Annotated in this window: 47 protein-coding genes (2 of these 47 running past the window's edge); 26 read left to right on the forward strand and 21 right to left on the reverse strand. The window is 68.2% G+C overall.

Going from position 1 to position 56923, the window contains the following annotated elements; all coding sequences use genetic code 11:
• The 6 genes in view from AB4Z00_RS06655 to AB4Z00_RS06680 are tightly spaced (at most 25 nt apart) and all read right to left on the reverse strand, a layout consistent with a single transcriptional unit that may run on beyond the window.
• Positions 1-938: the 5' portion of a fumarylacetoacetate hydrolase family protein gene (locus tag AB4Z00_RS06655; protein ID WP_442045395.1), read on the reverse strand. It extends 37 nt beyond the left edge of the window; only the first 938 of its 975 coding nucleotides appear in the window; it begins with the start codon at positions 936-938; the stop codon falls past the left edge of the window.
• A 2-nt stretch (positions 939-940) separates the two neighbouring features.
• Positions 941-1747, reverse strand: coding sequence for a cyclase family protein (locus tag AB4Z00_RS06660; protein ID WP_442045396.1), 807 nt, complete (start codon positions 1745-1747; stop codon positions 941-943).
• Complete coding sequence (locus tag AB4Z00_RS06665; protein WP_442045397.1) at positions 1744-2901, reverse strand: alpha/beta hydrolase family protein; 1158 nt, start codon at positions 2899-2901, stop codon at positions 1744-1746. Before AB4Z00_RS06665 ends, AB4Z00_RS06660 begins: the two co-directional genes overlap by 4 nt.
• Positions 2902-2916: 15 nt before the next feature.
• Positions 2917-3366, reverse strand: coding sequence for a nuclear transport factor 2 family protein (locus tag AB4Z00_RS06670; RefSeq protein WP_132267691.1), 450 nt, complete (start codon positions 3364-3366; stop codon positions 2917-2919).
• Positions 3366-4268, reverse strand: a complete 903-nt coding sequence (locus AB4Z00_RS06675) for a VOC family protein (RefSeq protein WP_442045398.1) — start codon at positions 4266-4268, stop codon at positions 3366-3368. The genes AB4Z00_RS06670 and AB4Z00_RS06675 overlap by 1 nt, the downstream gene beginning before the upstream one ends.
• A 25-nt stretch (positions 4269-4293) precedes the next feature.
• Positions 4294-5454 carry an FAD-dependent oxidoreductase gene (locus AB4Z00_RS06680; protein ID WP_442045399.1) on the reverse strand — a complete coding sequence of 387 codons (1161 nt, stop codon included), beginning with the start codon at positions 5452-5454 and terminating at the stop codon, positions 4294-4296.
• Between the two features lie 337 nt (positions 5455-5791).
• Between AB4Z00_RS06680 and AB4Z00_RS06685 the strand changes: the two genes are divergently transcribed.
• The 4 genes from AB4Z00_RS06685 to AB4Z00_RS06700 all read left to right on the forward strand — a co-directional run bounded on the left by AB4Z00_RS06685 (position 5792) and on the right by AB4Z00_RS06700 (position 10662).
• Entirely contained in the window at positions 5792-7147 is a 1356-nt protein-coding gene (locus AB4Z00_RS06685; protein WP_442045400.1) for an amino acid permease, read from the forward strand.
• 74 nt (positions 7148-7221) lie between these two features.
• Positions 7222-8139, forward strand: coding sequence for a LysR family transcriptional regulator (locus AB4Z00_RS06690; protein ID WP_132267699.1), 918 nt, complete (start codon positions 7222-7224; stop codon positions 8137-8139).
• A 174-nt stretch (positions 8140-8313) separates the two neighbouring features.
• Positions 8314-9663, forward strand: a complete 1350-nt coding sequence (locus tag AB4Z00_RS06695; RefSeq protein WP_132267701.1) for an MFS transporter — start codon at positions 8314-8316, stop codon at positions 9661-9663.
• Positions 9664-9750: 87 nt separating this feature from the next.
• Complete coding sequence (locus AB4Z00_RS06700) at positions 9751-10662, forward strand: shikimate dehydrogenase (RefSeq protein ID WP_442045401.1); 912 nt, start codon at positions 9751-9753, stop codon at positions 10660-10662.
• A 111-nt stretch (positions 10663-10773) separates the two neighbouring features.
• Here AB4Z00_RS06700 and AB4Z00_RS06705 read toward each other — a convergent pair whose 3' ends face one another.
• Positions 10774-12717, reverse strand: a complete 1944-nt coding sequence (locus AB4Z00_RS06705) for a bifunctional sugar phosphate isomerase/epimerase/4-hydroxyphenylpyruvate dioxygenase family protein (protein ID WP_442045402.1) — start codon at positions 12715-12717, stop codon at positions 10774-10776.
• A gap of 118 nt (positions 12718-12835) precedes the next feature.
• Positions 12836-13243, reverse strand: coding sequence for a low affinity iron permease family protein (locus AB4Z00_RS06710; RefSeq protein ID WP_132267706.1), 408 nt, complete (start codon positions 13241-13243; stop codon positions 12836-12838).
• 185 nt (positions 13244-13428) lie between these two features.
• On the opposite strand from AB4Z00_RS06710, the gene AB4Z00_RS06715 reads away from it, so the two are divergent.
• The gene (locus AB4Z00_RS06715; protein ID WP_442045403.1) at positions 13429-15246 is read left to right on the forward strand and encodes a diguanylate cyclase; all 1818 of its coding nucleotides are present in this window, start codon (positions 13429-13431) and stop codon (positions 15244-15246) included.
• A gap of 115 nt (positions 15247-15361) precedes the next feature.
• Positions 15362-16633 (forward strand): NAD(P)/FAD-dependent oxidoreductase, encoded by a 1272-nt coding sequence (locus AB4Z00_RS06720; RefSeq protein WP_442045404.1) that lies wholly within the window; start codon positions 15362-15364, stop codon positions 16631-16633.
• A 14-nt stretch (positions 16634-16647) separates the two neighbouring features.
• Here the strand turns inward: AB4Z00_RS06720 and AB4Z00_RS06725 are convergent, their stop codons facing one another.
• Positions 16648-17667, reverse strand: coding sequence for a pyridoxamine 5'-phosphate oxidase family protein (locus tag AB4Z00_RS06725; RefSeq protein ID WP_442045405.1), 1020 nt, complete (start codon positions 17665-17667; stop codon positions 16648-16650).
• 114 nt (positions 17668-17781) lie between these two features.
• Here AB4Z00_RS06725 and AB4Z00_RS06730 point away from each other — a divergent pair, with 114 nt between their 5' ends.
• Entirely contained in the window at positions 17782-18675 is an 894-nt protein-coding gene (locus AB4Z00_RS06730) for a class I SAM-dependent methyltransferase (protein ID WP_442045406.1), read from the forward strand.
• A 23-nt stretch (positions 18676-18698) separates the two neighbouring features.
• On the opposite strand, the gene pncB is transcribed toward AB4Z00_RS06730, so the two are convergent.
• Positions 18699-20003 carry a nicotinate phosphoribosyltransferase gene (gene pncB / locus AB4Z00_RS06735; protein WP_132267715.1) on the reverse strand — a complete coding sequence of 435 codons (1305 nt, stop codon included), beginning with the start codon at positions 20001-20003 and terminating at the stop codon, positions 18699-18701.
• Positions 20004-20030: 27 nt separating this feature from the next.
• On the opposite strand from pncB, the gene AB4Z00_RS06740 reads away from it, so the two are divergent.
• Positions 20031-20699, forward strand: a complete 669-nt coding sequence (locus AB4Z00_RS06740; protein WP_442045407.1) for a cysteine hydrolase family protein — start codon at positions 20031-20033, stop codon at positions 20697-20699.
• Positions 20700-20738: 39 nt separating this feature from the next.
• On the opposite strand, the gene AB4Z00_RS06745 is transcribed toward AB4Z00_RS06740, so the two are convergent.
• Positions 20739-21560 (reverse strand): energy transducer TonB, encoded by an 822-nt coding sequence (locus tag AB4Z00_RS06745; RefSeq protein WP_442045408.1) that lies wholly within the window; start codon positions 21558-21560, stop codon positions 20739-20741.
• A gap of 197 nt (positions 21561-21757) precedes the next feature.
• Complete coding sequence (locus AB4Z00_RS06750; protein WP_442045409.1) at positions 21758-23641, reverse strand: potassium transporter Kup; 1884 nt, start codon at positions 23639-23641, stop codon at positions 21758-21760.
• Between the two features lie 138 nt (positions 23642-23779).
• Between AB4Z00_RS06750 and AB4Z00_RS06755 the strand changes: the two genes are divergently transcribed.
• From AB4Z00_RS06755 to AB4Z00_RS06765, 3 genes are read left to right on the forward strand one after another with little or no spacing between them, the layout of a single operon-like run.
• The gene (locus AB4Z00_RS06755) at positions 23780-24106 is read left to right on the forward strand and encodes a hypothetical protein (protein ID WP_442045410.1); all 327 of its coding nucleotides are present in this window, start codon (positions 23780-23782) and stop codon (positions 24104-24106) included.
• 46 nt (positions 24107-24152) lie between these two features.
• Entirely contained in the window at positions 24153-26153 is a 2001-nt protein-coding gene (locus AB4Z00_RS06760; RefSeq protein WP_442045411.1) for a DUF4118 domain-containing protein, read from the forward strand.
• Between the two features lie 10 nt (positions 26154-26163).
• Positions 26164-26850, forward strand: a complete 687-nt coding sequence (locus AB4Z00_RS06765) for a response regulator (RefSeq protein WP_134093332.1) — start codon at positions 26164-26166, stop codon at positions 26848-26850.
• 25 nt (positions 26851-26875) lie between these two features.
• Here the strand turns inward: AB4Z00_RS06765 and AB4Z00_RS06770 are convergent, their stop codons facing one another.
• On the reverse strand, positions 26876-27535 hold the full coding sequence (locus AB4Z00_RS06770) for a YitT family protein (protein ID WP_314467437.1): 660 nt from the start codon (positions 27533-27535) through the stop codon (positions 26876-26878).
• A gap of 247 nt (positions 27536-27782) precedes the next feature.
• Here AB4Z00_RS06770 and AB4Z00_RS06775 point away from each other — a divergent pair, with 247 nt between their 5' ends.
• Positions 27783-28172, forward strand: coding sequence for a winged helix-turn-helix domain-containing protein (locus AB4Z00_RS06775; RefSeq protein ID WP_442045412.1), 390 nt, complete (start codon positions 27783-27785; stop codon positions 28170-28172).
• Here the strand turns inward: AB4Z00_RS06775 and AB4Z00_RS06780 are convergent.
• The 3 genes from AB4Z00_RS06780 to AB4Z00_RS06790 form a co-directional block, all read right to left on the reverse strand.
• Positions 28169-28828 carry a homogentisate 1,2-dioxygenase gene (locus AB4Z00_RS06780; RefSeq protein ID WP_243840885.1) on the reverse strand — a complete coding sequence of 220 codons (660 nt, stop codon included), beginning with the start codon at positions 28826-28828 and terminating at the stop codon, positions 28169-28171. The genes AB4Z00_RS06775 and AB4Z00_RS06780 overlap by 4 nt on opposite strands.
• Positions 28829-28869: 41 nt before the next feature.
• Positions 28870-29223: a hypothetical protein gene (locus AB4Z00_RS06785; protein WP_442045413.1), complete on the reverse strand. Its 354-nt coding sequence runs from the start codon at positions 29221-29223 to the stop codon at positions 28870-28872.
• A 175-nt stretch (positions 29224-29398) separates the two neighbouring features.
• On the reverse strand, positions 29399-30193 hold the full coding sequence (locus AB4Z00_RS06790) for an SDR family oxidoreductase (RefSeq protein WP_442045414.1): 795 nt from the start codon (positions 30191-30193) through the stop codon (positions 29399-29401).
• Between the two features lie 743 nt (positions 30194-30936).
• Between AB4Z00_RS06790 and AB4Z00_RS06795 the strand changes: the two genes are divergently transcribed.
• The 9 genes from AB4Z00_RS06795 to AB4Z00_RS06835 all read left to right on the forward strand — a co-directional run bounded on the left by AB4Z00_RS06795 (position 30937) and on the right by AB4Z00_RS06835 (position 45374).
• Positions 30937-33354 (forward strand): TonB-dependent receptor, encoded by a 2418-nt coding sequence (locus tag AB4Z00_RS06795; protein ID WP_442045415.1) that lies wholly within the window; start codon positions 30937-30939, stop codon positions 33352-33354.
• 28 nt (positions 33355-33382) lie between these two features.
• Positions 33383-34774: an MFS transporter gene (locus AB4Z00_RS06800; protein ID WP_134093328.1), complete on the forward strand. Its 1392-nt coding sequence runs from the start codon at positions 33383-33385 to the stop codon at positions 34772-34774.
• Between the two features lie 62 nt (positions 34775-34836).
• A complete protein-coding gene (locus tag AB4Z00_RS06805; protein ID WP_132267732.1) occupies positions 34837-35790 on the forward strand; it encodes a TauD/TfdA dioxygenase family protein in 954 nt (317 codons plus the stop codon).
• An 81-nt stretch (positions 35791-35871) separates the two neighbouring features.
• On the forward strand, positions 35872-37569 hold the full coding sequence (locus AB4Z00_RS06810; RefSeq protein WP_442045416.1) for an arylsulfatase: 1698 nt from the start codon (positions 35872-35874) through the stop codon (positions 37567-37569).
• Between the two features lie 294 nt (positions 37570-37863).
• The gene (locus tag AB4Z00_RS06815; RefSeq protein ID WP_442045417.1) at positions 37864-39051 is read left to right on the forward strand and encodes a glycosyltransferase; all 1188 of its coding nucleotides are present in this window, start codon (positions 37864-37866) and stop codon (positions 39049-39051) included.
• Positions 39048-40256, forward strand: coding sequence for a glycosyltransferase family 4 protein (locus tag AB4Z00_RS06820; protein WP_442045418.1), 1209 nt, complete (start codon positions 39048-39050; stop codon positions 40254-40256). Before AB4Z00_RS06815 ends, AB4Z00_RS06820 begins: the two co-directional genes overlap by 4 nt.
• 72 nt (positions 40257-40328) lie before the next feature.
• Positions 40329-41672, forward strand: a complete 1344-nt coding sequence (locus tag AB4Z00_RS06825; protein ID WP_132267738.1) for an O-antigen ligase family protein — start codon at positions 40329-40331, stop codon at positions 41670-41672.
• Between the two features lie 141 nt (positions 41673-41813).
• Positions 41814-42848 (forward strand): hypothetical protein, encoded by a 1035-nt coding sequence (locus AB4Z00_RS06830; protein ID WP_132267739.1) that lies wholly within the window; start codon positions 41814-41816, stop codon positions 42846-42848.
• 342 nt (positions 42849-43190) lie between these two features.
• Positions 43191-45374 (forward strand): GumC family protein, encoded by a 2184-nt coding sequence (locus AB4Z00_RS06835; RefSeq protein WP_132267741.1) that lies wholly within the window; start codon positions 43191-43193, stop codon positions 45372-45374.
• A 106-nt stretch (positions 45375-45480) separates the two neighbouring features.
• Here the strand turns inward: AB4Z00_RS06835 and AB4Z00_RS06840 are convergent, their stop codons facing one another.
• The 5 genes from AB4Z00_RS06840 to AB4Z00_RS06860 form a co-directional block, all read right to left on the reverse strand.
• Positions 45481-46284 carry a hypothetical protein gene (locus tag AB4Z00_RS06840; protein WP_442045419.1) on the reverse strand — a complete coding sequence of 268 codons (804 nt, stop codon included), beginning with the start codon at positions 46282-46284 and terminating at the stop codon, positions 45481-45483.
• A 127-nt stretch (positions 46285-46411) separates the two neighbouring features.
• Entirely contained in the window at positions 46412-46867 is a 456-nt protein-coding gene (locus tag AB4Z00_RS06845; protein WP_442045420.1) for a hypothetical protein, read from the reverse strand.
• A gap of 145 nt (positions 46868-47012) precedes the next feature.
• The gene (locus AB4Z00_RS06850; protein ID WP_442045421.1) at positions 47013-49574 is read right to left on the reverse strand and encodes a hypothetical protein; all 2562 of its coding nucleotides are present in this window, start codon (positions 49572-49574) and stop codon (positions 47013-47015) included.
• Between the two features lie 185 nt (positions 49575-49759).
• A complete protein-coding gene (locus AB4Z00_RS06855; RefSeq protein ID WP_132267748.1) occupies positions 49760-50533 on the reverse strand; it encodes a TSUP family transporter in 774 nt (257 codons plus the stop codon).
• Between the two features lie 120 nt (positions 50534-50653).
• Complete coding sequence (locus AB4Z00_RS06860) at positions 50654-50989, reverse strand: hypothetical protein (protein WP_132267749.1); 336 nt, start codon at positions 50987-50989, stop codon at positions 50654-50656.
• Between the two features lie 97 nt (positions 50990-51086).
• On the opposite strand from AB4Z00_RS06860, the gene AB4Z00_RS06865 reads away from it, so the two are divergent.
• The 5 genes from AB4Z00_RS06865 to egtD form a co-directional block, all read left to right on the forward strand.
• On the forward strand, positions 51087-51359 hold the full coding sequence (locus AB4Z00_RS06865; RefSeq protein ID WP_431567921.1) for a hypothetical protein: 273 nt from the start codon (positions 51087-51089) through the stop codon (positions 51357-51359).
• 196 nt (positions 51360-51555) lie between these two features.
• Positions 51556-53856, forward strand: a complete 2301-nt coding sequence (locus AB4Z00_RS06870; protein WP_442045422.1) for a DPP IV N-terminal domain-containing protein — start codon at positions 51556-51558, stop codon at positions 53854-53856.
• 208 nt (positions 53857-54064) lie between these two features.
• Positions 54065-54775: a YoaK family protein gene (locus tag AB4Z00_RS06875; protein ID WP_134093318.1), complete on the forward strand. Its 711-nt coding sequence runs from the start codon at positions 54065-54067 to the stop codon at positions 54773-54775.
• A gap of 163 nt (positions 54776-54938) precedes the next feature.
• Entirely contained in the window at positions 54939-56255 is a 1317-nt protein-coding gene (gene egtB, locus AB4Z00_RS06880; RefSeq protein ID WP_442045423.1) for an ergothioneine biosynthesis protein EgtB, read from the forward strand.
• A gap of 1 nt (position 56256) precedes the next feature.
• On the forward strand, positions 56257-56923 hold the 5' portion of the coding sequence (egtD, locus tag AB4Z00_RS06885; RefSeq protein WP_431567917.1) for an L-histidine N(alpha)-methyltransferase. It continues 344 nt past the right edge of the window; 667 of the gene's 1011 nt are visible here — the first part of the coding sequence; it begins with the start codon at positions 56257-56259; its stop codon lies off the right edge, out of view.

The following is a 56923-nucleotide window of genomic DNA, read 5'->3' on the forward strand; positions in this document are numbered from 1 at the left end:
TCGATGACGCCGAAGGGCATCCAGCCGGTGCTGTCGCAGGCTGCCATGCGGACCCGGTCGCCGTGGACCATGAACGGGGTGGCGGGCTTGCCGTCGCGAATGATCTCGATGGCGCGGACTTCGGAGATGCAGCTCGATCCCACTCGCGCATAATCGGCGTTGGACACGGTGCCCGACCCGATCACCGTGCCTGCGACCAGATCGCGGGTCAGGGCGGCATGGGCAATGAGGTCGTGGAAACCGAAGTCCATCGCGGCGCCGCTTGCCGCGCCGAAGCGCCGGCCGTTGAGGTCGACCAGCAGGTCCATGCAGACCCGGCCGTCCCGCCAAGCCGCGCCCAGTGCCCCGGGCGTCACCGCGAAAGGCGCCATGGCGCAAGCGGGCTTGGCCTGGACCCAGCCGAAGCCGGTCTTCATCTCGACCGGCGCGATCGTGCGCAGTGACCAGTCGTTGATCTGGACGACAAGCCGGACGTGCTTCAGCGCGTCGGCGGCGGGCGTCCCCATCGGCACGTGATCGACGATCACGCCGAATTCGCCCTCGAAATCGATGCCGTGGGCGGGGTCTGCGAAAGGTACCGGGTCGTGGGGGCCGTGGAAGCGGTCCGACATCCCCTGGTACATCAGCGGCCGGTCGCTATCGACGGGAGGCAGCCCGAAGGCGATCTGCATGAGTTCGCCGTGCGTGCCGAAGGCCGATCCGTCCAGCCATTGCCAGGACCGCGGCAAGGGCGCGCGAAGGCGGGCGGGGTCGAGCGTCCCGCCGCCGCCTGCCTCCAGCATGTCCGCAAGCTTGCGCAAGGCAGGCTCGGCGGCGGCCCAGTCCTCCATCGCGGAGAGCAGGGTCAGGCCCGGCGTCGCCAGCCAGCGCGCGCCGTCGCGCGACACGACGATCAGCGCACCATCGGGGCGCCCGTTTTCCACCGTGGCAAGACGCATGGTCAGTCCTCGAAGATCGCGACGGCGCGCGTCCAGCCAGCCGAAGCACCCTTGATCTTGTGCGGGAAGCAAGAGACGGTGAAGCCGTGGCCCGGCAGCACTTCCAGGTTGTGCAGCTTTTCGAGGTGGCAGTAGCCGATGTCGCGGCCCGCCTTGTGGYCTTCCCAGATCAGCGAGGTATCGCCGGTTTCCTTCACCTTTTCGGCCGTATAGCTGAACGGCGCATCCCACGACCAGGCATCGGTGCCGGTCACGCGCACGCCGCGTTCGGTTAGGTACATCGTAGCCTCGTAACCCATGCCGCAGCCGCGGTTGACGTAGTTCGGCTCGCCCAGCGCCTTGCCGGCAGCGGTGTTGACCAGCACGATGTCAAGCGGCTGCAACGCGTGCCCGATGCGCGCGAGTTCGTCCTCGACGTCCTTGGCGGTGACCACATAGCCATCGGAGAAGTGGCGGAAGTCCAGCTTCACGCCGGACTGGAAACACCATTCCAGCGGCACTTCGTCGATGGTGATCGAACGCTCTGGCTCTCCATCCTTGCCGTTCATGGTCGGGTGGAAGTGATAGGGCGCATCGAGGTGCGTGCCGCTGTGGGTGGTCAGCTTCACCCATTCGGACGCGGCAAAACCGGCGCCGTCGGGCGTGTCCTCGGCGGTGACGCCGGGGAAGAACATGTCCAGCTCCGGCGCGGTGTCCATGTGGGTCTGGTACGTGATCTCCGGCTTCAGGAACGGCGGATCGCTGACCACGTCGTTGCAGAGCGAGATCGAGAGGTCGACAAAGCGGCGTCTGGAAGAATTGGGGGTCATGCGGTTTCTCCTCCGAGCGTCTCGGCGAACCAGTCCGAAATCAGGTCGCGGCCATAAGCCATGTTGTCTGCACCGACGTGTTCGACGCCGCCTTCGCGGGGCGTGAAAATCACCTTCTCTCGGCGCGGCGAGTTCACCAGCTGGTCGTAGAGGTCGTCGGCGTAATCCACGCTGATCTGGCGGTCCTTGGCGCCATGGGTGACGAGGAACGGCACCTTGATGCGGTCCATATGGCCATTGAGGTTCATCGCTTCGGACTTCGCCAGGAAATCGTCCTGATCCTCGGCTCCAAAGGCCCAGTGGACGTGCGCCCAGTAATGCGGCACCGGATTCTCGCCCTCGCGCGCCATGCGCTTGTCCTGCACTTCGCGCCAGTTGTGGTTGGCACCCCAGACCGCGCCTGAGGCGAAGCGCGGCTCATACGCCACCGCGCGCGGCGCGAAATGGCCGCCAAGAGAGATGCCGGTCATGCCGATGCGCGCCGGGTCGACGTCCGCCTGCTGCTCCAGCCAGTCCACCGCCTTGCTCGCCCAGCTTTCCGAGTGCGGATCGACGGGCAGGTCCTGCAGGCGCAGCGCCTCGCCCGATCCGGGCTGGTCGACGCAGAGGGTGGAGATGCCACGCCGGGCGAGTTCCTGCGGCAGGCGGGTCCAGTAGAGCAGTTCCTTGCAGCTATCGAGGCCGTTGCAGAACACCACCACCGGCTTGCGGCCTGCTCCCGGCGCGCGGGTGAATAGCGCCGGCATCGTGCCTGCCTCCAGCGGGATCTCCACGCGTTCGCGGTTGATCTTGCCGAGCGCGGTCGAGCGGTCGAAAGCCGCGCGCGCCCGGGCATAGGTTTCCTTGCGTCCGGGATGGCCGTGGCCCTGCATGCGCTCTGCGGTGATCAGATAGAGCGAGGCGCGCTCCAGCTTGTTCGAGGCCGAGAACTGGCGGCCCTTCGCCTCGTCCTCGGCGGCGAGTTCCAGCAGCTTGTCGCCCATCGCCGCCCAGGCCTTCATGAACTGCGGCGTGCCGGCATCGGCGCCGCTCGCTGCCGCGTCGCGGATCGGCTGGCACATGTCGATGATCTCACCGAGCTGCGCGCCCGATTCCATCGCGATCGAGACCGAGAGATTCCAGATGTAGTTCGGGAAGTATTCGAAGAGGGCCAAAGGGGGCTCCTGTAATCAGAAATAGGGGTGCGGATTGACGGTCTGCGTCTGGATCGGCTGGAGCACGTCCCAGTGCTCGACGATCCTGCCGTCCTTCAGGCGGTAGATGTCGGCCACCGCCCCGCCGGGATTGTCCGGCGAAGGGCGGCCGCGAAGGTGGATCATCGCCATGTCGCCATCGACGAGGATGCGCTTCACGTCGAACGAGGCGCCGGGCGCGGAGAACTTCGGCTCCAGCATGGCGATCGCCGCCTCCCGCCCGTCAAGAATGCCGGGGTTGTGCTGGATATAGTCCGCCGCGACATAGCGCTCGAAGGCCGCGCGTACCTTGCGCTCGGTGTAGAAGAGGCGGGCGAAGTCGGTCACCACCGCGCGGTTGCGCGTCGTCAGCGTCTCCGGCGCGCGGGCCGAGACCAGAGCGAGAGCGCAAGCGGCAAGGGCCGCGACCGACAGGCCCCGCTTCATCAGGCGTCCGCCGCCTGGAACAGGCGCGCGTCGGGCGCGGGATGCGGCATCGTCTGCGGGCCGCCGACGCCGATGCCCCACTGGTCCATGACCTGCGGGCCGGGGATATGCACCTTGTGCTGGTGGGTCTCGAAATCGACCTCTTCCAGTTCGGACGTATATTCGACCGCGAAGCCGGCGGGCGTCGTGAAGTAGCTGAAGGTATTGTTGCCCGCCGTGTGGCGACCCGGGCCCCAGCGCAAGTCCGTGCCCCGCTGCTTCAGGCGATGCACGCCCCGCATCATGTCGTCGACCGAGAGCATGTCATAGGCGACGTGGTTCAGGCACGGCGGCCCGGGCAGGATGGCGACGCGGTGATGGGCTTCGTTGCAGCGCAGGAAGCACATGAAATCACCCAGCCAGTCGCTCACCTTGAAGCCCAGCACGTCGGTGAAAAAGCCCACCAGCGCCTGATGATCGGGCGAGTGCATGACGATGTGGCTGATCTTCACCGGCATGCCTTCCCAGCGCTCCATCGCCCGCTTGCCCAGCGTTTCGACATCGGCCGAAATCTCGAAAGGCAGGCCGTCAGGGCTGAAGAAGCGGAAGGCATAGCCGCCGCCCGGCGCATCGAGCTCGCGCGGCGCGAAGATCACCTTGCAGCCGGCCGCCACGACCTTGTCGTGCAGGGCATTCACGTCTTCGCGCGTGTCGGCGGCGAAAGCGATCACTTCCACATGGTTGGCATCCGACTTGTGGAGGCGCACGACGTGATGCTCGTCATGCCCGTGCGTCTTGAACCACGCGAAGTCCTCGTTCGCGCCGACTTCCACCAGGCCCCAGTCCTCGGTGTAGAATGTGCGTTCGGCGTCGAAGTCCTCGACGCCATATCCGACGTAGCGGATTTCGGTCACTCGGCTCATGGCTGCAATTCCCTGCATGAAATGGTCAAATGGGCTGGCTGACCACCGCGAACATCTCCGCGGTGGCCTTGTGATTGTCGACGGGCGGCCCCTTGCCGATCTGGCCGTGGCAGATCGCCAGCGAGGCCTCGACGATGTAGCGGCAGCGGTCGTAGCGGCGGGCGCGATAGGCCTCGAAGGCCTTTTCGGGCCTGTCTCCTGCATCATGGGCAGCGGAGAGTTCCTCGGCCAGCACGATCGCATCCTCGATCGCCATGCCCGCGCCTTGCCCCAGGTGCGGCGTGGTGGCGTGGACGGCATCGCCCAGCAGGACGACGCGTCCGGCGTGCCAGGGCCCATGGACCATCATGCCTTCCAGCGGGCGATAGACGACCTCGGCATCCTCGGTGATCGCCTCGGCCAGCGCGCGGATCGCCGGTGCGGTCTGCCCCAGCTTCGCGCGCATCGTCGCGGCCAGACCCTCGACCGGATAGCGCGGATTGTCCGGCTCCGGCGTCGTCGCGTACATGTACATGGTCTCGGCCGACATCGGCACCAGCCCCACCCCGGTCGGGCCGTTGTAAACGTGGAGGGCGTCGAGCCCCTCGGGCCGCGGGAAGTTGTAGCGCCAGACCGACTGCCCGGTGAATTCAGGGCTTTCCGCCTCGGGCAGGACCATGCGGCGGGTCTGCGAATAGACGCCGTCCGCGCCGATCACGACATCGTAGCGCGCCTCTCCGCCGTCGGAAAAGCGCACCGATACGCCGGTCTCGTCCTGATCGAGCGTCTCGGCCGTTACGCCAGGACGGATTTCGGCGCCCAGCGCCCTCACGCTGTCTCCCAGCACTTTCTGCAAGGCGCGGCGGCCGATGCCGACGTTGGCCGGCTTGCCCTCGACCAGGGTGGGCGTGGGAATGCGGGCGACGCGGCTGCCGTCCGGAATGTAGATCTCCACCGCGTCGAAGCCGCAGGCGGCGTCCAGGAAGGCATCGAGCACGCCGAGCTGGTCCATGGCGCGCACCACGTTGGACTGCTGGATGATGCCCACCCCGTAGACCGACCAGGTGGGATCGCGCTCGATCACGGTGACGCGGTGTCCCTTGCGGCGCAGCGCGATGGCCGCGGAAAGGCCGCCAATGCCGCCGCCGATCACCAGGACGTTCAGGTCCGGAATGAGCGGGGCTGCGGGTGTCGTCCTGCCGGACATGCTCAGAAACTCCTCGGTCAAGGCCGGAGAGGATYGGGTGGCGGCAGGAGCGTCGATGCCACGGGGCAAGTCCGCGGGATCGCCCCGCCGGCTTGCATCAGGCCGTGTCCGGCCTTTCGGTCATCGCTCTCACCCGGATTCGTGCAGCCCGATCTTCTCTTCTCGAACCCGCCTCTCGCACATCGGTGAGCATCGCTGAAATGAATTGATTTGATCTATTTGCATCGACATTATCGATGGTAGAGCCTCTGCCGCGGATAGGCCGGAAGCGAGCGAACTTGCGCGTGCGCCTGCGAGTGCTAGATCGAACCACGACCCGAGAAGGACAAAGACTGCCATGACCGCTCCCGCCACGGCGCCGGCTGCCCTCCCCAAGACACTGTCATGGCCGCACCTGCTTGCGCTGGGGGTCGGCTCCATCGTCGGCACCGGCATCTTGACGCTGATCGGCGTGGGGGCGGACCGCGCGGGACCGGCGGTTCTGCTGTCCTTCGCCATTGCCGGCGCCATCTGCGCCTGCGCCGCGCTCGCCTATGCCGAACTGTCGACGATGATGCCCACCGCCGGCAGCGCCTACAGCTACAGCCACAAGGTGCTGGGCGGTACGGTGGGCTGGATCGTGGGCTGGAGCCTGATCCTGGAATATTCGCTGGTGGTCTCCACCGTGGCGGTCGGCTGGTCGGGCTATGCCGCGCCGCTGCTGCAGGGCGTGGGCTTCCCCAAGGCGCTTACCCAGGGGCCGGAGCTGGGCGGGCTGGTCAACCTGCCTGCCATCGTCATCATCGCCGTGGTTGCGGGCCTGCTGGCCTTCGGCACGAAGGAAAGCGCGCGGGTGAACACCGTGCTGGTGGTCATCAAGATCCTGACGCTCAGCCTGTTCGTGGCCGTGGCGCTGCCCGCCTTCGACGCGGCGAACCTCGAACCCTTCATGCCTTTCGGCTTCGGCAAGTCGATGAGTCCGGACGGTGTCGAGCGCGGGGTCATGGCCGCCGCCGCGATCATCTTCTTCGCCTTCTACGGCTTCGACGCCATCTCCACCGCCGCCGAGGAGACGCGCAATCCCAGCCGCGACCTGGTGATCGGCATCATCGGATCGCTGGCGATCTGCACCCTCGTCTACGTCCTCGTCGCCGCCGCCGCGATCGGCGCCATGCCCTTCACCCGCTTTGCCGACAGCCCGGAGCCGCTGGCGCTGATCCTGCGCGAAATGGGCCGCGCGCCGGTGGCGCATATCGTCGCGGTGGCCGCCGTGATCGCGCTGCCGACCGTGCTGCTGGGCTTCCTCTACGGCCAGAGCCGCATCTTCCTGGCCATGGCGCGCGACGGTTTCCTGCCCGCCTCGCTGGCGAAGCTCTCCTCGCGCGGGACACCGCTGAGGGTGACGACGATGACGGCGGTGATCGTGGCGATCCTGGCCGGCGTGCTGCCGATCTCGGAAATCGCGGCGCTGGCCAACGCCGGCACGCTGATCGCCTTCGCCGCGGTGGGTACCTGCCTGATCGTCCTGCGCAAGCGCGAGCCGGACGCGCCCCGCCCCTTCCGCGTGCCTGCCGGCATCGTGGTGGGCGGCGCGACCATCCTCGGCTGCCTCTATCTCTTCGCCAGCCTGCCCACCAAGACCCTGCTGGCCTGCCTGTGCTGGAACCTGCTGGGCGGCACGCTCTATCTCGTTCGCGGGCGCCGCAGGCCCTGACAGGCCGGGGCCGCCGCTGACCGGCCGCCCATGACGCCGGTTGGCGCGGGCTCCGGCGCGTGCTAGCCGGAACCATGCTGACCATCAGGCAGATCGAGATCTTCCGCGCGGTGATGATCACCAAGACGGTGAGCGGCGCCGCGCGCATGCTGGGCACGTCGCAGCCCGGCCTCAGCCGCATGCTGGGTCATATGGAGGACAAGCTCCACTTCCGCCTGTTCGACCGGACGCGCGGCCGGCTGGTGCCCACGTCCGAAGCCCGCGTGCTGTTCGAGGAGATCGAGCAGATCTACAAGGGCTTCAACGACCTGGAGCATGTCGTGCGCCGCCTGGCCAAGGGCGAGGATCGCACCTTCCGCCTGGGCGCCTCGCCCTCGCTGGGCCATTCGGTGGTGCCGCAGATGCTCTCGCGCCTGACCACCAATTACCCCGGCCTCACCATCCAGTTCGACATCCTCTCGGTGGAACAGGCGGACGACTGGCTGGCGCTCCAGCGCGGCGACTATGCGCTGACGGTGTTTCCCATCGATCACCCCAATGTCCTGTCCAGCCGGATCGGCAACGGCCGCATGGTCTGCGCCGTGCCGGCCGGCCATCGCCTGGCCGACCGCGAGCGGATCACCGTGGCGGACCTGGGCGGAGAGCCGATCCAGTCGTTCCGGGAAGATACCCCCCATGGCCGCATCATCGCCAGGATGTACGAGGAAGCCGGCGAGCAGCTGGAAGTCTCCACTTATATCCGCTTTGCAGAAACGGCCGTGGCTTTCGTCGCTCACGGCATGGGCATCGCGCTGGTGGACAGCTTCACCGCCATGCAGCCCCATGCCGAGACCGTGCGCTTCCTGGAGTTCGAGTCGCCGGGCCTGCTGCCGGTCTATGTCAGCCGCAATCTCGACGTGGCGCGAACCCTGGTGGGCGAGACCTTCGAGGAGATCGCCCGCAACATGCTGATGAACCTCCCAAGAGGCATCTCCCATAACATAACGCTATAAGTCACAGTCCCGCAATGTCTGGCAAAGCGCCCCCGGATCAAACACCGTGATCCCGCTCGCACAGGTTTGGACCGCCAGGTTCCGGCCCGAAAGGTTCACGAATGTCCCGGCGCCGGGCCGCCGGACGACAACAGGCGCGATGCAAGCGCCGCTGAGGATGGGAAAGGCGTTACCATGGCCAGCTATTCCGCCGCCGGATCGGTGTCCGTGCGTCCTTACGTGACTGTCGGCGAATCCGCTTCGCAGAACGTCGACGGCTGGACGCCGCGGCAAGTGCTCGTGGTCGCCATCTGCTTCCTGCTGAACATGCTGGACGGCATGGACGTGCTCATCCTCTCCTACGTCGCCCCCGCCCTTTCCGCCGACTGGAAAGTCAGCCCGGAAAGCCTGGGCGTGGTGTTCAGCTCCAGCCTGGCCGGCATGGCCGCGGGCGGGCTGCTGATCGCGCCGCTGGCCGACAGGTTCGGCCGCCGCAAGCTGATCATCGCCTCGCTGGTGATGATGACGGTGGCCATGTTCGGATCGGCCCTGGCGGCCTCGATCGCCGAACTCATCCTCTCGCGCTTCGTGGTGGGCATCGGCATCGGCACGGTGCTGGCCAGCATGGCCGCGCTGACGGCCGAATATGCCCCGGCCCGCCACCGCACGTTCGCCGTGGGCTTCCTCCAGGCCGGATATCCGGTCGGCGCAACCATCACCGGTTTCATCGTCGCTCACCAGATCGACGCTCACGGCTGGCAGGCCATGCTGCTCGGCGCGGCGACGCTCTGCCTGCTGGCCCTGCCGCTGGTCTGGACATTGCTGCCCGAATCGGTGGACTTCCTGCTGGCCCACCAGCCCAGGGGCGCGCTGGCCAAGGCCAACCGCCTGCTCGCCTCGCTCGGCCGCCCGACGCTGGAGGCCCTGCCCGAGCGCCGCCAGGCCGAAGCCCATTCGGTGGGCCTGCGCGGCGTGCTGGGCGAAGGACGCACTTCGGGCACGATCCTGCTGTGGACCGCCACGATCTTCGGCTTCATGACGCTCTACTTCGTCATCAGCTGGATCCCCAAGCTCGCCGTGGAGGCCGGGCTTCCCGCCACCCAGGCGATCTACGCGGGCGCAGTCTACAACATCGGCGCCTTCATCGGCATCACCTCGATCGGCCTGATCGCCAGCCGCATCGACTTGCGCCGCCTGATCCTGCTCTACATGGTGCTCGCCGCGGCCGCCCTCGTCGTGTTCGGTGCGGTGTCCATGACCATCGCCGCCACGCTGCTGACCGCCTTCTTCATCGGCGCCTTCATCCAGGGCGGCTTCAACGGCTGCTACCCGCTGGCCACCAGCTTCTACCCGCCGCAAGTCCGCAGCACCGGACTGGGCTGGGCGATGGGCATCGGCCGCATCGGCGCGGTGATCGGCCCGATGCTGGGCGGCGTGCTGCTGGCGGAGAAAGTTCCGCTTTCGGCGATCTTCGCGATCTTCGCCGTCCCGGCAGTGCTGGCCGGCCTTGCCGTCACCCTGATCCGCATGCCCGGCCAGCCCTGAGCCAAGCTCTCACGCCGCGCTATCACGCCGCGATCCCTGCCGTTCCCCCCTGCCGTCCCACCCCTGCCGCTCTCAAGGACCCGCCTCATGTTCCAGTCTCCCGTGCTCCCGGCCACCGCGCGCGCCTCGCTTCGCGCATCCGCGCCAGGAACCTCGAAGATCTGCGGCCTGATCGGCTCGGGCATCGGCGGCTCGCGCAGCCCGGCCATGCACGAGACCGAGGCCAGGGCGCTGGGCCTGCCGCTGGCCTACCGCATCCTCGACAGCGAGGTGATCGGTTTCGGCGCGGATGACCTCGGCCCGCTGCTGAACACGATGGCCGCGCTGGGTTTCGACGGCACCAATGTCACTCACCCCTTCAAGCAGGCGGTCCTGCCACTGATGGACGAGCTGTCGGACGCCGCTGCCAAGCTGGGCGCGGTCAATACCGTGCTCCTGCGTGACGGGCGCCTGATCGGGGACAATACCGACTGGTCGGGCTACCGCGCCAGCTTCCTCGCCGCGCTGGGCGTGCTGCCCCGCGGGCGCGTGGCGATGATCGGCGCCGGCGGCGCGGCTTCGGCCGTGGGCTATGCCCATCTCGACCTCGGCGCGGAGCGGCTGGCGATCTTCGATCCTGCCGCCGAACGCGCCGAAGCGCTTGCCAGCCGCCTCGCCGCCCTGTTCCCCGATGCCGAAGTGATCTCCGCAGGCTCTGCGGCCGAAGCGATCGCGGGGGCCGACGGCGTGGTCCAGTGCTCGCCGGTGGGCATGGAAAGCCACCCCGGCCTGCCGTTCGACCCCGCCCTGCTCACGCGCGACATGTGGGTTTCGGACGTGATCTACTTCCCGCTTGAAACCGAGCTGCTCAAGGCCGCCAGGGCCATCGGCTGCGCCACGCTGAACGGCGGCGGCATGGCGGTGATGCAGGCCGCCCACGCCTTCGCGCGCTTCACCGGCCTGGAACCGGACGTGGACCGCATGCTCGCGGACTTCGCCGCGGCCAGCAAGGCGGCCTGAGACGAAACCTCCCGGCCCGTATCGGACGCGCCACCGCCGGCCACCGGCAGGGGATGGCGGGTTCGGCAAAAATGCGCATCACACCCGCCGCCGGGGGCCGAATGCCCCTTCCTACCCGGCCGCGTCCTCCACGCCGCGGAAGCGGTTCTGCGCCGCCAGCCTGATCCCGGCATTGGGCGCGCCGTAGCCGGCATAAGTCCCGCTGCGCTCGACGAATTCGAAGAAGAACAGCTTGTCGAACGCCCGGCTGTAGAGCTGGCGATAGGCGTGGCCCGCCAGATCCTCGTCGTAAAGCATCCCGGCCACTTCCATGCGCGCGGCAACCCGGCCGTCGAAGCCGAAGCGGGCGACGAGATCGTCGTAGTAGTTCTCGGGAATATCGAGCATGGCCGCGCCGCGCGCGCGCACCGCCGCGGCCGTGGCGAGCAAGTCGTCGCTGGCCAGCGCGACATGCTGGAAGCCGCCACCCATGCCCTGTGCCAGGAAGCGCGAGGACAGCGTCTCGCGCGCGTCAGAGGCATTAAGCGTCAGGCGGAACCCGCCGTCGGGCGATTGCAGCGCCTGGCTATGGACGAGGCCCGAGGGGTCGATCACATCGTTGGCATCGCGGCCCTCCAGCCCGAACAGCGCGCGCCAGTAGAGCTGCCAGGACAGGAACTCGTCATTGTGGACCACGGCGGCAAGGTGGTCGACCGAGCGTGCGCGGGCATCGTCGGTCAGGTCTGCCACCGGCACCGCCTCGAACTCGCGGGCCCAGAGCGCTTCGGCGCTGTCGTCCTCGACTAGGTAGACCAGGCTGCCGCCGACACCGCGCAGCGCAGGCATGGCCATGCGGCCGGGGCGCCCCTCGGGGCTATAGGCGCGGATGCCCAGCGCGGCGGCACGCTCCATCACGGCGGCCGCATCCTTCACCCGCACGCCGATCGCGCAGATCGAGGTGCCGTGGACGATGCGGTAGGACTTGGCGAAGCCCTTGGGCTCGGCATTGATCACCAGGTTGACGTTGCCCTGCCGCCAGCGCGCGACCTTTTTGGTGCGATGCGAGCCGATATGCGCGAAGCCGAGCGTGTGGAAGGTCTCGCCAAGGCGCGCCACATCCTCGCCGCTGGCCGTGAACTCGACGAATTCGGCCGCGAGCGGCGGCTGGGCGGCAGGCATGGTGGTCGGCAGGCCAAGCAGGCGCTTCGCCGCATCGCGCACATATTCCAGCGCGCGATGCCCGTCCTGCGCCACCAGGCGCGAGGAAATCGAGCGGAACCGGTCGTTGAAGATCTCCAGCGAGAGCGGCCCGTCATAGCCGGTGCGCAGGATTTCCGCGACATAGCCCGGCAGGTCCAGCCCGCCCTGCCCCGGCAGGTTGCGGAAATGGCGGCTCCAGTAAAGCAGGTCCATGTCGAGCAGCGGCGCATCGGCCAGTTGCACGTAGACGATCTTGTCGCGCGGGATCTCGCGGATGCTGTCGCTGGGAATCCGGCGCGAGAGCGAATGGAAACTGTCGAGAATGATGCCGATGGCGGGATGGTCCACCTGCTTGACGATCGACCAGACATCGCGGTGGTCGTTGACGTGGCGCCCCCAGGCAAGGGCTTCGTAGCCCACCAGGATGCCGCGCGCGGCGGCGCGATCGCCCAGTTCGCGGAAATCGTCGACGATGCGCTGCCGCTCGCCCAGCGCATGGGGCGAGCAGTTGGAGCAGACGAGGATGCGGTCGGTGCCGAGTTCGCCCATCAGGTCGAACTTGCGCTCTGCCCGGTCCATGGCGCGGGCGCGCATCTCGCCGGGCATGCCTTCGAAATCGCGGAAGGGCTGGTAGAGCGAGCAATGGATGCCCAGGTCGGCCATCCGGCGCCGCACTTCGGCAGGGCGCAAGGCCGAGCCGATCAGGTCGTTCTCGAAGATCTCCACGCTGTCGAAGCCGGCATCGGCGGCCGCCTGCAGCTTTTCCTCAAGCGTGCCGCGAAGCGAGACAGTGGCGATAGCGTTCGTGCCTGAATTCGTTCCTGAATTCGTGCCGGCATTCGTGGCGGCATTCGGGCCTGCGGCGGCGCTGGACATGGCGATGCTCCCGGAATTGTGATCCTCTCGATATCGCGCCGCGGCCCTTGGGATTGAAGCGGCTCCGATGCGGTCTCCCATGCCATCTTGTTATGGCGAGGCGGAAAACCGGCCGGTTTCAGTATCGACTCAGCAGACGCTCCACGCTGGCATGGGCCTTGTGGCCGTCCTTGCACTCGCCGGTCTCTTCCTCGAGCAGCTTGCGCAGCCGCTCGATCTCCTCGACGCTGAGGTGCTCGATACCGATGAAGTCGTCCCGCGCGGTTTCCAGCGCGCGCAGCAGTTCGTCGAGCTTGGCCTGGAAGGCGGCGGCATCGCGGTTCTGGCTGTTCTGGATCAGGAAGACCATCAGGAAGGTGACGATGGTGGTGCCGGTGTTGATGACCAGTTGCCAGGTGTCGGACCACTTGAACACCGGCCCGGAAATTGCCCAGACCGCCACGACCAGCAGGGCGATGATGAAAGTCTGGGCCTTGCCCGCCGCTCCGGCGACGACATTGGCGAAAGCGGTGAACGACTTGCGCATGGCATGGCTCCAGCAATGGTCGCTGGGAAACGTTCGGCGGGCACCCTCCGTTCCCTCTCGGCACCGGGGGCGAATCATTCCCAAAGCGGTGGTTTCCCCGCTGGAAAACTTGCTGCGTCAGGCGCATGAGGAGCGACAGGCCTGTCGCCAGGATCACGCTGGCGTCAGGGGGGCAGGATTACGGCATGCGCATAGCGACGATTACCAACTGGGCCTACGGGGCCACGGTCTGCCTGACCATCGCGGCCGGCATCACCATGGTCATGGCCTCTAACGCCGATCGGGTGGAGCGCGATGCGGTGCAGCAGCGCAATCTGTTCGACCAGCTCGCCTTCGAAGTGGAGGAAGACGAGGCGCAGCTTACCGACCAGGCCCGACTGGCGGCCGTCTCGGGCGATCCCAGCCACGAGATCGCCTATAACCGCACGCTCGCCGCGATCGGCCCGGTGGAGCAACGCATCGCGAAGCTGAAGGACAACGGCGCCAGGGAAGAGGAACTGCGCTCGCTGGAAGAAGGCCTGCGCTGGGCCGCGACCCTCCAGGACGAGCAGAAGGCCGCCATCGCCGCGATCAAGTCGGGAGACGAGATCACCGCCCACAAGATCATCTTCGGTGCCGAATACGAACGCGAACTGGAACGCGCGCATTTCCTGCTCGGCCGCTTCCGCTACATGCTCGACCAGCGCTCCGACCGCGCGATAGAAGACGCCAGCCGCGCCTCCCAGCGGTTGCGCACGGTTTCGGAAGTGATGGTGGCGATCACCGCCGTGCTGTTCCTCTTCGTGCTGGGCTTCGTGCTCAAGCGGCGCATCCTCAAGCCCGTGGTCAAGCTGAGCGACGTGGTGAACCGTTTGGCGGACCAGGACTATGCGGTGGAGCCGCCCCAGCTCTCGCAGATCGACGAGATCGGCGACATGGCCCACGCCGTCCGCATCTTCCGGGAGAACGGCATCGAACGGCAAAGGCTGGAACGCGAGCGCGATGCCGACTGGCACGTCCGCGACCTGCTCGCCCGCATGACCCAGCGCCTGCAGGGCTGCGAATCCGTGGCCGACCTGTTCGAAGTCGTGCGCCTGTTCGCCCCCCGGATCGCCCCGGACCTGGCCGGGCGCCTCTATACGCTGGATGCGCGATTGGGGATGATGGCCTGTGCTTCGGAGTGGCAATCTCCCCACGGCAGCAACGCGGCCTTCACCCCGGACGATTGCTGGGCGCTGCGGCGCGGCCAGTCGCACATGCCCGGCGGCAACCTGGTGGACGTGCCCTGCAAGCATGTCCCGCCGGAAAGCGCCGACGCCACCGTCTGCGTGCCGCTCACCGCRCAGGGCGAAACCATCGGGCTGCTGGTGCTGGAAAACACGGCCGGCGCGCAAGGCCCCAGCGAGAACATCAAGGTCTATATCGAGCTGATGTCCGAGACGATCGGGCTGGCGCTGGCCAATCTCAAGCTGCGCGACGCGCTGCACGAAAAGGCCCTGTTCGATGCGCTGACCGGCCTGCGCAACCGCCACGAACTGGCGGATACCCTGCGCCGCAGCGTGGCCCAGGCCGATGCCGCGCGCACGCCGCTGAGCTGCCTCATGGTCGACATCGACCATTTCAAGCAGCTCAACGATCGCTACGGCCACGATGCCGGAGACCTGACGATCCGCTCCGTGGCGGGCGCGCTGGACAATGCGGTGCGCGAAGACGGCATCGCCTTCCGCTATGGCGGCGAGGAATTCCTGCTGCTGATCCCCGGCTGCGACGAGGAACGTGCGCTGGAACGCGCTCACCTGATCCAGGAGCGCATTTCCGGCATGACCCTGGTGCATGACGGCACGCCGCTCGGCCCTGTCACGATCTCCATCGGCATCGGCAGCTATCCCGCCCACGGCCCCGCCCATGCCCTGATCGGCACGGCCGACGCCGCGCTGCTGCGCGCGAAGGACGATGGCCGCAACCGCATCGTCATGGCCACCGGCCGCCGCGACACCAGCGCCGCCTCTTCCGCGCTGGGCTAGAGCGTTTTTCCGGTCAGGTAGGCGAACCGGAAACCCGCAGCTTGCCCCCGGATCGGGGAGCCATCAACCTGCCGCCCCTTCGTGCGTTGCTCCCTGCGGCATTCACGGAGTTACCATGGCGAACGGATCGATCACCCTGACCGAAACCCGGAACTTGCGCAGCGGCACCGTGCCCTGGCGCGACGCGGACTGGACCTTGCCCGCGGCCGCGCCGCTCCCGGCCGGTCCGGTGGACGTCGCCATCCTGGGATCGGGGATCATGGGCGCGATCCTGGCGGACCGGCTGGCCGCCACGGGCCGCTCGGTGGCGCTGCTGGACCGCAGGCCGCCCGGCTGCGGCAGCACCGCCGCCTCCACCGCGCAGATCATGTGGGCCATGGACGTGCCGCTGATCCGGCTGGCCGAAGACCTCGGCGAACAGGAAGCCGCCCGGCGCTGGCGGCGCGTCTTCGCGGCCGTGCAGCGCTTCGGAGAACGGCTGGACCGGCTCGGGCCCGATGCCCGCACCCCCTGCCCCACGCTCTACCTCTCCGGTGACCTGCTGGACGAGGACGGGCTGCGCGCCGAGGCCGAGGCCCACCGCCGCCACGGCCTGCCCTCGCGCTATCTCGATGCCCAGGCTGTCGCCGAGCGCTTCGGCATCGCCCCGCGCGCCGGGATCGTTTCGGAAGGGTCCTACGCCATCGATCCGGTCGCGACCTGCCACGACCTGCTGCGCGAGGCCGGCAAGCACGGCGCGGTGACGGTCTACCCCGCCGATGTCGCCGGCCTGCACCCCATCCCGGCGGGGGTGGAGCTGGAGCTGGCGGATGGGCGCAGCCTCATCGCAGGCGATGTCATCCTGGCCACCGGCTACGAGCGCGCGCGGCTGTTCCTGCCGCCCGCCTTCTCCCTGCTCTCGACATTCGCCATCGCCACCTCGCCCGGCACGGCGCCGCTGTGGAAGGAAAACGCGATGATCTGGGAAGCGTCAGACCCCTATCTTTACGTCCGCACCTGCAAGGACGGGCGCGTGATCGCCGGGGGAGAGGACGTGGAACTGGCGGATGCCCTCTCGCGCGATGCCCTGCTGGCGGCGAAATCCGGCACGATCGCCGCCAAACTGGAGGCCATGCTCGGCCATTCCGCGCCCATCGCCGTGGACCGGGCCTGGACCGCCACGTTCGGTGCCTCGCCCGATGGACTGCCCGCCATCGGCCGCTCGGCACTGATGGAGCGGGTGTGGCTCTCCGCCGGGTTCGGCGGCAACGGCATCGCTTTTGCGGCCCTGGCCGCCGAACTGCTCGACCGCGCGCTTGCAGGGGGAGAAGGTAGGGGCGGGGGCGGGGGCGGGGGCGGGGAAGATCCCGATTCCGCCTGCTTCGATCCCTACCGCTTCGGCAACTGAGCCGGGCCTGAGCGCTAGTAGAGGTTGTCCTTGTAGTCCTTGGCCAGCCCCTTCTTCATCAGGTCCGCGGCGCCCGGCACCGAGAGGCTGGCACGGGTCAGCCGGGCGGCCATGCCCTCGGTCCGGTTGCGCTTGATGTGATTGACGAAAAGCCGCGCCGGATCGATGTCGCTGCATTGGCGCAAGGGCCAGAGGTCGGCGCGTTCCAGCGCGGCGCTGGCGTGCAGGCTGACGGATTCGGCCGCGACGCGGATCGCCAGGGCCGGGACTTTGCCTTTCACCGCGAAGCGCCCGCGCTGCGCCTCGGCCGTGGACAGCACCGCCCGGCCCCGCACGACGGCAAGGCGCGTCGAGCCCGGCACCAGCAGCGCCATCGCCAGCGCGGGCTGCTCCACGATGTTGCGGAAGCTGTCGACCCGGCGGTTGCCCGGCCGATCCGCGAACCACACGGCCGCCGCCTCCCCGTCATCGAGCCGCGCCATGGCACCGGCCGGATCGCCCTTGGGGCTGAGGTCGGCCAGCCCCGTCCGGCTGACGGTCGCCAGCGCCAGGAAACGGCTCGCCGAGACGAAGTCGGAAAGCGCCTCCGGTGCCGCCACCGGCTGCGCGGACCAGAGTTCGGAGCGGATCATGGCCTTGGCGCAGTGGCCGTAGCATTCCGCCACGGCAACATGGACATGACCGTCCGCCACCGCCCGGACCCGCCCATTGACGCGCAGGGTCTCGCCGATGCCGGGCAGCAGGAACAGCGACCCGAACGGTTGACCGGGCCGGGCAAGGTCGGGATCGTCGATCGATGCCAGCGGCAGGCGCAAGTCCTGCCCGGCGCCCGAAGCGAAGCCGGCGTGCCCGCCCGCCAGCGTGACCGCCGGGCCCCGATCCCCGCCGAACGTGGCGAACATCAAAGGGGACTGCGCGATCCAGCCGAGCGCGCCGGGATCGAGATGGTCGATGTCCTTGAGATACATCTGCGGCGGCGTCTTGCCGATCACGGCCTCCAGATCGGCCAGCGTTTCGATGAAAGGCCCATCCATCCCGCGTTTCTCCTCCTGCGCCGGGAGGCTGACGGCCGCCCCGGCTACAAACCATTGCTTCTTCAGCCACTGCCTCTAGAGTATTTGCGAATGATTCGCAAATAGAGGACTGTCATGTCAGAAGCCGAAGGAATTGCCGCGCTGGCGCCCGGCAGCACGGTCTACCAGGTGTCCGAATGGAACGGCACCAGCGGCGAGCGCTGGGTGTCCAACCAGATCCGGCTCGACGCCATGCTGGCCGTGTTCGGAGAGGAGGCCCTCGCCGCTGCCGCCCCGCGGGCGGGAGAGCACGTCCTCGACATCGGCTGCGGCGCGGGTGCGACCAGTTTCGCCCTTGCCGAAAAAGTCGGTGCATCGGGCCATGTCCGCGGCGTCGATATCTCCGCTGCGCTGGTGGAGCGGGCGCGGGAGGTCGCTCCCCCCGGAGCGCCGGTGGCGTTCGATCTGGCCGACGCCGCGCGCACGCCGCTGCCCGATGCCGGGTTCGACCTGCTGTTCTCGCGCTTCGGGGTGATGTTCTTCGATGATCCCGCCGCCGCCTTCGCCCATCTGCGCGGCGCGCTGCGGCCGGGCGGGCGCCTGGCCTTCGTCTGCTGGCGCGGCGCGGCGGAGAACGACTGGGTGCGCCTGCCGATGGGCGCGATCAAGGGCATGATCCCGCCGCCGCCCCCGCCCCAACCCGAAGCCCCCGGCCCGTTCTCCTTCGGCGATGCGACCCGCGTGGAACACATCCTGGCCGAGGCCGGGTTCTCGCGGATTTCCGTGCTCCCCTTCGATCACGACATCCCCTTCGGCCAAGGCGAAGACCGCGAGGCCGCGCTGAACGATGCCGTGGCCATGGCTTTCGAGGTCGGCCCGCTTTCGCGCGCGCTGGCCGATCAGCCGCAGGACCTGCGCGCCCGCGCCGCCATCGAAGTGCGCAAGGCCTTCGCCCGCAGGCCCGGCGAAACGTCGGTCATGATCGACGGCGCGGCCTGGATCGTCACCGCCCGCAATCCGGGCGGCTGACGCGCCGGGGGTCCTCCGCCGGTCTAGACCGATACCGCGCTCGCCACCCGGCCCGCGGCCCCGAATACGCCTAGATAGCGCGCGATCTCGGCCGGATCGCCAGTGGCCTTGGCGGGATTGTCCGAGAGCTTCACCGCCGGGCGCCCATTGGCCGACACGACCTTGCAGACCAGCGAGATCGGATCGAGATCGTCCGTTTCGAACGGCGCGCAGCCGCGGAAGTCATTGGTGAGATTGGTGCCCCAGCCGAAGCTCATGCGCACGCGGCCGTGGAAATGGCGATAAGTCGCCTCGATGCTGTCGATATCCATCCCGTCCGAGAAGATCAGCAGCTTGGTCCTGGGATCGCGGCCCTTTTCCTGCCACCAGCGAATGATCTGTTCGCCGCCCTCGATCGGCGGGGCGCTGTCCGGGCGGAAGCCGGTCCAGTCCGCCACCCAGTCCGGCGCGCGTTCGAGGAAGGCGGCAGTGCCGAAGGCGTCGGGAAGCACCACGCGCAAGTTCCCGCCGTAATGGTCGCTCCAGTCCTTGAGCACCCGGTAGGGCGCCTGCCGCAGTTCCTCGTCGCCATCGGCCAGCGCGGCCAGCACCATCGGCAATTCGTGAGCATTGGTGCCGATCGCTTCAAGGTCCGCGTCCATCGCCAGAAGCACGTTGGACGAGCCGATGAAGCGGCTGCCGAGCCCTTCCTTCAGGGCCTCCACGCACCAGCGCTGCCACAGGAACCCGTGCCGCCGCCGCGTCCCGAAATCCGAGAGCACGAGGTCGGGAAGCTGGGCCAGGCGCTCCACTTTCTCCCACAGCTTGGCCTTGGCGCGGGCGTAGAGCACATCGAGCGCGAAACGGCCGCGGTCCTTCAGCGCCGCGCGCGAGCGCAGTTCGTTGACGATGGCGAGCGCGGGGATCTCCCACATCATCGTATGCGTCCACGGACCTTCGAAGCGCAGCTCGTACTGGCCGTCCACGCGGCGCAGGTCGTATTCGGGAAGGCGGAAATCGGCGAGCCAGGCGATGAAATCCGGGCTGAACATCTGCGCCTTGCCGTAGAAGCTGTTGCCCGCCAGCCAGATCAGCTCCTTCTTGCCGAACCGCAGGCCGCGGGCATGATCGAGCTGTGCGCGCAACTCGGCTTCGTCGATCACTTCGGCCAGGCGCACCGTTTTGGAGCGGTTGATCAGCTCGAACGTCGCCTGGACATCGGGATAGAGATGCCGGACCATCTGCAGCATCAACAGCTTGTAGAAGTCCGTATCGAGCAGGCTGCGCACGATCGGATCGAGCCGCCAGTTGTGATTGTAAGTGCGGGTTGCAATATCCGTGTAGACCATAAACCATTCTTAGGACGTTCTCACGCGATGACAAACCTTGGCACGATCGCGCTTTCGGCAATGCCGCTTCCGGTTTCCGGCACGCGGCGCTTCGTCGTGGTAGTGGACATGCAGGGAGACTTCGTGCGCGCCTCGGGCGCCTTGCCGGTTCCCGGCGCCGAAGCGATCGTGGCGCCGATGCAGGAATGGCTGGCGGCGCTCGATCCCGCGACCACGGCGGGCGTGCTCCTGACCTTCGACACGCACATTCCCGAAATCTACGCTGCCTCGCCCGAGAGCGCGCAGTTCCCGATCCACTGCCTGCGCGGCACGCCGGGATGGGACAGCGTTCTGGATGCAGGCGCCATCGCGCCGTCGATCCCGGTCTATTCCCTTGAAAAAGGCGTGTTCGACATGTGGGCCGAGCCGGGTCTTCGCTTGATTCGCCTGAATGGCGAGGGAACCGAGGCGGCAGGAAACCGGGGCGAGGCGATCGACCGCGACGGCTTTTTCGCCGACCTGGCTGCAGAGGGTGTGGCCGATGTCACCGTGGTGGGCGTGGCTGCGGATTTCTGCGTGAAGTGGGCCGCGGAAGGCCTGCTCGCCCGCGGTTTCCGCGTGGAAATGCCTGCCGCCCTGACGCGGGGCATTGCCATGGAAGCCGAAGCGGTGGCGGCGCAGCTGGCCCCCTCACGGGACCGCGCCTCGGCCGGTTAGGCGCGAAACGCCGGCCACCGGCTACTGGCCAACGGGACGTCAGCTATGCAGGACGAAGGGTATTTCCACCAGGCCGCGCACCATGACTGCCGCGCCGTCGCGGCGGGTGGGCGACCATTTCCAGTGGCGCACCGCCGATAGCGCGGCCCGGTCGAGCCGATCGAAGCCGCTGCTGCGCGATACCGAGATGTCGGCAACTCTGCCGTCCATGCCCAGGACCACCAGCAGGACCACTGTGCCCTGCTCGCGATTGCGGCGCGAATCGACCGGATAGCGCGGCGGATCGGCGGCGATCATCTTGGACGAGAGATCGCCGGCATTCTCGACGCGCGGCGGCGCCGAAACGGCGACGGCGGCAGCCGGCGGGGCGGGCGGTCCCGGTACGGCCACCGGCAGGACCGGCGGCGCAGGCGAAGTGGTGATCGTGGCCGGGGCGGCGCTCAGCACCAGCGGCGGCGGGGGCGCGACCACGGGCGAGGCGGTCTGCACCACATGCTTCACCGGCTGCGGCGAGGGTCTGGGCGGCGGCGGAGCCGGCGGGCGGGGCTGCTCCAGCTGAGCGACGACCAGCCGCGGGCGCGCCTTCTGGTGGCCATGGACGACATTGAGCGCCAGCATGGCCGCGATCATCCCGCCGACGATCGCCGTGGCGCCGAGCATGGCGACCAGGTTCGGTCGCTGGTCCTCGCCGTAGCGCGCGCCCTGTGCGGCGGCCTGTGCCGGATGCGACCAGCCGGTGGCCATGCCCACCGCGTCGCGCGGCAGCGGACCGGCAAGGCGGGTCTGCGCCCGGGGTGCGAGGTCCGGAGAACGGCCCGGCTCCGGGGCAAGCGGATCCGCGTGATCTAAGGTTGCGTACATAGTCTGGCGCTGCCCCCCTCGAAGCCGCCTCGTCATTCGGGCTAATGCGAGGCATTCGCATAGCTGAGTCGGCGGTCGCCGTCGAGCACGAATCCATCGCGCCCCGGCGATCCGGTGGACGCGGGGTGCCTCTCGGGTCTTGTGGACTCACCGGATCGGCGCGCCGCTGCCTTCAAGGGAGGGACGGACGCGCCGCGTCAGATCTCCAGCTGGCTGCCCAGTTCGATCACGCGGTTGGTGGGCAGCTTGAAGAATTCCATCGCGCTCTGGGCGTTGCGCACCATCGAGGCGAAGAATTTCTCCCGCCAGATCGCCATGCCGGGGCGGCTCGACGGGATCAGCGTCTGGCGCGAGAGGAAGTAGCTGGTCTCCATCGGTTTGAACGGCCCTCCCGCCCGGTTCTCGGCGGCGAGGGCGGCGGGAATGTCGGCCTCGTCCATGAAGCCGTAGCGCAGGACCATGCGGTAGAAACCGGCGCCCATGTCCTCCACTTCGCAGCGGTCTTCCGGCGCGACATGGGGCACGCCCCGGTTGGCGACGGTCAGGATCACCACGCGGTCATGCAGGATGTGGTTGTGCTTCAGGTTGTGGAGCAGCCCCGGCGGCACGCCCTCGACGGTGGAGGCCAGGAACACCGAGGTTCCCGCCACGCGCCGCACGCGTTCTCCCACGGATTTCAGGAAGGCCTCGATGGGGATCGAATCCTCGTGCATGCGCTCGCGCACCAGCCGCCGCCCGGTGGCCCAGGTGGTGAGCAGAGTGAACACCACGGCCGCCACCAGCAGCGGGAACCAGCCGCCGTCGGGAATCTTCGTCGCGGTCGAGGCGAAGTAGAGCCCGTCGATGAACAGGAAGCCCAGAGTCACGGCTCCGGCCAGCAGCGGGTGCCATTTCCACACGGTAAAGGTCAGGACGCCCAGCAGGCAGGCGGAAATGAGCATCGTTCCGGTCACCGCGATGCCATAGGCTGCCGCCAGATTGCCCGAGCTGCGGAAGCCGAACACCAGCAGGATCACCATGCCCAGCAGGCCCCAGTTCACCAGCGGCACGTAGATCTGCCCCGCCGCCTTGGCGCTCGTGTGCATGATCTTCAGGCGCGGCAGGAAGCCGAGCTGCACGGCCTGGTGCGAGACCGAGAACGCGCCCGAGATCACGGCCTGGCTGGCGATGATCGTGGCCATCGTGGCCAGCGCCACCAGCGGCAGGCGCGCCCAGTCCGGCGCCATGAAGAAGAACGGATTGCGGATCGCCTCGGGATTGCGCAGCACCAGCGAGGCCTGCCCCAGGTAATTGAGCAAGAGGCACGGAAAGGCCACGTAGAGCCACGAGATCGAGATCGCCTTGCGGCCGAAATGGCCCATGTCGGCATAGAGCGCCTCGGCCCCGGTCACGGCCAGCACCACCGAGCCCAGCGCCAGGAAGGCGAGCTTCGGGTTGACCAGGAAGAATTCGAGCGCGTGATGCGGGCTCAGCGCGGACAGCACTTCGGGGGCCTGGAGGATGGAATGGATGCCCAGCCCGGCCAGCACCAGGAAGTAGACGATCATGATCGGCCCGAACAGCTTGCCCATGGCCGCCGTGCCGTGGGACTGGACCGAGAACAGCCCGATCAGGATCACCACGGCGATCGGCAGCACGAATTCGGCGAAGCGCGGGTTCACCACCGTCAGCCCCTCCACCGCCGAAAGCACGGACATGGCGGGGGTGATGATGGCATCGCCGTAGAACAGCGCCGTGGCCATCACGCCCAGCATGGCGATCACCGGCGTCCAGCGGTTCTTGCCCAGGGTGCGCCCGATCAGCGCCAGCAGCGCCAGGCTGCCGCCCTCGCCATTGTTGTCGGCCCGCAGGATGATCAGCACGTACTTGACCGTGACGATCAGCATCATCGTCCAGAACATCAGCGAGATCACGCCGAACATGTGCAGGCGGTCCACCACCAGCGGGTGATGGCCGATGAAGCTTTCCTTGAGGGCATAGAGCGGCGACGTGCCGATATCGCCGAAGACGACGCCGATGGCGCCGATCGACAGTGCCGTGAGGCTCTCATTGGGGGCGTGATGCCCGGAAGACTCGCTCATGCAACGGGCGCCTAGTCTCACGCGCACCAAGGCGCCACGACCTTTATGGATTCTTTATGTGCGGGGCGCAATTCCCCGTGGAAGCTTAACGCCTTGCAGGGCCATCTTGCTCCCACATCGTCCCGTCGGAGCCATTTCATGCCCGCCCTGCGCCGTTTCATGCCGGTTCGCCCGCTTCTGCGCCGCCTGCGCAGAGGCGAGCGCTGCTGGCCCGCCGCGATCGCGGCCCGCCTTGCCGCTCTGGCCCTGCTGGCCGGATTCTGGCGGCTGGCGCTGGCGGAGCGCCGCCTTGCGCTTACCCCTCGGCCTCACCCCGCCACGCCGCTGGACCTGCTTTTCTGCGCGGCCATGGTGGCGCTCCTGCTCGGCGGGCTGGTTCTGGGCATCGCCGGGGCCGGGCTGCTGCGCGAGGTTGCGCTGCCCGGCCCGTTCTCGGCGCGAGGGGACTTTGCCGCCGGGCGATGACGGCCCCTCTCGACAGGGCGGGCGCTCTCGGCGCACAAGCGCGGCCGTGACAGATCCCTCGGCCATTCCCCCGACCGCGCCGCCCGGCGATCGGCTGCTCGTGGCCGTCAGCGAGCAGCCCGGCGCTCTCGATCTGATCCGCGCCGCGCGCCGCATGGCCGAGGCGCTGGACGCGCCGTGGAGCGCCGTCCACATCGAGACCCCGCGCAGCGCCCGCTACAGCGATGCCGAGAACGCAGCCTTGGCCGAAGCGCTTCATCTGGCCGCCCAGCTCGGCGCCCAGGTGGCAAGCCTTCCCGCCGAATCCGTGCTGGACGGGCTGGAGCGCTTCGCCGCCGATGCCCATGCCACCCAGGTCGTCATCGGCAAGTCCCGCCGCTCGCGCTGGTTCGAGCTGCGCCACGGTTCCATCGTCGACCGCCTCGTGCGCCGCGCGCCGGGGCTGGCGGTGCACGTCCTGCCGCTGGCAGCGCCGCCGCGGACGGCCCACAGCCGGCAGGCCGCCGCAAGGAAAGCGGACCTCGCCGCACGATGGGGCAGCCGGACCGGCTATCTCGTGGCTTTCGGCCTCACTGCCCTGGTGACCTTGCTGGGCACGGAAATCCTGCGCACCGGAAATATCTCCGACCTCGGCCTGCTCTACCTGCTGCCGGTCATGGTCGCGGCCACCCGCTATGGCCTGCGCACCGGCATCGCCACCGGGCTGGTCTGTTCGATCGCCTACAATTTCTTCTTCATCCCGCCCACCCATACCCTGACCATCGACGACCCGCGCAATATCCTGACCGTGCTGGTCCTGCTCGGCGTGGCGGTGGTCAGCAGCCAGCTTGCCGCGCGGGTTCGCGCCCATGCCCTCCAGGCCCAGGCGAGCGCCGCGCAGAACGGCGCGCTCGCCGGTTTCGCGCGATTGCTGACGGGAATCCGCACGGTGGACGAACTGGGCCGCGTGCTCTGCGCCGAGATCGGCCGCCTGCTCGACGGCAATGCCGTGCTGCTCATGCCCGGCGAGGAAGGGCAGGCCCGCGCGCTCACCCGCCGCTGGAGCTGGTCGCCCGAATCGCAAGCCGCGCAGCCGCAGCTCGAAACGCTGGACCTGGCGGCCGCGAACTGGGCCTTCGAGCACGATGCCCCGGCCGGGCGCGGTTCCGACACGCTCACTGCCTCGGAATGGCTGTTTCACCCGGTGGCGGCGGGCGGGGCGGCCCTGGGCGTGTTCGGCCTCTCACGCAGCGACGCGCGCGAGCCGGTTCGCTCGGACCGGCTGCCGCTGCTGCTCAGCCTGCTCGACCAGGCAGCGCTGGCGCTGGAGCGCATCGAACTGGAAGCCCGCATGGCCGAGCTTTCGCAGGCGCGTGAGCGCGACCGACTGCGCCATGCCCTGCTGTCCTCGGTCAGCCACGACTTGCGCACGCCGCTCACCACGATCATCGGCACGCTGGCCGCCTTGCGCAGCACCGATGCCGAACAGGAACGGCAGATGGCCGCCGCGCGCGGAGAGGCGGAGCGCCTGCACCGCTTCGTCGCCAACCTTCTGGACATGGCCCGGATCGAATCCGGCGCGCTCCAGGGCAAAGTCGAGCCGGTGGACCTTGAGGAAGCGGTCGCGGAGGCGCTCCACGCCATGCGCGCGCTGCTCGGCCGTCATCCAGTGGAAACCGCGGTCTCCGCCGATGCGCCTATGGTGCTGGTCGATCCCAACCTGTTCCACCAGTGCCTCACCAACCTGATCGAGAACGCGGCCAAATACGGCGACCCGCAAGGCCCGATCACCGTGGCCGCGCAGCGCCGGGGCGGCGGGCTGGAGCTGACCGTCTCCGACCACGGCCCCGGCATCCCGGCGGGCGCGGAAGAACGGATCTTCGAGACCTTCACCCGGATCGAGGGGTCCGACCGCAAGGGCGGCACCGGCCTTGGCCTTGCTATCGTGCGCGGCTTCGCGCTTGCCATGGGGCTGCAGGTCTCGGCCGCCAACCGGACCGACGGCACGCCCGGCGCCTGCTTCACCATCCGCTTCGATGCGGACCACCTCAAGGAGTGGCCGCTATGAAGCCCCCCCTATGAAACCGAACGTGACCATCCTCGTCGTCGATGACGAACCCGCGATCCGCCGCCTCCTGCGCGCCGGCCTGGCCCGCGCAGGCTATGCCGTGGTCGAGGCCGCCAACGCGCGCGAGGCGCTGAACGCCATGGCCATAGACAAGCCGGAAGTCGTGCTGCTGGACCTGGGCCTGCCGGACCGCGACGGGCTGGAACTGATCCCCGCGATCAAGCTGCAGGCCGCGATCATCGTCATTTCCGCGCGCGATGCCACGGACCAGAAGGTCGCCGCGCTGGATCTCGGCGCGGACGATTACGTTTCCAAGCCGTTCGACAGCGATGAAGTGCTCGCGCGCATCCGCACCGCCCTGCGCCACCGCCTGCCCGCGCCGACACAGGACGGCCCGGTGCGCCGGGGCGACGTGGAGATCGACCTGCTTGCCCGCACGGTCCGCAAGGGCGGGGAGGAAGTCCACCTGACGCCCAAGGAATACGGTTTCCTCTCGGAGCTGGCCTGCCATCCGGGGCGCGTCATCACCCATGCCCAGTTGCTGCGCGCTGTCTGGGGGCCGGGGCACGAAAGCGATGTCGAATACTTGCGCGTCGCCGCGCGCGGCGTGCGCCGCAAGCTGGAGGACGACCCCGCGCGGCCGACGATGCTCCGCAACGAACCCGGCGTGGGCTATCGCCTGGTTGGTCTGGAATAGCGCCGGGCGCGTCGGGCGCCCGGCGCTATGCCGCTTCGCGAAGGGCCGCGTCGGCCTGCCCGCGAAGCCGGGCCGCGCGCAAGGGCGAGAAGCCTGCATAACGTCCCGGCCGCAGCCAGAGCGCGGTCACCACGCCCATGCCGATGGCGCTCGTGGCGGACCACATCAGCTTGTCGAGCGGCAGGAAGGCCGAGGACGCCGCCAGGATCGCGAAGTCGATGAGGATCTGGCTGCGCCCGATGTTCCACCCGCGCCGCTGCTGCAGCCAGACGGTGACGATTCCCACGCCGCCCACGCCCGCCCCGTGGCGCACCACGGCCAGCGTCCCCATGCCCAGCAGCGTGCCCGCGCCCACCGCGGCGGCGAAGGGGTCCTTCACCTCGATCGTCAGGGCATGTTCGGACAGCACCGAGGCCAGCGCGATGCCGCCGCTCGCGGCAATCGTGCGCAAGGTGAACAGCGAACCCATGGCCCGCAGCGCCAGGAACAGGAAAGGCACGTTGAGCGCCGCGAAGAGCAGGCCCGGCGGGAGCGGCGCGAAATGCCCGACCAGCAGGGCCAGCCCCGCCATGCCGCCCGTCACCAGCCCCGCCGAATGAAGGATCGTCAGCCCCAGCCCGATGAGCAGGCTGCCCACCGCGATTGCGTAGATATCCTCGATGCGTCCGTGGCGGATGGCGTTCATGGCGAAAGGGGTTGTCTCCGGATGATTCGCGCGCCGTTTATGCACTTGCGAAGGCGCTGTCGAGGCTTGTCGAAAGCCCGGAATATTCGCACTTTTCCATGGCCTTCGGCGCAAGGAACGGGAGCGCCGGAGGGCCGTTGAAACGCCGATTGTTTCGCACCTGCGAAATGGCCGGGGCGCATTCGCGCTCGCGGCGGGGGCATGCTTGCGCTAGCCTGCGGCCTCCAACCCCCAGCGCCGACAGAGCATGACCACCAAGCCCCGACTCAAGCTGCAGGCCCGCCTCTATTGCGGGGAAGAGATTGCCATGGGGCCGGGCAAGGCCGATCTGCTGGAGTCGATCGAGCGGGAAGGCTCGATCTCGGCCGCTGCGCGGGCCATGGGCATGAGCTATCGCCGCGCCTGGCTGCTCGTCGATGCGATGAACCGGTGCTGGAGCGAACCGCTGGTCGAGGCGGTGGCGGGCGGCAGCCACGAGCGCGGGGCGCGGATCACGGAGACCGGGCGCACGGTTCTCGCGCAGTTTCGCGGCCTGCAGTCGCGCATGGCCGCGTTGGACGGGTCCGAGGAATATGCCGCGCTGGAACGCGCCTTGCGCAGCCTGCCGCTGCCGCCCAAGGGTGACGGCGCGGCTTAGGGCAGGCGTGTCACCAGCAGCGGCAGGCGCGAGGCGGCATTGCCGGAAACCTGGATCAGGTAAGTGCCGGGCTGGAGCGTGAAGTCCACCATCTTGCGGATCCCCGAGCAGTCCGGACCATGGCCGTGCGCGGTCGAGGTCATGACAGTACCGTCGCCCACTTTCGCCCCGGCCTTCACCACGTCGATCCAGGCGGCCGACCCCAGCGCTACGCGGTAGCTGCCGGGATCCTTGACGCCGAACGTATAGAGCCCGCCGAAGCTGACCGAACCGCCCGGCTTTTCGGGACGCTGGGCATAGCGCATCTCGCTGGTGGGACGCAGGCCGCCTTCCACCGCCTTGCCCAGTTCCAGCTTCGCGCCGGAGAGCGAGCGGGTGTCGCGCGCGGCCAGCAGCGGCTTGCGCTTGTTCCAGCTGGCCATTTCGGGCGGCAGGTCCACCGGGTCCGACGAACAGGCCATCGGCGTGGGCACGCGCTCCGGTGCCGGAGAGCTGGAGGGCGCCGTAGGCGCTCCGACCGGCGATTGCATGGGGAAGCGGTCCGGCGTGACCTGTTCCGTGGGGGTCGGGGCGGTCGCCTGCGCCCAGGCCATGTTCAGCGGCGCGATCACGGCGAGCATCAGCGCCGGTCCATAAGGCAGGTAGTGCCGGATCATCGTGCAAACACCTCTTTCGCAACTGCTTTTCATAATCGCCCTCAACTCTGCGCCGAGCGATATAGCCGATCGCGCGGCGTGCGACAGGCCGAAAAATCCACAACGCCCGGCCGCGCCCGGCGGTTGCCGCCCGGCTGTTTTCGCGAATCACGGCGCGCGGAAAACGGACAAAAAAAAGGCCGGTCCGAAGACCAGCCCTTGGAAAGTTTTTGGGAGAGGATGCCTGAAAGGCCCGTCCTATCTGGATGAGAATCGGGATTTCGGCAAATGAGGAAATGAAACCTGCTGTTGCGTTCCGCGCAACTCGCACGCAATTCCGGCATTTTTCCGTGGCGGATCGCCGGGCAATCTGCGCGAACCCTTGCACTTTCCTCAATGCGGAAACGGACCGTCATGACGGCTTCGCGCGCGGTAGAGAAGGCGGAAGCCCGCGATAAACCAAGGGTTTTGCTTTAATGGCCAGGCTGCGTCGGCGTCGGATCCGGTCGCAGCCTCCCGCCCGGCAATCGTTTCAGGCAGTCGCACGAACCGCAAGTTTCGCAGCGGGTGTCAGCCCGCATCAAATGCCGCTCAGAAATGCGCCAGATAGCCGCCGTCCACGCCGATCACCTGCCCCGTGACGTAACTGGCGGCATCCGAGGCCAGGAAGACAACCGGCCCCACCACTTCCTCGGGCCGCCCCCAGCGGCCGAGCGAGGTGCGGCGGGCAAGGTGCGCGGCCACTTCGGGGTCGGCGACCATGGCCGCATTGGCCTCCGTGGCGAAATAACCGGGCGCCACGGCATTGACGGTGATGCCGCGCGGACCGAGTTCCGCCGCCAGCGCGCGGGTCATGGCGTCCAGCCCGCCCTTGGCCATGGTATAGGCGGCGTCGCCGGAGCGGGCGATCTGTCCGGCGATCGAGGTGATGTTGATGATCCGCCCGCCCGCGCCCATGCCCGGCGCCAGCAGGCGGGCCAGGTCGAAAGGCGCGACGAGGTTGACCTCCAGCATCATCCGCACGGCCTCGCGGTCAAGCGCCTCCATCGGCCTGCGGTCGCGGCGACCGGCATTGTTGACGAGAATGTCGATCCTCCCCAACCCTTCCAGCGCAGCGCGGGCGGCATCGCCATCCGCCAGGTCGAAAGCTGCGGTTGCCGCCGCGCCGCCGGCATCGGCGATCTCCTGCCGCAGGCTTTCGAGCGTCGCGATGCCCCGGCCGTGCAGCACGACGCGCGCGCCCGCCCGCGACAGGCCAAGCGCGATCTCACGCCCGAAACCGCCGCCGGCGCCGGTCACGAGGGCCGTGCGCCCTTCCAGCGGGAAGGCTCGGGAAAGGCCGGGACTCGCAGGCGCAGCGCCGAGGGAATGGGAAAAAGACGTCATGGTCCTCCGTTACAATCGCGGCTCTTTCGGAGCCAGCCCTCTCCTTGCGGGGTAAGGGTGCGCGCGTGGAAGGAGCACAAAGCCGCTGCAAACCGTTGAATCCGCGGGGATAGAGCCTCGGAAACGCCTCGCCCCGAAATCCCTGCCATTGGCCGCAATAGAAAACCTTGCGCTTGACCCTCCTTTCTCAACCAAATAACTAGACAAGCACACCGCACGGCATCGGATGACCAGGCCGAACGTGCATATCCAGGGTTTCTTGGTCCGCGGCATTTGATGGGAAGCAGCTTGCTCCGCGTTACCAACCGCTAAAGCGCGCGATGCTCAGGCGACAGCGCCAGGCGTCGTGTTCCCCTCACGCCAACGATGAGGTGATACGATGCAGACCATGACTCCGCGCGGCTGACGCGCAACGGCCATGACCCCGCGCGCCTGACGCGCATCACGGGCTGACCAGCGGGAATTCACAGGACCAGCCGACCACGGCGGCCCCCGGAAACCCGCGTCCTTCACAGCAGACCCACGCGCTTGGCGCCGGAACCATGCGGTTCCGCGTGGAGGGATCGTGCGTCCCCGATCCGGTTTTTCCGGGCCTCAACGCAGGCTCCGGCCGTCCTCTGGCGCCCTGAACACGGGCCGACCCGGGCATGGCCGCCTGCCCAGAACCCAACCGCTTCAAATCCGCAGAAATTCACGCCCGACGACAGATCGGCGCGCACTCATGACAACAGGGATCCAGTTGAATGTTTCGCAGTTTCGTCACCGCCACCAGTCCGCTTGCGCTCACGGTTTCGCTGCTGGCCGCACCGGCTTTCGCCAACGAATCCGGAGCAGCGGAGACGGCGCCCGCCAGCGCCGCGCCTGAAGCCGCCGCTCTCGATACCGCAGCAGAGGCGAACAGCGGCGAGGCCATCGTCGTCACCGCATCGCGCCGCCGCGACGAGAACGTGCAGGACGTGCCGGTCGCCATCAGCGTCATCAGCGCCGCCACCCTGGAAAAGCGCGGAGACTATACGCTCGGCTCCATTTCGCAGCAGGTGCCCAGCCTTCAGGTCATCACCTACAACGCGCGCAACACCAACATCAACATTCGCGGCCTCGGCTCCAACATCTCGCTCACCAACGACGGGCTGGAGAACGGCGTCGGCTTCTACATCGACAACGTCTACTACGGCCGCGTCGGCCTGGCGCAGTTCGACCTTGTCGACCTTCAGGGCATCGAAGTGCTGCGCGGCCCCCAGGGCACGCTGTTCGGCAAGAACACGACATCGGGCGTGATCAACGTCACTTCCCGGAAACCGACGTTCGATCCCGAACTCACGGCCGAAGCGAGCATCGGCAATTACGGCTTCTACCAGTTCCGCGCCTCTGGCTCTGCAGGGATCTTCAAGGACCTGCTGGCGGTGCGCCTTTCGGGTGCGATCAGCGAGAACGACGGGTTCCTCTGGAACAAGACCACCAACCGCCGCGCGCAGGACTACCTGAACAAGTCCATCCGCGGGCAACTGCTGTTCACGCCCGACCCGGACTTCGAAGTCCGCATCATCGGCGACTATGCCAAGCAGAAGCAGAACCACGTCCTCAACGTCTTCGCCGGCCTGCACACCACGTACACGGACGGCACCACCATCGCCAACAACTGGGCACAGCGCGCCGCGCGGTTCCCCGGCTATACCCTGCCCAGCTTCGACGCCTTCGACCGCGTGGGCGAGGCGGACAGCCACTATCAGTCCAACATGGCCGGCTACGGCGTTTCGGGCGAGGTCAACTGGAACCTCGGCAATGCCGCGCTGACCGCGATCACCGCCTATCGCTGGTGGGACTGGAACCCCGCCAACGACGGGGACAGCACTTCGCTGCCGATCGTCACCAAGGCCCAGCAGGCCAACCGCCAGCGCCAGTTCAGCCAGGAAATCCGCCTGGCCTCCAAGGGCGGCGGCAGCTTCGACTATGTGATCGGCGCCTATTACTTCTGGCAGATCGTGCGCGGCTACGGCGCCTCGCGCTATGGCCCGGCCGCGGCCCTGTGGAACCTGCCGGCGGCGAACCAGACGATCGCCAATGCGGCGCTGGACGGGTTCGAATCCAATTCCACCTCCACCCCGGAAACCAAGACCATCGCCGTGTTCGGCCAGACCGACTGGCACATCAACGATGCCCTGACGCTCACCACCGGCCTGCGCTTCACGCATGAGAAGAAGGAAGGCGCCTACGCCCAGTACTGGGTCGACGGTGCCGACATCTCCGGCTTCACCGCCGCGCAGCAGGCGGCGATCAACGCCATCCGCACCCAGTTCAACCCGGTGACCAGCTATGCCACCAGCTTCACCAACAACAGCCTTTCCGGCCTGGTCACGCTGAGCTGGAAGGTCGCGCCGGACATCAACGTCTATGGGACTTATTCGCGCGGCAACAAGTCGGGCGGGCTCAACTTGTCCGTCCTGCCTGCCGGCGTCGATCCCGACGTGAAGCCGGAGAAAGTCGACGCCTTCGAACTGGGCTTCAAGTCCCAGTTCCTCGATCGCCGCGCCACCTTCAACGCCGCCGCGTTCTGGACCGAGATCAGCGACTACCAGACCACCATCACCGACCTGCCGGTGGGCGCCGTGGTGGGCCGCCAATATATCTCGAACATTCCCAAGGTCCGTTCGCGCGGCCTGGAAGGCGAACTGGCCGTGGCGGCCACTGACAACCTCAGCTTCAACGCCTCGGCGACTTATACCGACGCCACTTACATCACTTACAAGAACGCCCCGCAGGCCTTCGAACGGCAGAACCAGGGCGCGATCCAGGACCTTTCCGGCGAGCGCCTGCCCGGCGTGCCCAAGTTCGCCTGGACCATCGGCGCGGACTTCAGCACCGCGCTCGGCGATCTCGGCGGCAAGGAACTGGGGCTCTATGCCCATGCCGACTACGCCTACCGCAGCAATTTCAACACTTCGGCCTCGAACTCGGCCTGGGCGCAGATCCCCGGCTTCGGCCTGGCCAACGGCCGCATCGGACTGAGGACGGACGACGGCCTCTGGGACTTCTCGATCTGGGCCAAGAACCTGTTCGACAAGAACTACTACGTCAGCCTCAGCGCCGCCAACACCGGCGCGGTCACTGCCCAGCTGGGCGAGCCGCGCACGTTCGGCGCCACCCTTCGCACCAAGCTCTGATCCCGCTCCCAACCAGGAGGCGCCAGCCATGATCCACGAGAGATTTCCTTCATCGCCGCCACGACAGGAACGACTTGATGGCTGGCGCCTCCTGCGCTTCACCGCCATGTCCGTGCCGATCTACGCCGCCGCGCAGCCGGTCATGGCCTTCGTGCCGGCCATCCTCTCGCGCCACTATGCCATTCCGCTGGCGGGGCTGGGGCTGGTCTACCTGATCGGCCAGGTGGTGAACTCGCTGCTGGACCCGGTGATCGGCGCGCTGAGCGACCGTACCGTCAGCCGTTTCGGGCGCAGGCGGCCGTGGATCGCGGCCGGCGGGCTGCTGTTCATCGTGGGCAGCACCATGCTGTTCTTCCCGCCCGAGGGCGCCAGCCTCACCTGGGTGGGGATCGGCGTGCTCTGCTATTACACCGGGGCCTCCGCCACCCAGACCACCTTGCTGGCCTGGTCCGGCGAGATCAGCGGCGACTACGACCAGCGCACACGGATCGCCTCGCAGTTCACGCTGCTGTCCTCCGCGGCGCTGGTGCTGACCCTGCTGCTGCCCGCCCTGGCCGACCAGTTCCGGCCGGACGACGGCCCGCTGCGCCTGACCCTGTTCGGCACCCTGGTGCTGGTCACCGCCGTGCCCGGCCTGCTGCTCACGCTGACCGCCGTGCCCGACCACAGCGCGCCTTCCGGCGCGGAACCATTCGTGCTGCGCAAGACGCTGAAGGCGGTCTTCGGCAATCCCCTGCTGCTGCGCGTCCTGGCCGCGGACGCCGCGGTCACGGCCGGACAAGGCGTGCGTACCGCGCTGCTGCTGTTCATCGTCACCATCTATTTCCAGCGCCCGGAATGGGCCGCCGGGTTCTTCCTGCTCCAGTACTCCTTCGGCGTGCTGGCCGGGCCGATCTGGCGCCGCATCGGCCTGCGCCTCGGCAAGAGCCGCGCCGCCGTGCTGGCGGAGCTGACCCAGGCGGCCATCAACTTCGGCCTCGTCTTCCTCACGCCCGACCGTTTCGGCCTGATGATGGCGCTCGCCGTGGCGCAGGGCCTCTCGCAAGGCTCGGGCAACCTCATGCTGCGCTCGATGGTGGCAGACGTGGCCGACCTCCACCGCGCCGAGACCGGCGAGGACCGCGTGGGGCTCTACTATTCGGTATTCAGCGTCTCGATGAAGCTGGGCGGCGCCTTGGCTTTCGGGATCGCCCTGCCGCTGGTCACGGCCTTCGGCTTCGACCCCAAGGCCGCCACCAACACGCCCCAGGCGCTCGATGCCCTGCTGCTGGTCTTCGCGCTCGGCCCGGCGCTGGCCCACACCCTGGCCGCCGCGCTGGTGGCGGGCTTCCCGCTCGACGCCGGCCGCCACGCCGAAATCCGCCGCCAGATCCAGGCGCGCGAGGACGTCTACGCCGCCGCCGCCGTCCCTGCCGAATGACGTTCCCGACCCCTGTTTTCACGAAGCCCGTTCCCCGTTTTCACGAAGAAGGAGTAACTGCCATGACTTCGATTGCCACTTACGCCAATGCCAAGGATCCCGCCTCCCCGCTCGACGTCGCGCCGATCACCGGCACCATCGGCGCCGAGATCCGGGGCGTGACGCTCTCCGGCGATCTCGACGGCCCGACCGTGCAGGCCATCAAGGACGCGCTCGTCCGCCACAAGGTGATCTTCTTCCGCGGCCAGCACGAACTGGACGACCAGCGCCACGAGGCTTTCGCCTCGCTGTTCGGCGAGCCGGTCGCTCACCCGACCGTGCCGGTGGCCGAAGGATCGCGCTACCTGCTCGAACTCGACAGCAAGGAAGGCTACGCCGCCTCCAGCTGGCATACCGACGTGACCTTCACCGATGCCTATCCGGCCGGCTCCATCCTGCGCGCGATCACCATTCCCGAAGCGGGCGGGGACACCGTCTGGGCCAATACCGAGACTGCCTACGAAGGCCTGCCGGAAAGCCTGCGCCAGCTGGTGAACACGCTCTGGGCGGTCCACTCGAACGATTACGACTATGCCGCCGTGCTGGGCAATGCGCCGAAGGATGACGAGGCCGCCCAGAACCGCACGCAGTTCCAGAAGAACATCTTCGCCTCGACCGTCTACGAGACCGAGCATCCGCTGGTTCGCGTCCATCCGGTCTCGGGCCAGCGCAGCCTGCTGCTCGGCCATTTCGTGAAGCGCATTGCCGGGCTGAACCAGGCGGATTCGGCGCGGATCTTCTCGATCCTTCAGGAACACATCACCCGTCCCGAGAACGTCGTGCGCTGGCGCTGGCAGCCGGGCGACGTGGCCTTCTGGGACAACCAGGCGACCCAGCACCGCGCCGTGGCCGACTTCGGCCTCCAGCGCCGCACCCTGCGCCGCGCGACGATCGCCGGCACGGTGCCGGTCGCCATCGACGGACGCCAGAGCCGCACGACCCGGAAGGAAAAGGCCACCACTTACGAACCGGCCTGATCCCTCACACCCTGTACGGGCCGTTGACTGCCCGCGCCGCGCGCTTCCGCCGCGGCGCGGGATTTTTCCAAGGACATATCGATGAAATCCAAGCGTTTCGCCCTCGCCGCCGCTTTCGGCGCAGCCCTGCTCGCCACCACCGTAACCCCGGCGATGGCGCAAACCGCTCCGGCGCCGGCCGGTCCTGCGAGCCAGGTTCCCGCGCAAGCCCGCCCGAATTTCCTGGTCATCATCGCCGATGACCTCGGCTTTTCCGATGTCGGCGCGTTCGGCAGCGAGATCGCCACCCCCAACCTCGACCGGCTGGCGCTGGACGGGCTGCGGCTGACGGGCTTCCACACCGCGCCCACGTGCTCGCCCACGCGCTCGATGCTGCTGTCCGGCACGGACAACCACCGCGCCGGGCTGGGCAGCATGGCGGAACTCACCGCCCCCAACCAGAAGGGCAAGCCCGGCTATGAAGGCTATCTCAGCCGCGATGTCGCCAGCCTGGCCGAGCGCCTGTCCGCGGGCGGCTATCGCACGCTGCTTTCGGGCAAGTGGCACCTGGGCCTGACCCCGGACCTCGATCCCCATGCGCGCGGCTTCCAGCACAGCTTCGCGCTGCTGCAGGGCGGCGCCAACCACTATGGCCGCGACCAGTCCGCCGAACCCGGCAAGGGCGCGACCTATACCCGCGACGGCAAGGTCCTGGCCTCGCTCGACAAGGATTTCTACTCGTCGGATGCCTATGCCACGAACCTCATCGCGGAATTGCAGCAGAGCCGCCGCGAGAGCCCCGACAAGCCGTTCTTCGCCTATCTCGCCTTCACCGCGCCGCACTGGCCGCTCCAGGCGCCCGCCGAAGACGTCGCGCGCCAGAGCGGCAAGTACGACCTGGGCTTCGACGAGATCCGCAGCCGCCGCCTCGCCCGGCAGGAGCAACTCGGGATCCTGGCCAAGGGTACGGCCGCGCACAGCGTGCGCGCCCCGCGCGGCGGCTGGGATTCGCTGTCGGCGGCCGACAAGCGCGAAGCCGCACGCGACATGGAGATCTATGCCGCCATGGTCGAGCGCATGGACCGCAATGTCGGCCGCGTGATCGAGGAACTGCGCGCCAGCGGCGAACTCGACAATACCGTGATCGTGTTCCTGGCCGACAACGGCGCAGAAGGCCTCGATTATCGCACGACCGGCGCCAGGATGCTCGGCAGCCGGGTTGCCGAGGCGGACAACAGCTTCGCCAATCGCGGCAAGGCGAACTCCTACATCACGTACGGCCCGGAATGGGCGCAGGCCGGCACCGCGCCCTCGTGGCTGACCAAGGCCTATGCCTCGGAAGGCGGCACCCGCACCGTGGCCTTCGTCCATGCCAGGGGGCTGGCCCACGCGCGGGGCGTAGGCAGTGCCTATGTCAGCGTGGCCGACATCGCGCCGACCCTGCTCGACTATGCGGGCGTGCCCGCCGCCGGCACCACGTTCCAGGGCCGCACCGTCCTGCCGATCACCGGCAAGAGCGCGCGTCCCTGGCTGGAGGGCAAGGCCGCCGCGGTCCACGCCGCCGACGAGCCGCTGGGCACCGAACTGTTCGGCAGCCGCGCCTTGCGCAAGGGCGACTGGAAAGTGACCGACATCGGCGACGGCCAGTGGCGGCTCTTCGACATCGCCCGCGACCCCGGCGAAACCCGCGACCTCTCCGCCGCGAACCCGGACAAACTGCGCGAACTGACGGCCGCCTGGGACGATTATGCTAAGGCCAATGGCGTGATCCTGCCCACCGAGGCGCTCTACCGCCCCTGAGCCGCCCCGCGCAGGAGGGGGCGGGACGGATCGCCGCCCCCTCCTGCGCTCTCCCTCTCCTGCCCTCCCCCCTCACCGTGACGCGCGCGGCGAAGCGATCCCCGCCGCGGGGCGGGAGAGACTTGCCCCGGCTCCTGGCGGCAAACGAGAAAGATCAGGCTTTTCAACAGGCCGCGCCCGGCAATATGGGTGCCGCGCCATACCCCCGATGGGCCACGCGCTGGCCCTTTTGTTGAATCGCTCCCGCGCCATGCGCTGGCTACGCTGCACCTGCTCAAAGCCACGAGAGGTCGCATGCGTTCTGAATCGCCGCTTCGCGCGCTCTTCGTCATCAATTCGCTCGCCGGCGGCGGGGCAGAGCGCGTGTTCACCACCCTGGTGGACCAGCTCAGCCGCCGCCCGGACGAAATCGCCATCACCGTCGCCCTGCTCGATAACGAGGCGGAAGAGGCTTACCGCCTGCCCGCCGGCGTCGCGGTGGAGCGCCTAGACGCGCGCGGCGGGCTGCTGCGCAGCATCACCCAGACCCGCAAGCTGGTGCGGCGGCTGCGGCCGGACGTGACGCTCTCGTTCCTCTCACGCGCCAATGTCGCCGCGATCGTCGCCATGCGCCGCACCGGCGGCGCGGCGATCATCAGCGAGCGGGTGAACACCACCGCCCACCTCCGGAGCGGCCGTCTCGCCTTCCTCAGCCGCCTCCTGATCCGCAATACCTACCCCACCGCCCGGCGCATCATCGCCGTCTCCGAAGGCGTCGCCCGCACGCTGGAGAGCGACTTCGACGTGGAGCCGCAGCGCATCTCGGTGATCTACAACCCGGTGGACACCGCGCATATCCACGCGCTGGCCGCGCAGGAACCGGCCATCCCGGTGACCGCGCGGGACTTCGTGACGATGGGCCGGCTGGTGGACAACAAGAACACCGCCATGGCCATCCGCGCGTTGGCGGAAATGGGGGCAGAGACGGGGGCGGGGGCGGGATCCGGCAACCTGATCGTGCTGGGCGAAGGTCCCTTGCGGGAAGACCTGATCCGGCTGGCGGCTGGGCTGGGCCTGGCCGATCGCGTGCATTTCCCAGGCTTCCTCGCCAATCCCTACGCGGTGTTGGCGCGGGCGGGATGCTACCTGCTCACGTCCTATGCCGAAGGTTTTCCCAATGCCATGATGGAGGCGATGGCGGTCGGCCTGCCGGTCGTCGCCACCGACTGCCCTTCGGGACCGGCGGAAATCCTGGAGGTCGAGCTGGACGGCGCGCGTTCGGTCATGGGCCATGGCGGCGCTCTCGTGGCGCCCGACGATCATGCCGCCATGGCGCGCTGCATGGCCGAGATGATGGGGCCGCGCCATGCGGAACTGTCCGCCGCGGCCGCCCGCCGCGCCGCCGCCTTCTCGGTGGAAAGCGCGGTCGAGCGGTTCCGGACGGCGCTGATGGAGGCCGCCCCGGCGCCTGCCGCAAGGCAGGCACAGGCGGTGCGGCCATGAAAGTCTGCGTTACCGGCCTGCGCGGCATCCCCGGCGTCATGGGCGGGGTGGAAACCCACTGCGAGGAACTCCTGCCCCGCATCGCCGCCATGGAGCCCGAGATCGAGATCGAGGTCTGCTGCCGCGCGCCCTACGTCGATCCGGCGATCACCAGTTTCCGCCACGTCGCGCTGAAGCCGCTCTATTCCCCCACCGGCCGCATCAGCGAGGCGCTTGTCTCGACGTTCGTGGGCATCGTCCACGCGCGCCTTCACGGCGCCGACGCCGTGCATATCCACGCGGTCGGCCCCGCGCTGCTGGCCCCTTTCGCCCGCCTGCTCGGCCTGCGCGTGCTGCTGACTCACCACGGCGCCGACTACGACCGCGAGAAATGGGGCCGCGGCGCCAAGCTCATGCTCAAGCTGGGCGAGTGGCTGGGCGTGCAGTCGGCCGACCGCGTGGTCTGCGTCTCGCCCTCGCTCGCGGCCCGCATGCGCGAGCGCTACCCGGCGCGGGCCGAGCGCGTGGAGTTCATTCCCAACGGCGTCAGCACGATGCCCCCCTCTCCCCAGAGCGACGAGGACGTGCTGGCCGAACTGGACCTGCGCGCGCAGGACTATGTCCTCTGCGTGGCGCGGCTGGTGCCGGAAAAGGGCATCCACTACCTGGTGGAGGCCTTCCGCCGCAGCGGAGACGGTCTCGGCAGGGACGGTTCTGGCAGGGATGGGCGCATCCTGGTGATCGCCGGGGCGGGCCGCAAGGACGATCGCTATGCGCAGGACCTGCTCGCCATGGCGGAGCCGCGCATCCGCTTCCTGGGCATGGTGCCGCGCCCCCGGCTGGGCGTGCTGCTGCGCAATACCGCGCTTTTCGTGCTGCCCTCCTTCCATGAAGGCCTGCCCATCGCCGCGCTGGAGGCGCTGGCCTGCGGCTGCCCGGTCCTGCTCAGCGACATCCAGCCCAACCTCGACCTCGGCTTGCCCGCCGACCGCTACTTCCCGGTCGGGGATGTCAACGCCCTCGCCGCGCGTCTCGGCGCGGAAGACCGGCCGCAAACCGGCCCGCAGGACGGGGAAAGCACGGGCGATCCCCCGCCCGAGACATTGCCCGAGACATTGCCCGAAACATTGCTCGACTGGGACGAAGTAGCCCGGCGCACGGCCGCCGCCTACCGCAAGCTCAAGACCCGCAAGTGGCTCAGCCATGCCCTTACCCCTGCAAGCTGAGGCTCTCCCGCCGATCCCGGCCCGGACCGGCGCCACGGCCGAAGCGCCCCTAGACCGCGACCGGAGCACGCCATGCTGGCACTGACATCGGGCAGCCCGCCCATCCCGATCTTCCTGCTCCTGCCCACGATGATGCTCTACTGCGTGCTCGTGGTGGTGCTCTGCCTGCAGGTGCGCGCTTCGGCGCGGTTCCTGATCGTGGCTTTCGCGATGCGCCTGGCGATGTCCGCGATGCCGCGCTTCGCCTTTTCCTCCAGCCCGGCGGGACTGAGCTGGAACGCGCTGGCGTCGGTGGTGCTGGTGGGCGTGGGCGCGCTGCTGCTCCTGCGCAGCCGCGCCGTGCCGCTGATCCTGGCGCCGATCGCGCCGCTGCTCATGGTCATCGCCATGAGCGCCGTGCTTAACGGCGAGATCTCCGGCTCGGTCGAGAGCCTGGTGAAATACGCCTATCTCGCGATCATCGCCCTCACCGCCTACGACGCCTTCGTGATCGACGGCGCCGGCAAAGTGCTGCTGCGGCTGCTGTTCACGTTCCTGCTTCCCCTGATGCTCCAGGGCTTCAGCATCGTGCTGGGCATCGCCAAGGCCACCGAAAGCGACGGCTCCACGTCCTACATCGGCGGCTACAACCACGAGGCCAGCTTCTCGATCATCCTCCTGACGGGGCTGCTCACCGCGATCCTCAACCCGCGGCTGCGCGCGCTCTACAAGCTGGGGATCGCCGTCGTCTGCCTGGGCGGGATCCTGGCCGCCAACTACCGCACCGCCATCATCACCGCCGGGCCGCTGATGCTGGGCCTGTTCATCGCCGCGATCGTGGGCGGGGTCCGCCCCAGCCAGAGGCCGATCGCCGGCATCCTGGGCTGGCTGCTGGTGCTCTCGGCCGTGCCGATCGTGCCGATCGTCGCCGGGGACCGCTTCGATGCGGTCAAGACCGTGTGGGACAACCCGGCCATCATCATGAAGGCCCCGGCCGACTTCAGCCGCGCCGATACGCAGGTCCTCTCGGGCCGCCTGCTGCTCTGGAGCCAGTACATCACCGCCTGGGATGCCGGCACGCCGCGCCAGCACATGCTGGGCTTCGGCGCCAATGCCTGGGAAGGCCGCTATCGCTATTATGCCCACAACACCCTGGTCTCCACGCTTTACGAGCTGGGCGTCCTGGGGGTGGCGGCCATGCTGCTGCTCTGGAGCTGGATGGTGTTCCTGGCCGCCACGGCCCGCACACCCGCGCGGTTCACGCTGGTGATGGCGCATCTCGGGTTCTTCCTGCTCAACATGGCGACGATGCCGTTCTGGATGATCGAGGGCCTGCTGTTCTACGGCCTGCTCTGCGGTTTCACGGTTCACGCCAACCTTCAGGGCCGCGCTGCGAAACGGTCCGTCGCAAATCCCGCAGCGCTCCGCCCCGTTTGAGGACATTTCGCCCGCCCCGCCAGTTGTGCTTCAAGTTCGCCTGGGCAAGTAGCCCAAAAGAACTAAGCCATACGGATGAGACTATTCGTCATGGTCCTGTCAATAAAACGCGATCAAGCGCCTAAGTCCTTGGGGAAGCACATGTTTCGAACACTTGGCCTCGTCCTGCCGATGCTGGCGATGGGCCCATCCAACGGGGGTGCGCCCGCCGCGCTCAGCAGCCTGACCGCCTCGCCGCTGGCCATGGCCCAGGCAACCGCCACTACCGCCGCCACCACTTTCACCATGCCGTCCATCGCCGCCCCGCAAGTCAGCAGCGCCGCCTGCAAGGCCGCCTCGACCTTGCGCATGACCGCCACCACGCCCGGAATCTCGAAGCTCTGCGTCGTGGACGGCAACATCCTGGTCAACGGCAAGGACGCCAGCGGCTTCGTGATGCGGGACATCAAGTCCCAACGCTACGGCCCGCTCATGCGCGGCAGCAATGTGCAGGACCTGCAGGTCCAGCGCGTTTCCGACACCGAGGCACGCGCCGACGCCACCCTTGGCCTCGGCCTTGTCAACGTCAGCAACGGTATCGGCAAGGCAAGCTTCCACGACCTCGTCTGGATCGGCGACAAGGCCCATCCGGCCATCAACAGCGACGACGCCTGGGCCGCCATCGCCCTCAAGGGCAAGGACGCGGACGACGTCGGAACCTTTGAAATCAACAACTTCGACTTCCAGAATCTATTCATGAATTCAGGAAGCTATTACCAGAACGTGGACGGCATCTCGACCGAGGGCGGCTATTCCGGCACGATCACCAATGGCCGCGTTATCAACGCCAGCGATGCCTGCCTGGACATCAAGGGCAATGTGCGGGCGGACAACGTCTACCTCTCCGGCTGCCGCCAGGGCATCAAGGCCTGGACCAACCAGAGCCACGGCCTGATCGAACTGGGCACCAACCGCTTCGTCGGTATCATCGGCAAGGGCAGCAAGGGCGTGACCCGCACGATCACCATCGACGTGCTGATCGCCTCGGGAGACCCCAACGTGCCCCTGTTCCGCGCCGAGGACGGCGTGGTCAACCTGCATATCCGCCGCCTGATCGCCAAGCCGGGCCAGGTTCTGAGCGCATCCGGCAGCTTTTCCGGCTCCAAGGTGACGATCGACCAGCGGATGGCGATCTGACCGATCGAACAGGCCCGTCGAACCGGCTGGAGCGCCGGTCGGCGGGCTGTTTTCGAAGGCTGGCGGCCCAAGGTCCGCTGGCGCTCCTTGCGCGCATATCCGCCCCAGCGCCCCAGGCCGGGCGGTTCGGCGCGGCGCCGCGCATCCATGCAGGCAGCCCCCCCAGCCACTTGCACAAGCGCGAAAGGCCCGGAGCCCGGCCCGGGCGCCGGCTCCACTCGCACGAGGTAGTGGTGCCTGAGATTTCGAATTACTACCTGTTTCTGATGGATTTCCAATGGCAAAGGCTCGCAGAATAAGTCCGCGAATTTCCTCGATTCTCGAGAGGTAGGCGACTTGCACGTGGCTCCCAACAAGCTGGATCCCTCCGTAGCGCGCAGGGTGGGGTTGACCGACCCCGCCCCAGGCAGCGCTGCTTCCGCCTCCGGGTCTGGCCCCGACGGGGGCAAGCTCATCGACCTGTCCTGGCTGGCGACGCTGGCCTGGCGGCACAAGTGGGCCATGCTCATCGCCATTCTCGCGGTGCTGGCGGCCACGGCCACGGCCTATCTCTTCGCGGTCAAGAAATACGACGCCAGCGTCGTGCTGGCGCTGGACCGGGGCGACCAGCAACTGGTCCGCACGGCGCAGACCAACAAGGATACCATCGTCGATTCCCCGGCGGTGGACACCGAAGTGCAGGTTCTGCTCTCGCCCGAAGTGGCGGCGGCCGCCGTGCACAACGCGCGGCTCAACACCAATCCCGCGTTCCTGGCCGCCTCGGCGCCGAACGCCCCCGGCCCCCTGACCGAGGCCGCCGCCGCCAATATCCTGCGCTCCAACCTCACGGTCGGCCGCCAGGGGCTGTCCTACGCGATCAACCTCGGCTACCGCTCGCGCGATCCCAAGGTCTCCGCGATGGTCGCCAACACCGTGGCCGACGCTTACGTCAGCGGCCAGGTGCAAGGCGAGCAGAGCGCGCGCAGCCAGGACATCAACATGCTGCGCAGCCGGCTCGACCAGCTGCGCGGAGACGTGATCAAGGCCGAGGCCGCCGTCGCCTCCTACCGCGCCAGCGCCGATCTCGTGGCCGTCAGCAACGACAGCACGATCGCGCAGCAGGAGCTTTCCACGCTCAACACCGAACTGGCCTCGGCCAAGGCCGAACTCGCCGCTTCCCAGGGCCGCGCCAGGGCCAATGCGGGCGAGAACGGCACCGCCGTCAACAACAGCCCGGTGATCCGCGACTTGCGCACCGAAGTCTCGACGCTGGAGGTCAAGCTGGCCGAGCAGTCCTCCACGCTCGGGCCGAACCACCCCGATCGCGTCAGGACCGAAGCCCAGCTCGCCACTGCCCGCCAGGCGCTGCGCCGCGAAGTGGCCCGCGCCGCCTCGGGCGTCAGCTCCGACGTGGGCGTGGACAGCCAGCGCGTGGGCGCCCTGCAATCCGCCATCGGCGGCGCCAAGGGCCGCCTGCTCGCGGGCAACAACGCCTCCGTACGCCTCAACGAACTGGAGCGCGTGGCCGAAAGTTCGCGCCAGCTCTACCAGACCTTCCTTGACCGCTACCGCGTGGAACTGGCCACGCGCGGCACCGAAAAGAGCAAGGCGCAAGTCATCGCCCGCGCCCAGGTGCCCACCAAGCCCTCCTCGCCCGACCTGCTGGTCTACATGCTGGGCGGCGGCATTGCCGGCGTGATCGCCGCGGTCCTGCTGGCGCTGGCCCTGGAATGGCGCGAACGCGGCATCCGCACCCGCGCCGAAGCCGAAGAGCTGACCGGCTACGAAGTGGTCAGCAGCCTGCCCGACATCGCCACCATGGACGAACCCGACTTCCGCAAGGACGACGCCCTGGGCGTGCCGGACTTCCTGGTGAGCCACCGGGATTCGCCCTTCGCGGAATCGGTGCGCGCGATCTGGACGGCACTGAAGATCGGGCACAAGGGGCAGGTCGCCCGCTCGGTGGGGGTCACCTCGTCGATCCCCGGAGAGGGCAAGACCAGCACCGCCATCGCCCTGGCCCGCTCCGCCGCCATGGCCGGTCGCCGCACCCTGCTGATCGACTGCGACGTGCGGCGCATGGGCACCACCATCGCGCTGGGCCTGCGCGGCCGCCCCGGCCTGGCCGAAGTGCTGACCGGCGAGGCGCGGGTGGAAGACGTGCTGGTGCTGGACGAACCCTCGGGCGCGCATGTCCTCCCGCTGAATTCCACGGCCGAAACGCCGCTGGACATCATCCACTCGGACGCCACCGCCACCCTGTTCGACCGGTTCCGCCAGGAATACGACCTTGTCGTGCTGGACATCGCGCCGGTCATCCCGGTGGCCGAGGCCCGCGCGCTGGCGGCCATGGCGGACGTCACCCTGATGATCCTGCGCTGGCGCTCCACCCAGCGCAACGTGCTGAAAACCGCCCTGCGCGAACTCGACCGCGCCGGCGCCAATATCTACGGCCTGCTGCTCACCCAGGTGGACACGCGCTCCTCGGCCGTGCTGGGCGAGGAAATGGCCTATTATCAATACTATTACGCGCGCGGCACCAGCTGAGCAGGCCCGGAATGCCCGTCGTCCCTGCCGGATCAGGCCGACCGGATCGGGGGCGACGGGGCCGCATTGACCCTTTGGTCAGCGGCCCGTCTAATCGGCGGCCCTTTCAATCAGCTGGGCATTCGGCCTCGTAGCCGAAGAATGCCAGCAGGTCCGGCGCTTCGGCCACCGTTTCGGCCACGATCCGCCGCTCCCCGGTCGACAGCATGAGGACCTGCGACGAAGCGCTGCGATGCTCTTCGGCCGCCGCTGATGCGGGCGGGCCGACTTCCAGCCCGAAAGCCGACAGGATCGCATCGGGATCGCGGCGGAAGCGTTCATAAGTGACAAGCGGATAGCCGTGCCGCTCGATCGCGGTGCGCAGCAGGCCGCTTCTCCAGATCCACGTCCGTGCCAGGTCGCGCACCACGCGGTCGCGCGGGACGCCGCGATAGGCGGGCAGGGCATAGCGCTTGAGCTGGGCATCTATATTGGTCAGCGGCGCGCGGTTGCACACGGCGACGCGGTAGTCGCTGAAATGACCGAACAGCGTTTCGTAGCGGACGAGGTTGGGCGGGCTCTTCTCCAGGAAGAACGCCCGGCCGCGGCTCCGCTCGGCTTCGGCGATGCGTGCGTTCCAGGCCCCGAGCACCGCTTCGTAGTCCACGAACTTGCGGTCGAGCCACTGGTCCGCGTCCATCAGCCCGCGCACCAGGCGCTGCCCTTCGAAGCTGGAGTGAAGCCCGCCGACATCGGCACGATCGGCCACATGGCGCGCGATCGCGGTCGTGCCCGCGCCCGGCGGCGTCAGCAGGAACAGGAAGGGGTGGTGGATCCGGTCGGTGCGGCGCCGGGGCCAATAGGGTCCGGGATCGTCCGGCCGCGCCTGCAGGCCCAGGGGTTTCAGCAGGCGGTCGACCGCCGTCTTCACAGAGTCGTCCCGCCCATGCCCCGGTTCCTCGCCTGTCCGCACCGGGATCAGGATAGCCGCTCGGCCTGGCCGGGGCGCGGCTATTGCGAGTGGCTTGCTACCTCTTTTGCGCCCGAAGCGTGCGGAATCAGCAGATCTCGAAGCCGGTGATGCGCAGCAGGGTCTCGGTGATCGGCTGCGCGGTCAGGCGCAGGCGGTGGCGGGATGGGCGGTCGTGGGATGGGCGGGCGCGGGATGGGCGGGCGTGGGATGGGGCGGGCTGGGCGAGCCGGGACGCCAGCGCTTCCGCCTCGCCGGCCGGCAGCACGATGTCCACTTCGATACGGTCCGCATAGACGCGGCCCTGTCCCAGCACGCCTTCCAGAAAGGCCGTGCCTGCGGGATTCACGCAAAGCGCGACTTCGGCGCCCTCGTGGCCCCAGGTGGGCAGGACATCGTCTTCCTCCACCGTTCCGGCCAGATCGAGACCCAGCAGACCGGCGGGGCCCGCGGCGCGCACCGAGAGGCTGCCGACGGCCACCGTCAGCGCCGGAACGGCCGGCTTGCCGCCGGCCCATGCTTTCGCGCCGCCGCGTTCGATCATCCGGCCAGGTCCATGTCGCTGCTTCGCTGCCCCATTCGCGCGTCCGGGCATCGCGCACCCGGACAGCGGCAGCCTACATAGCAATGCCTAACGAATTGAGAAGCCAAGGATCGAAAAGTCCGAAAGCGCCGTCTGGGGCGAAAGCTCAGGATTGCGGCAGGGCCACCGCGGTATCGGGCGCATCGCGCAGCCGCAGGTAGAGCTTTCCGGCCACGGGACGCGGCACGGGCAGGCTGGAGCCGGTGAAGCCGGTGGGCACTGCCGCGGGCTGGGCGAAAGTGGGCTCCGCCGAGACGGAGCCGATCAGGAACAGGTCCCGCCCGGTGAGGGTACAGGGCGTTCCCGCCGCTGCTCCGGTCCCTGCCCCGGTCCCTGCCCCGCCCTCCTGTTTCGCGCCGTCCTTGTCGCAGGCGAGGTTCTCGATCCGGGGCAGCCGGGCCAGCGTGGTCAGCGGCGTCCAGTCCCCCGTGGTCTCACCCCCGGCCAGACGGAAGCGCAGCGGGCCGAAGGCGCCGGCAGGCAGGTCGGCGGCCTTGAGCCGGGCGACGAGCACCTGGCGGCTCTCCAGCGTCAGCCCCTTGCCGGCCGAAAGACGAGCGACCGCGGGCCCGTCCGCCGTGGCGATCTCGATCGTGTCGCGCGTGCCGAAACCGGCGCCCGGCGCGGCCTTTACCGAGAAGACCAGTTCGCCGTTGTCGGGCAGAAGTTCGCCCGCGCCCAGTTCCAGCGCCCTGGCGCCCGGCGCGACCGGGCCGGGATAGATCGTGCGGCCCAGCAGCTCCACTTGCGGGCGGGGGGCACTCACGCGCACGGGCAGGGTCAGGCTGCGCCCGTCCGCCAGGCGCACCACGGCCTTTGCCGAAGCGCCTTGCTCAAGCGCGGGGGTGGTCTTCGCCGCACCGTTCTGGCCCGGCGTGTTCTGGCCCGGAGTGCCGGGCGCCGAATTGACTTGGGCCGAATTGACCTGGGCCGGATCGGCTTTCACCGAGAGTCGCAGGCGATCGACCGCATCCTCGCGGGTAAGGCCGTCCGGGCGGTATTCGACATCATTCAGCGTCAGCGACTGGACCTGGTCCAGCCGCTGGCCGGTGAGCACGCCCTGCCGGTCTCCGGCGTGAAACTCGAACCCGTCGACCCGGCTCGCTTCGGCGCGGGCGCGCAACGTGACGGTTTCCGGGCCCTTCGCGCCCTGATAGCGCACTTCCACGCGCATCTCGCCGGGGTTGACTGCGGCCAGCGGCACGGTGAACGTCAGCCGCTGGCCGTCCTGCACTTTCCATTCCAGCGACCGGGGGGCGCCGCTGCCCTGCCTCAGCAGCACTTCCTCCACGCAGGAGGGCGCCGCGCCTTCCAGCGTGACGGCATTGTCGCGGCCGACCACCAGTCCGTCAGCGTCGCCCACCACTTTCCAGGCGGCGCCGTCGGGCCGCTGCAGCAGGAAGTCCGGCCCGCCGAACGGCGCGAAGCCCCACATGCCGTGAAGCTGGGCGCGCAGCGAGCCGGTGAAGGCGCTGGGCAGTTCGTCCGGCCCGATCATGTAGCCGCCCCGGTCCGCGCGCGGCACCACCGCCACGTCCATCGTCTGGCCGGAACCGTTAGTGAGCTTGACCTTCATGTCGTGCGCGAAGGCCGTGGAATAGACCAGGGGCGCGCCCTCCACTGGCAGCACGGCGCCGGGCCGGGCGATGCAGACCGGCCCCTTGGCGATGCTGCGCAGCTGCGGGGGAATGTCCGCCTCCACCGCGGGCAGCGCCGTGACCATGACCGACTTCGGCTTCTGGAAAGAGGGCGCCGCATTGAGCAGCAGCGACATCGTGGCGTCCTTGCGCAGCGAAAGCGTGGGCAAGTAGTTGAACTGGGGGTTGTTGAAGGCGCCGAAGATGCGCGCGATGTCCCGCGCCACACCGATATAGGCGCTGTAATAGCCGCCGCCCGCCTCGGGCGTGGCGCTGAGCTGCAGGGCCAGATCGGTGGGGGTGCCCGTCAGCGTATCGGCCAGCGAACTGGAGTGCACGTCGTTCAGCACCAGCGCCTCGCGGTTCTCCAGCAGGCAGGAAGCCTGCATCTCCACGACTTTGGACAGGCACTCGTCATTGAGCTTGATGGACAGGCTGCGCGCCAGCACGGGGGCCACGGTGCGCAAGTATTCCGGCCCAGTATTGTCCTGCGCCTGGATGGCGGCCATGAAGGTGGCCAGGCGCGAATGGTCGAGCGAGGCCTGGTTCAGATCCTGGCTGGCGCGCACGAATTCGCCCGGCTTGCCGCGTACTGCGTCCAGCAGCACGCCTTCCGCCCCGCCGGTATCCGCCACCATCAGCAGCACCGCCTGCCGCGCGCCCTTGGGCACGGTGAGCGAGAGCGCCTTGTCCTTGTCCTTGGACTTCCAGGTGCTGGCGGTGGTGACCCAGTCCTTCGGCGGGGGATTGGTGGACCCGCGCAGGAAGGCGGACGTCAGCAGGAACTTCTGGCCCTGGTCGCCCGGCAGGTCGGCGCGGATCGAAAGCTTGTCCCCCTCGGCCAGGCTGGGCACTTGCGCGATCGGCAGGGTCTGCTGGCCGCGCGTCACCTCGATCCGCAAGTCCGGGCCGCTCAGCTCGAAGGGAGCGGGATCGGCCAGGGCCGGCGCCGCCGCCACGGCAGCAAGCGCCGAGGCGGCGAGGAACAGGGGCGCTCCGGCGCGCGGGAACCGCGAATCATCGTCCTTCATGCTGATCGGCAAAGCGCGTCCATCCTGTCGGTTGCCTGACTATCGGTCCCGAGGCGCAAATTTATTCACCTCGCCCCTATTCACATCGCTGGACGCCTTGCCAAGAGCACGGCGCCGGTTTGCCGGACGGATCGACCCTGCCGTGCGGTTCGCGGCGGGGGGCGGGGCGGTATGCTGCGCCTTCCCTAGAACAGCGTCCACAAGGGATTGGCCGGGTCGGCCAGCAGCTTGACGGTCAGCGCGAAGGACATGACCACCAGCAACGGCCGCACCCCGCGCCCGCCGAAGCGGATCGCCAGCCAGGCGCCGGTCTGGTTGCCGGCAATGTTGGCCGCCGCCATGGAGAGGCCCAGAACCCACAGCACTTTGCCACCGGCCACCATCGCCAGCAGCGCGGCCACATTGGTCGCCAGATTGATGAACTTGGTATTGGCAATGGCCCGCACCAGGCCCAGCCCGCCCAGCGCCACCAGCGCCGTGGTCAGGAAGGAGCCGGTGCCCGGACCGAAGAAACCGTCGTAGAAACCGATGCCGGTGCAGACGGCGGTCAGCCCCGCGCCGCCGAGGCGGGCATGGCGGTCCACTTCGCTCATCGGCGGTGCGAGCAGGAAATAGAGACCCATCGCGATCAGCAGCAGCGGCACGAAAGCGGTGAGGAAGCCGGGATCTACATGCTGGACGGCCGTGGCGCCCAGCACCGATCCGGCGAAGGCCCCGGCCGCCGGCACGGCGAAAGCGCGCAGATCCACTCGGCCTGCGCGCAGGAAGGCGACCACGGCAGAGGCCGTGCCGATCGTGCTCTGCAGCTTGTTGGTGGCCAGCGCGGCGATCGGCGGCACGCCCGCCATCAGCAGCGCCGGGATCGTCAGCAGTCCCCCGCCCCCGGCCAGGGCATCGACCGTGCCCGCCACGAACGCGATGGCGACCAGGAACGAGATGGCTTCGAGGGTCAGATGCATGGAGGGGTCCTGAAAGTACGGTCACGGCCGCTGCTCTTCCGCCCTCCCTGCCCGCGGGGCAGCGCCGCGGGGCGGGGGAAGCGGGAAGGATCGGCGCAGGGCTTTCGAGGGCGCGGGCCGTCAGCGCTGCTTTTTGGTGATGGCGGCGGTAAAGTCCGGGTCCTTCTTCGCCACCCAGTCCACGAACTTGCGCACGTTGGGATTGAGCAGCAGGCCCTCCACATCCATGCCGTGGCGCTGGAGTTCGGAATTGCTGAAATTGGCGATCAGCGTCTGCTGGCAGATCGGGTGCATCGGCACGACATCGCGCCCGCCCCTGCTCTTGGGAACGGGGTGATGCCAGACGATGGTCTTGCCCGTCGGCCGCCCGCAGAGCCAGCACGGCACCGGCGGAGGGGCCTCTTCCTCTTCGGTGGGATCTTCCCAGGGGCCGTGTTTGGGATGCTTGCGGGCCATGTCTCTGCCTGATCTGCCTGAAAGGAATTGCCTGAAATCGGCCTGCCCCTACCGCGCCCCGGCTGACATTGCCACTGCGACGTCCTATCGCCGGCCCATGGGCAGGAAAAAGCGATACCTCACCGCGCGGATGCCGGACGGCTACGTGAAGACGATCGGGCCGACCGCCGACCCCTTCACGCATTACTGGCGCATTGTCGCCACGCTGGAAAACGGCAAGACCGAGGTGTTCTGGGGGCATACCCGCTCGCTGGCGGAAGCGAAGAAAAGGCGCGCCGCCACGCAGGACGCGGTGCGGATGCGGGGCTGGAAGGGCTTCGTCTTCGAGATCGCCGAACTGGAGGAAAGCGCCGAGCCGCCTGGCGCCTGAGCGCCTCTTCGCCGGCCACACCGCCATGTTTCCCGAGGGAAACGGCTGAAACCCGCGGGGAACGCGGCTTTTTCCGCGCCGATTCTGCGAAACGCGCCTTGACGCCGCAAGCGATTCCAAGCGCGCGGGAGAGGTCGCATTTTCCGAGCCATCAGGTGATTCCACCCGACTGGAAAATGCTCTAGGCATGGGTCCGATGTCCAGAATCTCCCTGCTGCTTGCCGCCCTGTGCGCCACAGTTCCCGCCAGCTTCATCTCCGCAGAGGCCGCCCCCGTGACCGAGAAGACCGCCCCCCGGGCCGCCGACACCCCTGCCAGTCCGGCCCCTCGTCCGAACATCGCTGCAGGCGCGCTCGATTTCCAGCGCGTCTTCGCCAGCCCCTCGCTCGATGGGCCGCAGCCGCGCGAAGTGAAGATCTCGCCGGACGGGCGCTATCTGACGCTGCTGCGCAATCGCACCGAGGACCGTCAGCGCTACGACCTCTGGGGCTACGAGCGCGAGAGCGGCGAATGGCGCATGCTGGTGGATTCGCTCAAGCTCGGCTCCAGCCGCCCGCTGTCCGAAGCCGAAAAGATGCAGCGCGAACGCAAGCGCGTGGGCGATCTCAAGGGCATCGTCGCTTACGACTGGAGCGACGACGGCCGCTCGATCATCGTCCCGCTGGACGGCGATCTCTATCTGGCCGGGCTGGACGGCTCGGTGCGCCGCCTGACCGATTCGCCGGAGGACGAGCTGAATTCGGCGCTCAGCCCCGGCGGCAAGTATCTGTCCTTCGTGCGCGAACAGCGGCTCTGGGTGGGCTCGCTCGAACAGGGCGCGCAGAAGCCGATCACCCCCGAAGAAAGCGCCAAGACCGTGCACTGGGGCGAGGCGGAGTTCGTGGCACAGGAAGAGATGGACCGCATGGCGGGCTATTGGTGGTCGCCCGACGAAAGCCGCATCGCCGTGGAGCGCTATGACGAGGCCCCGGTCAAGGTCGTCACCCGCGCCGCGATCGGCGCGGAGGGCACGCGCACTTACGAGCAGCGCTATCCGGCCGCGGGCACGCCGAACGTGCTGGTCTCCCTCTTCGTGATGAAGCCCGACGGCAGCGGCAAGGTCCAGGTCGACCTCGGCGCCGATAGCGACATCTACGTGGCGCGGGTGAACTGGGCGCGCGATGGCAAGACGCTCTACGTCCAGCGGCAGGACCGTGCGCAGACGAAGATCGACATGCTGGCGGTCGATCCGGCCACCGGCAGGAGCAGCGTGCTCTTCACCGAAAAGGCCTCTCCGGAGGCCTGGATCAACTTGTCCGGCAACTACCGCTTCCTCAAGGACGGCAGCCTGATCTGGTGGTCCGAACGCGACGGTTTCGGCCATCTCTACCACTTCGCGAACGGCAAGTGGCAGCAGCTGACCTCGGGCCGGTGGACGGTGACCAAGCTCGTCTCGGTGGACGAGGCGCGCGGGCGCGTGCTGTTCACCGGCACGAAGGACGATGTGCTGTCCCCGCAGCTTTACGCCATCGACCTGACCAGGCCCGGCACGCCCCAGCGCCTGACCGAGGAAGGCTGGTTCAATGCCGCCGTGGCGAACAAGGACGGCCGCACGCTGGTCGTCACCCGCTCCTCGCCCACGCAGCCCTCGCAAAGCTATGTCGCCGATGCCGAGGGCAAGCGCCTCGCCTGGGTGGAAGAGAACCGCCTCGACGGCGCGCATCCTTATGCGCCCTATCTGGCCGGCCACCGCACGCCCACCTTCGGCACGATCAAGGCCGAGGATGGCAGCGACCTGCACTGGCTGATGATCACGCCCAAGATGGAGCCCGGCAAGCGCTACCCGGTGTTCTTCGAACACTACGGCGGCCCGCATAGCCAGCAAGTGGCGCGCCAGTGGCTGGGCGCCCTGCCGCAGGCCATCGTCGACAAGGGCTATATCTACTTCCGCCTCGACAACCGCGGCAGCCCGAACCGCGGCGTGAAGTTCGAAAGCCAGATCCGCCACAAGCTGGGCACCGTCGAAGTGGCGGACCAGCGCGCCGGGGCCGAGTACCTCAAGACGCTGGACTTCGTCGATCCGAAGAAGATCGCGACTTATGGCTGGTCCTATGGCGGCTACATGACGCTGAAGATGCTCCAGGCCGATCACGGCCTTTATGCGGCAGGCATCTCGGGCGCGCCGGTGACCAAGTGGGAGCTTTACGACACCCATTACACCGAACGCTACATGGGCGACCCGCGCAAGCAGCCGGAAGCCTATACCGCCTCCGACGCCATCGAGAACGCCGCGAAGATCAGCGATCCTCTGCTGCTGATCCACGGCATGTCGGACGACAACGTGGTGTTCGAGAACAGCACCGTGCTGATCTCGAAGCTCCAGGCCCAGGCCGTTCCGTTCGAGATGATGCTCTATCCCGGCTATACCCACGCAGTGAAGGGGCCGATGATCAGCAAGCACGTCTGGGAGACGATCTTCGCCTTCCTCACCCGCCACGGCGTCACCCCGCCGGAGTGACCGCCACGAGAGCGAGCAGGCAATTTTCGAAGCGCCGGGCCGAAAGGTCCGGCGCTTTTCAGTTTCATCGAACGATTGGCGGGGTTTTATCCAGCTTCACCGAAAGGGCGATTCTGGCGACAAAGGCTCCACCAACGCTTTCCCGTCCGCCCCGATCGCATCCGGGGCGGCGCATTCGATAACACCTGTCCCGATGGAGCCCCCTGCCATGACTTCGCCCACAACCGGCCCGACCATCACCGCCAAGACGTCCCTCCCGCGCCTGCTGCTGCTGCTGTCCGCAACGACCGGCCTTGTCGATGCCGCTTCGGTGCTCGGGCTTGGCAAAGTGTTCACTGCCAACATGACCGGCAACGTGGTGTTCCTGGGCTTTGCGGCCGCGGGTACGCCGGGCTTCAAGGTCGTGCCGGCGGTGCTGGCGCTGCTGGCCTTCATGGTCGGCGCCTGGGGAGCGGGACGCCTGGCGCGGGCCCATACCGACCTGCCGCTGCGCCGCTGGCTGATCCGCGCGGCCGTGGTGGAAGCCGGCTTGCTGTGGGTCGCCGCGGCGATTTCCACCCGGATCGACGTAGCCGCACAGGCACCGGAGATCGCCGTGCTTTCGGTCATCGCCCTCACCGGTTTCGCGATGGGGCTGCGCAATGCCACGGTGCGCGCACTGAAAGTGCCGGACCTGACGACCACCGTGCTCACCCTGACGATCACCGGCATCGCCGCCGACATGGCAGGGCGCGTCTCCCCCAACTTCGCGCGCCGCCTTGCCGCCGTGCTCTCGATCTTCCTCGGCGCGGCCCTGGGTGCGGCCCTGCTGCTCCGCGTCGGCCTGGCCGTGCCGCTGGCACTCGCCGGAGCGGTGGTGCTGGGCGCCACCCTGCTTTTCGCCCGCGACCCCGGCTCCGCCCAACCGCACCGGCCGTAACGGGGCACCGCCGGTAGCATCGCATGGGGATTTTTCCGGTGCTCGGAACCTCGCGGCCTCCCGAGCACTACCTACGACATACCTTCGTTTCGTGAGCGCTGGACTTCTTTTCCGGCGCTGGCGAACATGAGGCGTGCCCACGCGGGTAGCGGAAGGAGAGACGATGAAGGAACAGTCGAGCCGTGCGGACGTGCGCCCCGCCCTCTCTCCCGGGGATATGGCCGACAGATTCCAGCGAACCCGCCATCTCAGCCGCGATCTGTTGCAGGGGCTGAACGAGGCCGACGCTGCCGTCCAGTCCATGCCCGACGCCTCGCCCGCCAAGTGGCATCTCGCGCATACGACCTGGTTCTTCGAGACTTTCCTCCTGCGCGACCATGTGCCCGGCTATCGCCTTCACGATCCGCGCTGGCCCTTCCTGTTCAACAGCTATTACGAAGCCGAAGGCGCCCGTCTTGCCCGGCCCGAGCGCGGCCTGCTGACGCGGCCCACGCTGGCCGACGTGCTGGACTATCGCGCCCATGTGGAAGCCGCCATGCTGGAGGCCATGCCCCTCCTGCTGGAACGCCACGGCGAGTTGGTGGAACTGGGCATCCAGCACGAGCAGCAACACCAGGAACTGCTGCTAACCGACATCAAGCACCTGTTTTCGCGCAATCCGCTCGGACCCGCTTATGCGGCTCCCTCCACGCCGGCCTCCACGCCGCCCGCCACGCCGGCCCGCAGCGCCCCACTGCGCTGGATCGAAGGGCCGGAGGGGCTGGCGGAGATCGGGGCCGGCCCGGACGAGCGCTTCGCGTTCGACAACGAACTGCCCCGCCACCCCGCCTGGCTCGCCCCCCATGCCCTGGCCAACCGCCCGGTGACCAATGGCGAGTGGATCGAGTTCATCGCCGACCAGGGCTACGGCACGGCCGCGCTCTGGCTGTCGGATGGCTGGGACTGGGTGCGCGGCGCCGCAGGGGGCCTCGAAACCGTCTCAGCGCCGCTCTACTGGCGCGGCGGCGGACGGCAGTGGGAACAGTTCACGCTGGCGGGCTGGCAGGACGTCGATCCCGAAGCCCCGGTGACGCATATCTCCTTCTACGAAGCCGATGCTTTCGCGACATGGGCCGGCGCCCGCCTGCCCACCGAGCACGAATGGGAAGCCGCCGCGCGTGGGCGCGATCCTCTTGGCGGCCTGCAACTGGACCGGGCGGGGCCTGCAGCGCCCCGTGCGGAAGAGGAAGTGGACGGTTTCGCCTCGCTCTACGGCAATGTCTGGGAATGGACCGGTTCGGCCTATCGCCCCTGGCCCGGCTATCGTCCGGCGGCGGGCGCCGTGGGCGAATACAACGGCAAGTTCATGTCCAGCCAGTTCGTGCTGCGCGGCGGCAGCTGCGCCACCCCGCGCGGCCATGTCCGTCCTTCCTACCGCAACTTCTTCCACCCCCACCAGCGCTGGCAGTTCACCGGACTTCGCCTCGCAAGGAGCCTCTGACATGTATTTCACGGCCCCCAGGAACGACGAGAATCCGACTGTCCGTCCCCTTGCCAGAGCGCCCGAGGCAGACCCCGCCTTCCGCGCCGACGTGCTGCGCGGTCTTGCGCAAACGCAAAAAGCGGTGCCCGCGCGCTGGTTCTACGACATGCGCGGATCGCAACTGTTCGAAGCGATCACCCAGGTCCCCGAATACTACCCCACCCGCACCGAAACCGCGCTGCTCCAGGCCCATTGCCCCGCCGTGTCGGAGCGCATCGGCAGCGATGCCACGGTGGTGGAATTCGGATCGGGCAGCTCGATCAAGACGCGCATCCTGCTGAAATCCATGCCGCGTGCGACATATGTGCCGATCGACATCTGCGGCGAATTCCTGGACGAGGCCTGCGCCGCGCTCCAGGGCCTGTTCCCCGCCCTGCGCATCGTGCCGGTGGAAGCGAACTTCATGAACCCCGTCCACCTGCCGCTGCGGCAGGATGGCGAGGCGCGCAGCATGCTGGGCTTCTTCCCCGGATCGACCATCGGCAATCTCACCCCGGAAGCCGCCGTGGACCTGCTGCGCTCCATGCGCGAGACGCTGGGCACGAATGCCCACCTGCTGATCGGAATCGACCGGGTGAAGGACCCGCAGCGGCTCACCGCCGCCTATGACGATGCGCAGGGGGTGA

It is taken from the genome of Novosphingobium sp. YAF33 (genome assembly GCF_052113265.1).
In the GTDB taxonomy this organism is placed as follows: Bacteria; Pseudomonadota; Alphaproteobacteria; order Sphingomonadales; family Sphingomonadaceae; genus Novosphingobium.

What these genes read in the sequence shown, in the direction of transcription:
- AB4Z00_RS06670 (WP_132267691.1), bottom strand. Translation starts at nt 3,366, where the DNA reads ATGAAGCGGGGCCTGTCGGTCGCGGCCCTTGCCGCTTGCGCTCTCGCT.
- AB4Z00_RS06675 (WP_442045398.1), bottom strand. Translation starts at nt 4,268, where the DNA reads ATGAGCCGAGTGACCGAAATCCGCTACGTCGGATATGGCGTCGAGGAC.
- AB4Z00_RS06680 (WP_442045399.1), bottom strand. Translation starts at nt 5,454, where the DNA reads ATGTCCGGCAGGACGACACCCGCAGCCCCGCTCATTCCGGACCTGAAC.
- AB4Z00_RS06685 (WP_442045400.1), top strand. Translation starts at nt 5,792, where the DNA reads ATGACCGCTCCCGCCACGGCGCCGGCTGCCCTCCCCAAGACACTGTCA.
- AB4Z00_RS06690 (WP_132267699.1), top strand. Translation starts at nt 7,222, where the DNA reads ATGCTGACCATCAGGCAGATCGAGATCTTCCGCGCGGTGATGATCACC.
- AB4Z00_RS06695 (WP_132267701.1), top strand. Translation starts at nt 8,314, where the DNA reads ATGGCCAGCTATTCCGCCGCCGGATCGGTGTCCGTGCGTCCTTACGTG.
- AB4Z00_RS06700 (WP_442045401.1), top strand. Translation starts at nt 9,751, where the DNA reads ATGTTCCAGTCTCCCGTGCTCCCGGCCACCGCGCGCGCCTCGCTTCGC.
- AB4Z00_RS06705 (WP_442045402.1), bottom strand. Translation starts at nt 12,717, where the DNA reads ATGTCCAGCGCCGCCGCAGGCCCGAATGCCGCCACGAATGCCGGCACG.
- AB4Z00_RS06710 (WP_132267706.1), bottom strand. Translation starts at nt 13,243, where the DNA reads ATGCGCAAGTCGTTCACCGCTTTCGCCAATGTCGTCGCCGGAGCGGCG.
- AB4Z00_RS06720 (WP_442045404.1), top strand. Translation starts at nt 15,362, where the DNA reads ATGGCGAACGGATCGATCACCCTGACCGAAACCCGGAACTTGCGCAGC.
- AB4Z00_RS06725 (WP_442045405.1), bottom strand. Translation starts at nt 17,667, where the DNA reads ATGGATGGGCCTTTCATCGAAACGCTGGCCGATCTGGAGGCCGTGATC.
- AB4Z00_RS06730 (WP_442045406.1), top strand. Translation starts at nt 17,782, where the DNA reads ATGTCAGAAGCCGAAGGAATTGCCGCGCTGGCGCCCGGCAGCACGGTC.
- pncB (WP_132267715.1), bottom strand. Translation starts at nt 20,003, where the DNA reads ATGGTCTACACGGATATTGCAACCCGCACTTACAATCACAACTGGCGG.
- AB4Z00_RS06740 (WP_442045407.1), top strand. Translation starts at nt 20,031, where the DNA reads ATGACAAACCTTGGCACGATCGCGCTTTCGGCAATGCCGCTTCCGGTT.
- AB4Z00_RS06745 (WP_442045408.1), bottom strand. Translation starts at nt 21,560, where the DNA reads ATGTACGCAACCTTAGATCACGCGGATCCGCTTGCCCCGGAGCCGGGC.
- AB4Z00_RS06750 (WP_442045409.1), bottom strand. Translation starts at nt 23,641, where the DNA reads ATGAGCGAGTCTTCCGGGCATCACGCCCCCAATGAGAGCCTCACGGCA.
- AB4Z00_RS06755 (WP_442045410.1), top strand. Translation starts at nt 23,780, where the DNA reads ATGCCCGCCCTGCGCCGTTTCATGCCGGTTCGCCCGCTTCTGCGCCGC.
- AB4Z00_RS06765 (WP_134093332.1), top strand. Translation starts at nt 26,164, where the DNA reads ATGAAACCGAACGTGACCATCCTCGTCGTCGATGACGAACCCGCGATC.
- AB4Z00_RS06770 (WP_314467437.1), bottom strand. Translation starts at nt 27,535, where the DNA reads ATGAACGCCATCCGCCACGGACGCATCGAGGATATCTACGCAATCGCG.
- AB4Z00_RS06775 (WP_442045412.1), top strand. Translation starts at nt 27,783, where the DNA reads ATGACCACCAAGCCCCGACTCAAGCTGCAGGCCCGCCTCTATTGCGGG.
- AB4Z00_RS06780 (WP_243840885.1), bottom strand. Translation starts at nt 28,828, where the DNA reads ATGATCCGGCACTACCTGCCTTATGGACCGGCGCTGATGCTCGCCGTG.
- AB4Z00_RS06785 (WP_442045413.1), bottom strand. Translation starts at nt 29,223, where the DNA reads ATGACGGTCCGTTTCCGCATTGAGGAAAGTGCAAGGGTTCGCGCAGAT.
- AB4Z00_RS06790 (WP_442045414.1), bottom strand. Translation starts at nt 30,193, where the DNA reads ATGACGTCTTTTTCCCATTCCCTCGGCGCTGCGCCTGCGAGTCCCGGC.
- AB4Z00_RS06795 (WP_442045415.1), top strand. Translation starts at nt 30,937, where the DNA reads ATGTTTCGCAGTTTCGTCACCGCCACCAGTCCGCTTGCGCTCACGGTT.
- AB4Z00_RS06800 (WP_134093328.1), top strand. Translation starts at nt 33,383, where the DNA reads ATGATCCACGAGAGATTTCCTTCATCGCCGCCACGACAGGAACGACTT.
- AB4Z00_RS06805 (WP_132267732.1), top strand. Translation starts at nt 34,837, where the DNA reads ATGACTTCGATTGCCACTTACGCCAATGCCAAGGATCCCGCCTCCCCG.
- AB4Z00_RS06810 (WP_442045416.1), top strand. Translation starts at nt 35,872, where the DNA reads ATGAAATCCAAGCGTTTCGCCCTCGCCGCCGCTTTCGGCGCAGCCCTG.
- AB4Z00_RS06815 (WP_442045417.1), top strand. Translation starts at nt 37,864, where the DNA reads ATGCGTTCTGAATCGCCGCTTCGCGCGCTCTTCGTCATCAATTCGCTC.
- AB4Z00_RS06820 (WP_442045418.1), top strand. Translation starts at nt 39,048, where the DNA reads ATGAAAGTCTGCGTTACCGGCCTGCGCGGCATCCCCGGCGTCATGGGC.
- AB4Z00_RS06825 (WP_132267738.1), top strand. Translation starts at nt 40,329, where the DNA reads ATGCTGGCACTGACATCGGGCAGCCCGCCCATCCCGATCTTCCTGCTC.
- AB4Z00_RS06830 (WP_132267739.1), top strand. Translation starts at nt 41,814, where the DNA reads ATGTTTCGAACACTTGGCCTCGTCCTGCCGATGCTGGCGATGGGCCCA.
- AB4Z00_RS06845 (WP_442045420.1), bottom strand. Translation starts at nt 46,867, where the DNA reads ATGATCGAACGCGGCGGCGCGAAAGCATGGGCCGGCGGCAAGCCGGCC.
- AB4Z00_RS06850 (WP_442045421.1), bottom strand. Translation starts at nt 49,574, where the DNA reads ATGAAGGACGATGATTCGCGGTTCCCGCGCGCCGGAGCGCCCCTGTTC.
- AB4Z00_RS06855 (WP_132267748.1), bottom strand. Translation starts at nt 50,533, where the DNA reads ATGCATCTGACCCTCGAAGCCATCTCGTTCCTGGTCGCCATCGCGTTC.
- AB4Z00_RS06860 (WP_132267749.1), bottom strand. Translation starts at nt 50,989, where the DNA reads ATGGCCCGCAAGCATCCCAAACACGGCCCCTGGGAAGATCCCACCGAA.
- AB4Z00_RS06865 (WP_431567921.1), top strand. Translation starts at nt 51,087, where the DNA reads ATGGGCAGGAAAAAGCGATACCTCACCGCGCGGATGCCGGACGGCTAC.
- AB4Z00_RS06870 (WP_442045422.1), top strand. Translation starts at nt 51,556, where the DNA reads ATGTCCAGAATCTCCCTGCTGCTTGCCGCCCTGTGCGCCACAGTTCCC.
- AB4Z00_RS06875 (WP_134093318.1), top strand. Translation starts at nt 54,065, where the DNA reads ATGACTTCGCCCACAACCGGCCCGACCATCACCGCCAAGACGTCCCTC.
- egtB (WP_442045423.1), top strand. Translation starts at nt 54,939, where the DNA reads ATGAAGGAACAGTCGAGCCGTGCGGACGTGCGCCCCGCCCTCTCTCCC.